The sequence below is a fragment of the Shewanella marina JCM 15074 genome (assembly GCF_000614975.1).
Taxonomy (GTDB): domain Bacteria; phylum Pseudomonadota; class Gammaproteobacteria; order Enterobacterales; family Shewanellaceae; genus Shewanella; species Shewanella marina.
Genome location: NZ_BALM01000016.1, coordinates 1 through 57,671 on the forward strand (window position 1 = coordinate 1; position 57,671 = coordinate 57,671).

At 41.4% G+C, this 57,671-nt stretch carries 55 protein-coding genes, 4 tRNA genes and 5 pseudogenes (1 of these 64 running past the window's edge); 33 read left to right on the forward strand and 31 right to left on the reverse strand.

The annotated features are described in order from the left end of the window. Window positions 1–5: 5 nt before the first annotated feature. The 7 genes from JCM15074_RS12640 to JCM15074_RS12670 all read right to left on the reverse strand — a co-directional run bounded on the left by JCM15074_RS12640 (window position 6) and on the right by JCM15074_RS12670 (window position 3,783). Window positions 6–80, reverse strand: a tRNA-Gln gene (locus tag JCM15074_RS12640). A 24-nt stretch (window positions 81–104) separates the two neighbouring features. Further along, window positions 105–179, reverse strand: a tRNA-Gln gene (locus JCM15074_RS12645). Window positions 180–231: 52 nt separating this feature from the next. Beyond that, window positions 232–316, reverse strand: a tRNA-Leu gene (locus JCM15074_RS12650). 74 nt (window positions 317–390) lie between these two features. Beyond that, a tRNA-Met gene (locus tag JCM15074_RS12655) sits at window positions 391–467 on the reverse strand. Window positions 468–649: 182 nt separating this feature from the next. Then, window positions 650–1,741, reverse strand: coding sequence for a redox-regulated ATPase YchF (gene ychF, locus JCM15074_RS12660; RefSeq protein WP_025821527.1), 1,092 nt, complete (start codon window positions 1,739–1,741; stop codon window positions 650–652). A gap of 124 nt (window positions 1,742–1,865) precedes the next feature. Next, window positions 1,866–2,453, reverse strand: coding sequence for an aminoacyl-tRNA hydrolase (pth, locus tag JCM15074_RS12665; protein WP_025821528.1), 588 nt, complete (start codon window positions 2,451–2,453; stop codon window positions 1,866–1,868). Between the two features lie 160 nt (window positions 2,454–2,613). After that, window positions 2,614–3,783: an FAD-dependent monooxygenase gene (locus tag JCM15074_RS12670; RefSeq protein WP_025821529.1), complete on the reverse strand. Its 1,170-nt coding sequence runs from the start codon at window positions 3,781–3,783 to the stop codon at window positions 2,614–2,616. 228 nt (window positions 3,784–4,011) lie between these two features. On the opposite strand from JCM15074_RS12670, the gene miaB reads away from it, so the two are divergent. The 6 genes and pseudogenes from miaB (at window position 4,012) to JCM15074_RS12700 (ending at window position 10,810) form a co-directional block, all read left to right on the forward strand. Continuing rightward, window positions 4,012–5,439 (forward strand): tRNA (N6-isopentenyl adenosine(37)-C2)-methylthiotransferase MiaB, encoded by a 1,428-nt coding sequence (miaB, locus tag JCM15074_RS12675; protein ID WP_025821530.1) that lies wholly within the window; start codon window positions 4,012–4,014, stop codon window positions 5,437–5,439. 143 nt (window positions 5,440–5,582) lie between these two features. Beyond that, window positions 5,583–6,623, forward strand: coding sequence for a PhoH family protein (locus JCM15074_RS12680; protein WP_025821531.1), 1,041 nt, complete (start codon window positions 5,583–5,585; stop codon window positions 6,621–6,623). Further along, entirely contained in the window at window positions 6,613–7,074 is a 462-nt protein-coding gene (gene ybeY / locus JCM15074_RS12685; RefSeq protein WP_025821532.1) for an rRNA maturation RNase YbeY, read from the forward strand. Before JCM15074_RS12680 ends, ybeY begins: the two co-directional genes overlap by 11 nt. A 37-nt stretch (window positions 7,075–7,111) precedes the next feature. After that, window positions 7,112–7,990: a CNNM family magnesium/cobalt transport protein CorC gene (gene corC / locus JCM15074_RS12690; protein WP_025821533.1), complete on the forward strand. Its 879-nt coding sequence runs from the start codon at window positions 7,112–7,114 to the stop codon at window positions 7,988–7,990. 47 nt (window positions 7,991–8,037) lie between these two features. Beyond that, a pseudogene (gene lnt / locus JCM15074_RS22105) lies at window positions 8,038–9,536 on the forward strand (apolipoprotein N-acyltransferase). A 140-nt stretch (window positions 9,537–9,676) separates the two neighbouring features. Further along, on the forward strand, window positions 9,677–10,810 hold the full coding sequence (locus JCM15074_RS12700; RefSeq protein WP_025821534.1) for a pyridoxal phosphate-dependent aminotransferase: 1,134 nt from the start codon (window positions 9,677–9,679) through the stop codon (window positions 10,808–10,810). Here JCM15074_RS12700 and JCM15074_RS12705 read toward each other — a convergent pair. Continuing rightward, window positions 10,807–11,595, reverse strand: a complete 789-nt coding sequence (locus JCM15074_RS12705; protein ID WP_025821535.1) for an AraC family transcriptional regulator — start codon at window positions 11,593–11,595, stop codon at window positions 10,807–10,809. The two genes, JCM15074_RS12700 and JCM15074_RS12705, sit on opposite strands and share 4 nt — an antisense overlap. Before the next feature lie 121 nt (window positions 11,596–11,716). Between JCM15074_RS12705 and JCM15074_RS12710 the strand changes: the two genes are divergently transcribed. Next, window positions 11,717–12,619 carry a DMT family transporter gene (locus JCM15074_RS12710; RefSeq protein WP_025821536.1) on the forward strand — a complete coding sequence of 301 codons (903 nt, stop codon included), beginning with the start codon at window positions 11,717–11,719 and terminating at the stop codon, window positions 12,617–12,619. 305 nt (window positions 12,620–12,924) lie between these two features. Then, complete coding sequence (locus tag JCM15074_RS12715; RefSeq protein WP_025821537.1) at window positions 12,925–13,902, forward strand: DMT family transporter; 978 nt, start codon at window positions 12,925–12,927, stop codon at window positions 13,900–13,902. Between the two features lie 58 nt (window positions 13,903–13,960). On the opposite strand, the gene JCM15074_RS12720 is transcribed toward JCM15074_RS12715, so the two are convergent. Next, window positions 13,961–14,461: a zinc ribbon-containing protein gene (locus JCM15074_RS12720; protein ID WP_025821538.1), complete on the reverse strand. Its 501-nt coding sequence runs from the start codon at window positions 14,459–14,461 to the stop codon at window positions 13,961–13,963. Between the two features lie 120 nt (window positions 14,462–14,581). Between JCM15074_RS12720 and leuS the strand changes: the two genes are divergently transcribed. The 14 genes and pseudogenes from leuS to lipA all read left to right on the forward strand — a co-directional run bounded on the left by leuS (window position 14,582) and on the right by lipA (window position 28,787). Next, window positions 14,582–17,161, forward strand: a complete 2,580-nt coding sequence (gene leuS / locus JCM15074_RS12725; RefSeq protein WP_025821539.1) for a leucine--tRNA ligase — start codon at window positions 14,582–14,584, stop codon at window positions 17,159–17,161. A gap of 17 nt (window positions 17,162–17,178) precedes the next feature. Then, window positions 17,179–17,671, forward strand: a pseudogene (locus JCM15074_RS22110) (LPS-assembly lipoprotein LptE). Next, complete coding sequence (holA, locus tag JCM15074_RS12735) at window positions 17,671–18,702, forward strand: DNA polymerase III subunit delta (RefSeq protein ID WP_025821540.1); 1,032 nt, start codon at window positions 17,671–17,673, stop codon at window positions 18,700–18,702. The pseudogene JCM15074_RS22110 and the gene holA overlap by 1 nt, the downstream one beginning before the upstream one ends. Window positions 18,703–18,704: 2 nt before the next feature. Further along, window positions 18,705–19,334: a nicotinate-nucleotide adenylyltransferase gene (gene nadD, locus JCM15074_RS12740; protein ID WP_025821541.1), complete on the forward strand. Its 630-nt coding sequence runs from the start codon at window positions 18,705–18,707 to the stop codon at window positions 19,332–19,334. Window positions 19,335–19,529: 195 nt separating this feature from the next. Beyond that, window positions 19,530–19,853, forward strand: a complete 324-nt coding sequence (gene rsfS, locus JCM15074_RS12745; protein ID WP_025821542.1) for a ribosome silencing factor — start codon at window positions 19,530–19,532, stop codon at window positions 19,851–19,853. Between the two features lie 2 nt (window positions 19,854–19,855). Then, window positions 19,856–20,326 (forward strand): 23S rRNA (pseudouridine(1915)-N(3))-methyltransferase RlmH, encoded by a 471-nt coding sequence (gene rlmH / locus JCM15074_RS12750; protein WP_025821543.1) that lies wholly within the window; start codon window positions 19,856–19,858, stop codon window positions 20,324–20,326. 59 nt (window positions 20,327–20,385) lie between these two features. Then, window positions 20,386–22,242 (forward strand): penicillin-binding protein 2, encoded by a 1,857-nt coding sequence (gene mrdA / locus JCM15074_RS12755; protein ID WP_025821544.1) that lies wholly within the window; start codon window positions 20,386–20,388, stop codon window positions 22,240–22,242. Continuing rightward, window positions 22,239–23,345, forward strand: coding sequence for a rod shape-determining protein RodA (gene rodA, locus JCM15074_RS12760; protein WP_025821545.1), 1,107 nt, complete (start codon window positions 22,239–22,241; stop codon window positions 23,343–23,345). Before mrdA ends, rodA begins: the two co-directional genes overlap by 4 nt. Before the next feature lie 10 nt (window positions 23,346–23,355). Beyond that, entirely contained in the window at window positions 23,356–24,354 is a 999-nt protein-coding gene (gene mltB / locus JCM15074_RS12765) for a lytic murein transglycosylase B (protein WP_025821546.1), read from the forward strand. Further along, window positions 24,341–25,153: a septal ring lytic transglycosylase RlpA family protein gene (locus tag JCM15074_RS12770; protein ID WP_025821547.1), complete on the forward strand. Its 813-nt coding sequence runs from the start codon at window positions 24,341–24,343 to the stop codon at window positions 25,151–25,153. The genes mltB and JCM15074_RS12770 overlap by 14 nt, the downstream gene beginning before the upstream one ends. 185 nt (window positions 25,154–25,338) lie before the next feature. After that, the gene (locus JCM15074_RS12775) at window positions 25,339–26,517 is read left to right on the forward strand and encodes a serine hydrolase (protein ID WP_025821548.1); all 1,179 of its coding nucleotides are present in this window, start codon (window positions 25,339–25,341) and stop codon (window positions 26,515–26,517) included. A gap of 96 nt (window positions 26,518–26,613) precedes the next feature. Then, a complete protein-coding gene (gene ybeD / locus JCM15074_RS12780) occupies window positions 26,614–26,880 on the forward strand; it encodes a DUF493 family protein YbeD (RefSeq protein ID WP_025821549.1) in 267 nt (88 codons plus the stop codon). Window positions 26,881–27,173: 293 nt separating this feature from the next. Then, window positions 27,174–27,825 (forward strand): annotated as a pseudogene (lipB, locus tag JCM15074_RS22115) (lipoyl(octanoyl) transferase LipB). Beyond that, complete coding sequence (gene lipA / locus JCM15074_RS12790) at window positions 27,822–28,787, forward strand: lipoyl synthase (protein ID WP_025821550.1); 966 nt, start codon at window positions 27,822–27,824, stop codon at window positions 28,785–28,787. The pseudogene lipB and the gene lipA overlap by 4 nt, the downstream one beginning before the upstream one ends. Window positions 28,788–28,851: 64 nt before the next feature. Here the strand turns inward: lipA and rimI are convergent, their stop codons facing one another. Beyond that, window positions 28,852–29,295, reverse strand: a complete 444-nt coding sequence (rimI, locus tag JCM15074_RS12795; protein ID WP_025821551.1) for a ribosomal protein S18-alanine N-acetyltransferase — start codon at window positions 29,293–29,295, stop codon at window positions 28,852–28,854. A gap of 11 nt (window positions 29,296–29,306) precedes the next feature. After that, window positions 29,307–29,645: a hypothetical protein gene (locus JCM15074_RS12800; protein WP_025821552.1), complete on the reverse strand. Its 339-nt coding sequence runs from the start codon at window positions 29,643–29,645 to the stop codon at window positions 29,307–29,309. Window positions 29,646–29,787: 142 nt separating this feature from the next. On the opposite strand from JCM15074_RS12800, the gene JCM15074_RS12805 reads away from it, so the two are divergent. Next, on the forward strand, window positions 29,788–30,258 hold the full coding sequence (locus tag JCM15074_RS12805; protein WP_037469685.1) for a Dps family protein: 471 nt from the start codon (window positions 29,788–29,790) through the stop codon (window positions 30,256–30,258). A gap of 137 nt (window positions 30,259–30,395) precedes the next feature. Here JCM15074_RS12805 and JCM15074_RS12810 read toward each other — a convergent pair whose 3' ends face one another. Then, on the reverse strand, window positions 30,396–30,989 hold the full coding sequence (locus JCM15074_RS12810) for a hypothetical protein (RefSeq protein ID WP_025821554.1): 594 nt from the start codon (window positions 30,987–30,989) through the stop codon (window positions 30,396–30,398). Between the two features lie 336 nt (window positions 30,990–31,325). Between JCM15074_RS12810 and JCM15074_RS12820 the strand changes: the two genes are divergently transcribed. After that, entirely contained in the window at window positions 31,326–31,772 is a 447-nt protein-coding gene (locus tag JCM15074_RS12820) for a hypothetical protein (protein WP_025821556.1), read from the forward strand. Window positions 31,773–31,921: 149 nt separating this feature from the next. Here JCM15074_RS12820 and JCM15074_RS12825 read toward each other — a convergent pair whose 3' ends face one another. The 3 genes from JCM15074_RS12825 to dnaB form a co-directional block, all read right to left on the reverse strand. Next, on the reverse strand, window positions 31,922–33,145 hold the full coding sequence (locus JCM15074_RS12825) for a BamA/TamA family outer membrane protein (protein WP_037469688.1): 1,224 nt from the start codon (window positions 33,143–33,145) through the stop codon (window positions 31,922–31,924). 154 nt (window positions 33,146–33,299) lie between these two features. Beyond that, entirely contained in the window at window positions 33,300–34,379 is a 1,080-nt protein-coding gene (gene alr / locus JCM15074_RS12830) for an alanine racemase (RefSeq protein ID WP_025821558.1), read from the reverse strand. A 39-nt stretch (window positions 34,380–34,418) separates the two neighbouring features. Further along, window positions 34,419–35,825 (reverse strand): replicative DNA helicase, encoded by a 1,407-nt coding sequence (gene dnaB / locus JCM15074_RS12835; protein ID WP_025821559.1) that lies wholly within the window; start codon window positions 35,823–35,825, stop codon window positions 34,419–34,421. A gap of 114 nt (window positions 35,826–35,939) precedes the next feature. Here dnaB and JCM15074_RS12840 point away from each other — a divergent pair, with 114 nt between their 5' ends. Beyond that, window positions 35,940–38,141 (forward strand): S46 family peptidase, encoded by a 2,202-nt coding sequence (locus tag JCM15074_RS12840; RefSeq protein WP_025821560.1) that lies wholly within the window; start codon window positions 35,940–35,942, stop codon window positions 38,139–38,141. Window positions 38,142–38,273: 132 nt separating this feature from the next. Here the strand turns inward: JCM15074_RS12840 and rplI are convergent, their stop codons facing one another. Genes rplI through rpsF form a run of 4 tightly spaced genes read right to left on the reverse strand, consistent with a single transcriptional unit; the run spans window position 38,274 to window position 39,704 of the window. Next, a complete protein-coding gene (gene rplI / locus JCM15074_RS12845) occupies window positions 38,274–38,726 on the reverse strand; it encodes a 50S ribosomal protein L9 (RefSeq protein ID WP_025821561.1) in 453 nt (150 codons plus the stop codon). Window positions 38,727–38,754: 28 nt separating this feature from the next. Beyond that, window positions 38,755–38,982 carry a 30S ribosomal protein S18 gene (rpsR, locus tag JCM15074_RS12850; protein WP_025821562.1) on the reverse strand — a complete coding sequence of 76 codons (228 nt, stop codon included), beginning with the start codon at window positions 38,980–38,982 and terminating at the stop codon, window positions 38,755–38,757. A 12-nt stretch (window positions 38,983–38,994) separates the two neighbouring features. Then, window positions 38,995–39,300, reverse strand: a complete 306-nt coding sequence (priB, locus tag JCM15074_RS12855) for a primosomal replication protein N (RefSeq protein ID WP_025821563.1) — start codon at window positions 39,298–39,300, stop codon at window positions 38,995–38,997. 8 nt (window positions 39,301–39,308) lie between these two features. Next, window positions 39,309–39,704 carry a 30S ribosomal protein S6 gene (rpsF, locus tag JCM15074_RS12860; RefSeq protein WP_025821564.1) on the reverse strand — a complete coding sequence of 132 codons (396 nt, stop codon included), beginning with the start codon at window positions 39,702–39,704 and terminating at the stop codon, window positions 39,309–39,311. Window positions 39,705–39,998: 294 nt separating this feature from the next. Here rpsF and JCM15074_RS12865 point away from each other — a divergent pair, with 294 nt between their 5' ends. Beyond that, window positions 39,999–40,745, forward strand: coding sequence for a DUF481 domain-containing protein (locus tag JCM15074_RS12865; RefSeq protein ID WP_025821565.1), 747 nt, complete (start codon window positions 39,999–40,001; stop codon window positions 40,743–40,745). A gap of 9 nt (window positions 40,746–40,754) precedes the next feature. Here JCM15074_RS12865 and JCM15074_RS12870 read toward each other — a convergent pair whose 3' ends face one another. Further along, entirely contained in the window at window positions 40,755–41,636 is an 882-nt protein-coding gene (locus JCM15074_RS12870) for a LysR family transcriptional regulator (RefSeq protein ID WP_025821566.1), read from the reverse strand. Between the two features lie 100 nt (window positions 41,637–41,736). On the opposite strand from JCM15074_RS12870, the gene JCM15074_RS22120 reads away from it, so the two are divergent. The 3 genes from JCM15074_RS22120 (at window position 41,737) to JCM15074_RS12880 (ending at window position 44,803) form a co-directional block, all read left to right on the forward strand. After that, on the forward strand, window positions 41,737–42,726 hold the full coding sequence (locus tag JCM15074_RS22120; RefSeq protein ID WP_306302228.1) for an MATE family efflux transporter: 990 nt from the start codon (window positions 41,737–41,739) through the stop codon (window positions 42,724–42,726). After that, the gene (locus JCM15074_RS25485) at window positions 42,627–43,112 is read left to right on the forward strand and encodes an MATE family efflux transporter (protein WP_306302229.1); all 486 of its coding nucleotides are present in this window, start codon (window positions 42,627–42,629) and stop codon (window positions 43,110–43,112) included. The genes JCM15074_RS22120 and JCM15074_RS25485 overlap by 100 nt, the downstream gene beginning before the upstream one ends. 218 nt (window positions 43,113–43,330) lie before the next feature. Continuing rightward, entirely contained in the window at window positions 43,331–44,803 is a 1,473-nt protein-coding gene (locus JCM15074_RS12880) for an EAL domain-containing protein (protein WP_084267005.1), read from the forward strand. 83 nt (window positions 44,804–44,886) lie between these two features. Here JCM15074_RS12880 and rlmB read toward each other — a convergent pair whose 3' ends face one another. The 8 genes and pseudogenes from rlmB to zapE form a co-directional block, all read right to left on the reverse strand. After that, a complete protein-coding gene (rlmB, locus tag JCM15074_RS12885; protein ID WP_025821568.1) occupies window positions 44,887–45,624 on the reverse strand; it encodes a 23S rRNA (guanosine(2251)-2'-O)-methyltransferase RlmB in 738 nt (245 codons plus the stop codon). Continuing rightward, a pseudogene (gene rnr, locus JCM15074_RS22125) lies at window positions 45,625–48,086 on the reverse strand (ribonuclease R). It abuts the gene before it with no gap. A gap of 41 nt (window positions 48,087–48,127) precedes the next feature. Continuing rightward, window positions 48,128–48,772 carry a tetratricopeptide repeat protein gene (locus JCM15074_RS12895; protein ID WP_025821569.1) on the reverse strand — a complete coding sequence of 215 codons (645 nt, stop codon included), beginning with the start codon at window positions 48,770–48,772 and terminating at the stop codon, window positions 48,128–48,130. A gap of 140 nt (window positions 48,773–48,912) precedes the next feature. Beyond that, a complete protein-coding gene (locus JCM15074_RS12900; RefSeq protein ID WP_025821570.1) occupies window positions 48,913–50,208 on the reverse strand; it encodes an adenylosuccinate synthase in 1,296 nt (431 codons plus the stop codon). 65 nt (window positions 50,209–50,273) lie between these two features. Next, window positions 50,274–50,462 (reverse strand): DUF2065 domain-containing protein, encoded by a 189-nt coding sequence (locus tag JCM15074_RS12905; protein ID WP_025821571.1) that lies wholly within the window; start codon window positions 50,460–50,462, stop codon window positions 50,274–50,276. A 105-nt stretch (window positions 50,463–50,567) separates the two neighbouring features. Next, window positions 50,568–50,960 (reverse strand): 30S ribosomal protein S9, encoded by a 393-nt coding sequence (gene rpsI / locus JCM15074_RS12910; RefSeq protein ID WP_025821572.1) that lies wholly within the window; start codon window positions 50,958–50,960, stop codon window positions 50,568–50,570. A gap of 14 nt (window positions 50,961–50,974) precedes the next feature. Continuing rightward, entirely contained in the window at window positions 50,975–51,403 is a 429-nt protein-coding gene (gene rplM / locus JCM15074_RS12915; protein ID WP_025821573.1) for a 50S ribosomal protein L13, read from the reverse strand. Window positions 51,404–51,720: 317 nt separating this feature from the next. After that, on the reverse strand, window positions 51,721–52,836 hold the full coding sequence (gene zapE, locus JCM15074_RS12920; protein WP_025821574.1) for a cell division protein ZapE: 1,116 nt from the start codon (window positions 52,834–52,836) through the stop codon (window positions 51,721–51,723). A 116-nt stretch (window positions 52,837–52,952) separates the two neighbouring features. Between zapE and JCM15074_RS12925 the strand changes: the two genes are divergently transcribed. The 4 genes and pseudogenes from JCM15074_RS12925 to JCM15074_RS25640 all read left to right on the forward strand — a co-directional run bounded on the left by JCM15074_RS12925 (window position 52,953) and on the right by JCM15074_RS25640 (window position 55,978). Further along, window positions 52,953–53,309: a ZapG family protein gene (locus tag JCM15074_RS12925; RefSeq protein ID WP_025821575.1), complete on the forward strand. Its 357-nt coding sequence runs from the start codon at window positions 52,953–52,955 to the stop codon at window positions 53,307–53,309. A gap of 130 nt (window positions 53,310–53,439) precedes the next feature. Next, a complete protein-coding gene (locus JCM15074_RS12930) occupies window positions 53,440–54,792 on the forward strand; it encodes a DegQ family serine endoprotease (protein WP_025821576.1) in 1,353 nt (450 codons plus the stop codon). A 380-nt stretch (window positions 54,793–55,172) separates the two neighbouring features. After that, a pseudogene (locus JCM15074_RS25635) lies at window positions 55,173–55,567 on the forward strand (trypsin-like peptidase domain-containing protein); the annotation flags it as partial. 75 nt (window positions 55,568–55,642) lie between these two features. After that, on the forward strand, window positions 55,643–55,978 hold the full coding sequence (locus JCM15074_RS25640) for a S1C family serine protease (RefSeq protein WP_373278909.1): 336 nt from the start codon (window positions 55,643–55,645) through the stop codon (window positions 55,976–55,978). A gap of 59 nt (window positions 55,979–56,037) precedes the next feature. On the opposite strand, the gene murA is transcribed toward JCM15074_RS25640, so the two are convergent. The 3 genes in view from murA to JCM15074_RS22135 are tightly spaced (at most 28 nt apart) and all read right to left on the reverse strand, a layout consistent with a single transcriptional unit that may run on beyond the window. Further along, complete coding sequence (murA, locus tag JCM15074_RS12940) at window positions 56,038–57,300, reverse strand: UDP-N-acetylglucosamine 1-carboxyvinyltransferase (protein WP_025821577.1); 1,263 nt, start codon at window positions 57,298–57,300, stop codon at window positions 56,038–56,040. Between the two features lie 9 nt (window positions 57,301–57,309). Then, a complete protein-coding gene (locus JCM15074_RS12945; protein ID WP_025821578.1) occupies window positions 57,310–57,567 on the reverse strand; it encodes a BolA family protein in 258 nt (85 codons plus the stop codon). Window positions 57,568–57,595: 28 nt separating this feature from the next. Beyond that, window positions 57,596–57,671 carry the final stretch of an STAS domain-containing protein gene (locus tag JCM15074_RS22135; RefSeq protein WP_148300793.1) on the reverse strand. 206 nt of this gene lie beyond the right edge of the window, so only the last 76 of its 282 coding nucleotides appear in the window; the start codon falls outside the window, past its right edge; it ends in the stop codon at window positions 57,596–57,598.

The window sequence follows — 57,671 nt, forward strand, 5'->3', positions numbered from 1 at the left end:
AAAATTGGCTGGGGTACAAGGATTCGAACCTTGGAATGCTGAGATCAAAACCCAGTGCCTTACCGCTTGGCGATACCCCAATAAAACTATTATGGATGAAAAATTGGCTGGGGTACAAGGATTCGAACCTTGGAATGCTGAGATCAAAACCCAGTGCCTTACCGCTTGGCGATACCCCAATCTAATTTTTCTATCCAAAGAACCGCTTAAAAAGCCATTCTTCAAATCTAATGGTACGGGAGGAGAGACTTGAACTCTCACACCTTGCGGCACCAGAACCTAAATCTGGCGTGTCTACCAATTTCACCACTCCCGCATCGATTGTCCAACTTAACGTTGACCAGACTTTCACTGGACTTAATATTGAATGATGAGTTCAATAAAAAGGAATGGTAGCAATGACGGGATTTGAACCTGTGACCCCAGCATTATGAGTGCTGTGCTCTAACCAACTGAGCTACATTGCCATCTTTTCTATTCGCTCGCTAAGTTGCGAGAACGGGGCGTATTATGCTTATTAGAGGTATCGAGGTCAACTGCTTTTTTTGGCAATTAATGCCAATTTCATTCGTTCGGCTATTACTTCATCAAAATGAGTAACCATTAAACAAATTTTACAGTTAAACCTCGACTATTTTAACGCTATTGTTTAAACGTTAAACAGGAAGTGCATCACATCGCCGTCTTTAACAACGTAAGTTTTGCCTTCTACGCGAAGTTTACCCGCTTCTTTTGCACCGGCTTCGCCTTTGTAAGTTACAAAGTCGTCATACGCCATCACTTGCGCACGAATAAAGCCACGTTCGAAGTCAGTGTGGATCACACCAGCAGCTTGTGGCGCTGTTGCACCAACAGGTACAGTCCATGCACGCACTTCTTTTACACCAGCAGTAAAGTAAGTTTGTAGGTTAAGCAATGCATAACCAGCACGGATAACGCGATCAAGACCTGGCTCTTCAAGACCTAAGTCAGCCATAAACTCATCACGATCTTCAGCATCCATTTCACCTAATTCAGATTCAATAGCTGCACATACTGCAACAACTACTGCATTTTCTTTAGCTGCAATAGCACGCACTGTATCTAAATGTGGGTTATTTTCAAAACCATCTTCAGATACGTTAGCAATATACATCGTTGGCTTTAACGTTAAGAAGTTTAGATAAGCAACCGCTTCTAACTCTTCTTTAGTCAATTCAACAGAACGTAACATGTGGCCTTCGTCTAATACTGGACGTAACTTCTCAAGTACTTCCACTTCAAACTTAGCATCTTTATCGCCACCTTTAGCACGCTTTTGCTGACGAGTAATAGCACGTTCACAGCTATCTAAGTCAGCTAATGCTAATTCAGTGTTGATCACTTCAATATCGCTAGCTGGATCAATACGGTTAGCAACATGAACAATGTTATCGTTCTCAAAACAACGTACAACGTGACCAATTGCATCAGTTTCACGGATGTTTGCTAAGAACTTATTACCTAGACCTTCACCTTTTGAAGCACCAGCTACTAGACCTGCGATATCAACAAACTCCATAGTTGTTGCTAATACACGCTCAGGCTTAACGATTTCTGCTAATGCATCCATACGAGGATCAGGCACAGGAACCACACCTGTGTTTGGCTCAATCGTACAGAACGGGAAGTTTGCAGCTTCAATGCCCGCCTTAGTTAATGCATTAAACAGTGTTGACTTACCCACATTTGGCAGACCGACGATGCCGCACTTAAAACCCATATTGTTACCTTTCTCTTATATATAAGGACAGCAAGTCACACTCACTGTCTGCTTTAATTGACCACCTAAATTCTAATGTCACAAATTATAGGCAATCCTATTCATTGATTCTGTTCTAACAGTACTACTCAGCTTTAAACGAATGCAGTCTATGCATTGCTTTTGTCATATCTTGACTAAATAACAGTTCAGTTGAACGCACTGCTTCATCTACTGCTGCATCGATTAACTCTTGTTCTGCTTGTGGCGCTTTACCAAGTACATAGCCACTGACTTTATTTTTGTCGCCTGGATGACCAATGCCAATCCGCAGACGATAGAAACCTTTGTCGTTAGCCATTTTAGCGATGATATCTTTAAGACCATTGTGACCACCATGACCACCGCCTAGCTTAAACTTAGCTACACCAGGAGGCATATCTAATTCATCATGAGCCACTAATATTTGCTCAGGAGTAATTCGGAAAAAATTGGCTAACGCAGCAACTGATTTGCCACTTAAGTTCATAAAGGTGGTTGGGATCAGCAATCTGACATCTTGACCATGTAAGGTCACTCGCGCAGTCAAACCAAAATACTTACTGTCCGGCACTAAACTGGCATTGCAGATGCGTGCTAACTCTTGCACATACCAAGCTCCCGCATTATGACGAGTATGAGCATACTCACTACCGGGATTAGCTAAGCCAACAATGAGTTTAATATCTGTCATTATCTACAACCTTTATCGCTTTGCCTGAGGCGCTCGATTAAAAAACGCAGCATTTTACCACTCAATCAAGCTTGCAACAAACGATGGTTCGATTATTCACCAGTAAAATTGCTAACTTATTGAAAACGTATCAAACTCAAATGATTTCTTATGACCGAAATTACAACCCCATGGCATATTTCAGCACTTTACGCTTAATAGGGTTATCAATATTCGCTAACTTTAATGCGGTATTGCGTAATAGCTTAAGTGGTAACAGATCGTTACTAAAACCGAAATAAAACATATCCATGGCAGACATCATTAATAAATTGTCGTGATATCTGGCTTGTTGATATTCAGCCAATACGTTAGTTTGAGCGATATTATCACCCGCGGATATCGCTTTATTCATCACATTGAGTAAAGCCACAACGTCTTTAAAGCCTAAGTTTACGCCCTGCCCTGCTAAGGGGTTAATGGTATGAGCAGCATCACCAAGCAAGAGTACATTATCCGCGTAATAATGCTGCGCATGACGACGAGTCAAGCCAAAATGGCCATGATTTAACACCTCAAAGTCACGATTTAGGCGTTTAGGAAAATGTTCACAAATTTGCTGTTTCAACTGACTATTCGACAGCCCAGCTAGCTGTTTAATGCGTTTACTGTCGTCATACCAGACTAATGAGGCGTTATTTCCGGGCAGTGGTAATAATGAACGAGGCCCACTTTGGGTAAATTGCTGCCAGGTAACATCTTGCTGCGATTCTGCCGTACTAATATTGATTAGCATCGCAGATTGACTGTAATCCCATGCAGTAATACCGATACCGGCCCACTGTCTTACTTGCGAATTTGCACCATCAGCAGCAATCAGTAATTTTGCATCGAGCTCATCACCATTATCTAAGCGCACCAAAACGCCCTCTTTATGACGACTAAATTGCGCCACTTTATGAGGGCAAAACAGTGTCAGATTTGGATAAGACTCAAATTGCTGCCATAACGCTAACTGGATTAATCTATTCTCAATAATGTGGCCTAAGTGGCTTGCATCAACTTGGCTCGCATGAAAAGCTGTTTTACAACCATCTAGCTCCCATGTTTCTAGCCCTAAATAAGGTGCATTGCGCATGGATAATAATGACGTTAGCGCACCGAGCTCATCTAATAACTTTTCAGAAGCGACACTGATCGCTGAAACGCGAATATCCAGCGCTTGTTCAGGTTCATAAGGCTTAGGCGCAAAGGCATCAATCACCGCGACACTTAATCCCAATTTAGCTACACCAATGGCCGCAGCAGCGCCCACCATACCGGCACCAACAATCACAACATCCTGTTTCATTCGAACCTCTAGTTATGCAGACTTTTGCGACCCAATTGTAGCGGAATTTAACCAAGTTAGTCAGTTTATGTGTTTTAGTAAATGCTAGAAAAGTGTTTAATAGATAGAGAGTTGCAAAATATTAATCGGTGAATTGCGCTTTATCAGCACAAATGCTAGCCACAGCCGCCAACTACAGGTAAAATATTGCGCTATTTTTTAAGTGTTTCCAACAAGCGGTACTATCTGATGAGTAAAAAACTGCATATTAAAACCTGGGGCTGCCAAATGAATGAGTATGACTCATCAAAAATCGCAGACCTGCTAAATGAATATCAGGGTTATACGCTAACCGACGACGCAGCAGAAGCAGATATTGTGCTATTAAATACCTGCTCGATTCGTGAAAAAGCGCAGGAAAAAGTATTCCATCAGCTTGGACGCTGGAAAAAACTTAAAGACAAAAAACCAGACATGATTATTGGTGTCGGCGGTTGTGTAGCCTCGCAAGAAGGTAAAGTCATTAAAGAACGTGCTCATTGCGTTGATATTATCTTTGGCCCACAAACACTACACCGTTTACCAGAAATGATCGGCCAAGTACAAAGCGGCGCTAAAACCGTGATTGATATTACTTTCCCTGAGATTGAAAAGTTTGACCGTCTGCCAGAGCCTCGCGCTGAAGGTCCAACCGCATTCGTTTCAATTATGGAAGGTTGTAGCAAATACTGTACTTACTGTGTTGTGCCATACACTCGTGGCGAAGAAGTCAGCCGCCCATTAGATGATGTGATTTTAGAGATCGCACAGCTCGCCGAACAAGGCGTGCGCGAAGTTAACTTACTAGGCCAAAACGTTAACGCATACCGTGGTTTAACCCATGACGACGATATCTGTAGCTTTGCCGAGCTATTACGCTATGTCGCCGCTATTGATGGTATCGACCGTATTCGTTTTACCACAAGTCACCCAATGGAATTTGGTCAAGACATCATTGATGTATATGCTGATACTCCAGAGTTAGTTGATTTCTTACACCTACCGGTACAATCTGGTTCAGACCGTGTATTGACGATGATGAAGCGTAACCACATGGCAATTGAATATAAGTCAATTATCCGCCGCTTACGTCAAGTGCGTCCTAATATCAATATCAGCTCTGACTTCATTGTTGGCTTCCCTGGTGAAACCCAACAAGATTTTGCTGACACGATGAAATTAATCGAAGAGATTGAATTCGATAACAGCTATAGCTTTATTTTTAGTGCTCGCCCAGGTACTCCTGCTGCAGACTATGAAGATGATGTTGATTTAGAAGAGAAGAAACAACGTCTAGCGATTTTACAAAACCGTATTACTCAACAAGCAATGCGTTTTAGTCGTCATATGGTTGGTACAGTGCAGCGTATTTTAGTTGAAGGTCCTTCAGTTAAAAACCCAATGGAACTGCGTGGCCGTACTGAAAATAACCGCGTAGTTAACTTTGAAGCTGAACCAAAACATATTGGCCAGTTTGTGGATGTTGAAATTGTTGACGTTTATACCAACTCATTACGTGGTAAGTTTATCCGCGGTGAAGATGAGATGGATTTACGCCGTAACTTACGTCCATCAGATATTCTTGATAAGCATAAGCAAGCAGATACATTAGGCGTTAAAACCTTTACGCCAGCTTAATTATGCAGCATTAGCACCTAAGTACTTTGTCACTTAGGTGCTAATCCGACAAAATCAGTAATTTGTCATAGCAATTATGAAATCAGCTTCGTAAACTGTGAATATGAGCCATAATTATTGACTATCGCCATTTGGAGTTATCATTGTCCAGTAAGTTAACCACACTGAATCTTTATTTAGAGCCTTCTGATAACCGCCGTCTTGCCTCATTATGCGGTCCCTTTGATGATAATATTAAGCAACTAGAACGCCGTATTGGTGTTGAAATCAGCTACCGTAATAATCATTTTCAGATTGTCGGTTTGCCACGTAATTGCTTAACCGCCAATAACCTCCTAAAAACACTTTATGTAGAGACTGCTACAGTAAAAGGTAGCACGCCAGACCTAGAGCCTGAGCAAGTCCATATTGCGATTCAAGAAGCGGTTGCGCTTGAAAGTGCAGATTCTGTAGATGACAAAGAACTTTATATCAAAACGCGTCGTGGTGTAATCAAACCACGCAACCCGAATCAAAGCCAGTATGTAGCTAACATTGTCAGCCATGATATTAGCTTTGGCGTTGGCCCAGCAGGTACAGGTAAAACCTACCTTGCGGTGGCGGCAGCGGTTGATGCACTAGAACGCCAAGAAGTGCGTCGTATTTTGTTGACTCGCCCTGCCGTTGAAGCGGGTGAAAAACTCGGTTTCTTACCGGGTGACTTAAGTCAAAAGGTCGATCCTTATTTACGACCACTGTATGACGCCCTATTTGAAATGCTTGGCTTTGAAAAAGTTGAGCGACTCATGGAGAAGAACGTTATTGAAGTCGCACCACTGGCTTATATGCGTGGTCGTACTCTAAATGACGCCTTTATTATTCTCGATGAGAGCCAAAATACGACTGTCGAACAGATGAAAATGTTCTTAACTCGTATCGGATTTAATTCACGTGCTGTTATTACGGGTGACATCACCCAGATTGATTTACCTCGTAATCAAAAGTCTGGCCTACGTCATGCCATTGAAGTGCTGAGCAAGGTCGAAGAGATCAGCTTTAACTTTTTCCAAGCTAAAGATGTGGTTCGCCACCCTGTTGTTGCCAGAATTGTAGAAGCTTATGAAGCTCACGAATTACAATCTCAAGCGCAAAAAAGCCGTAGTGACAGCCAATATCAATTGCAGGAAATAATCAATGAGTCTTGATTTAGACTTGGATTTACAAGTCGCGGTAGCAGGCCATACGCTACCAAGCCAACAACAATTTGAACTTTGGGTGACAAACGCACTCTCAGACACTATGGAGCAAGCAGAGCTAACGATTCGTATCGTCGATACCGAAGAGAGCCAGACGCTAAATAGGACCTATCGTGGTAAAGATAAGCCGACAAATGTGCTATCTTTCCCATTTGAAGTGCCAGAAGGAATTGAATTGCCATTATTAGGCGATTTAGTCATCTGCGCATCTGTTGTAGAAACAGAAGCAAGTGAGCAACAAAAGCCACTTGAAGCCCATTGGGCACATATGGTGACACATGGCTGTTTACATTTACTAGGCTATGACCATATTATTGACGCCGAAGCTGAAGAGATGGAGTCTTTAGAGACTCAACTTATCGAAAGTTTAGGTTTTACCGATCCATATAAGGAGCAATAATTAGTTTAATGTCCACTGACATGACTAAGAAAATATTATGAGTGACGATATCCCACCGAGTACCAACGCCCATAAGAAAGGCTGGTTTGACAAAGTAAGTCAACTCTTCCAGGGCGAACCTCAAAATCGCGAAGATCTGGTTGATGTAATTCATGATGCAGAAATGCGTGATGTGATCACTGAAGACACTCGCGAAATGATTAAAGGTGTATTAGAGGTATCCGATCTGCGTGTGCGGGACATTATGATCCCAAGAGCACAGATTGTCGCTATCCAAATCGATGATTCAGTTGAGCAATTATTATCAACTGTTATTTCATCTGCACATTCTCGCTTTCCTGTGATCAACGAAGATAAAGATCACATTGAAGGTATCCTGTTAGCGAAAGACCTTATTCAATACGGTTTTAACAACAGTGAAGACCCATTTACTTTAGCCAAAGTTATCCGCCCAGCGGTCGTTGTGCCTGAAAGTAAACGTGTAGATGTGCTACTCAAAGAGTTCCGTTCACAGCGTTATCATATGGCCATTGTGGTTGATGAATACGGTGGAGTCTCTGGTCTTGTGACCATTGAGGATATTCTTGAAGAGATCGTAGGTGAAATTGAAGACGAATTTGACCATGATAGCGCCGAAGAAACAGAAATCCGTAAAGTCAGCGATAACGTCTACATGCTAAAAGCACTGACGCCTATTGAAGACTTTAACGAAAAATTCAACACCACATTTAGTGATGAAGAATTTGATACCGTTGGCGGTTTAGTTTCACACGCTTTTGGCCATTTGCCAGAACGTAACGAAAAAATCGTTATTGGTGATATTGAATTTAAAGTGATTAGTGCAGATACCCGCCGTTTACTCCAGTTAAGCGCGACCTTCCCAAGCACCACTAAGAGTGAAGAGCAGCCAGTTTAGTGTTAGCTCGTCTTAGGGGCTTTGCCCAACATAACATCATCCGTCTTGTGCTGGCATTTGCTGCTGGCGCAAGTACGGCGTTAGCATTCGCCCCTTACAATGTTTGGGCTATCTATCCGATAGCCCTTGCATTTGCTTTGTCACAAAGTCAAAACTTAACCGCTAAACAAGCTTGCCGTTATTGGTTAAGTTTTGGTTTTGGCTGCTTTGCCATTGGCATCAGTTGGTCCATGTCAGTATGGATCTATATGGCGGCTTGCCGCTCATCGCCTCACTTGGCCTGATGGCCATGCTGGCGCTTTATCTTGCACTTTATCCTGCGCTTGTGGGCTCTCTACTGCAAAAGCTCGCACCACATTCAGGCAAATACCGTAATCTGCTGCTCTTCCCTGCTTTATGGGTATTAACCGAATGGGCACGCGGTTGGGTGATGACAGGATTCCCATGGCTATGGGCAGGTTATAGCCAAACTATGGGGCCATTAAAAGAACTAGCCAGTATTATTGGTACACTTGGACTGAGCTTTGTGATTGCCATTATTGCAGGCTCGCTTGCGCTATTAGCCCAAAAACGTTGGCACAGCGCAGCAATTATCATTCCGCTGACCTTAATTGCAGCCTTTATTGCGCCTATCGTTGATCCAATAAAAACCACAGGTAAAACCGCCAGCGTAGTATTGGTACAAGGTAATATCGCCCAAAGCATGAAATGGAATCCAGATGCGTTATGGCCAACCATGCTCAAATATATGGATCTCACCCGTCCAGATTTAGAAGATAATATTGTTATCTGGCCAGAGGCTGCTATTCCAGCACCAGAATCTATGGTCGGTGACTTCTTGGTTAACGCTAATAAGGTCGCTAATCTCAACAATAGCGCCATTATTACCGGTATTATTAGCCACCAGCATAATCATTTTTATAATGCGCTTATCGTCTTAGGTAACCACAATAAACTGCATCAAGCAGAAGGTGATTATCAACTTAATGGCGATAATGATTATAAAAAGCATCATTTACTACCTATCGGTGAGTTTGTGCCATTTGAAGAATTACTCAGACCTATTGCGCCATTCTTCAATTTACCGATGTCATCATTTGCTCGTGGCGCTTATCAACAACCTAATTTAACCGCATTGGGTTACCATATTGCGGCGGCTATTTGTTATGAAATAGCCTTTCCAGAGCAATTACGCGATAACATTACCCCGCAAACCGATTTTCTATTAACCGTATCCAATGATGCTTGGTTTGGTCACTCAAATGGACCACTGCAACATATGGAAATTGCGCAAATGCGCGCGATTGAATTTGGCCGACCACTGGTACGCAGTACCAATAATGGTGTCACTGCCGTGGTTGATGCAAAAGGTAATATCATCAAACAATTACCTCAATTTGAAGCCGCAGTATTAAAGGCCAAAGTGCCATTAGTCAGTGGTGAAACTTGGTTCTATCGCTTCGGCCAATGGCCCGTACTTGGCTTATCTTGGTTACTGTTCATTTTCGCTGGTATCAGATATTGGCAGCAAACTCGTCGTCGATAACCCCTGTCGATCCCCGTTGTTACTCTATTTTGCCTAAGTTAACGTGATCGCTTGCACAATTACATCACGTTAACATTGTCTCTCTCGTAAAATCACAGCATATTTCCTACCAAATAAATATTCATAATAAAAAGATAAATATGCAACCTACAAGAAGAAGTTTTATTAAAGCGGCTGTGGCAACGAGTTCACTAGCATTAATTGGCTGCCAAACTCAAACCACAGCAAAACCTGCGATTAGTGCAGCAAACTCAAACCCAACCATCGCGCTCAATTATAATGAGAATGCACTCGGCCTACCGCCGTCAGTAAGCCGCGCGCTTGCTGAGGCGCTGCCACAGGCATTTAGATATCCAGATAATGCTAAATCAGAATTGATCGCTGCAATTGCTGACACTCATCAATTACAAGCTCAACAAATTATTTATGGCAATGGCTCATCTCAAATCTTAAAAATTGCTGTAGATACCTTTGCCAGTGATGATGCCCAATTAGTGATGCCAGATCCGACCTTTGGGGTGATTATCGATTATGCGATGGCACGTAATCTGCCAATCAAAAAAGTCAAAATTGATGCAAAACTTGATACTGATATTAAGCAGATGCAGCAGCAAGTCACTAATCACAGCGGTAGATCAATTGTATATTTATGCAATCCAAATAACCCAACGGGCTTAGTATTGCAAAAACAACAACTGCTTAGTTGGTTAACACAGGGCTCTGATAAGCTTAAATTTATTATTGATGAAGCTTATGCCGAATATGCACAAGATCCGCAGTTCTATAGCGCAATTGAACAGATAAAGCTGAATAACCCACATGTCATTGTGGCACGTACATTCTCTAAACTTTATGCCATTGCTGGTCTACGTGTAGGCTATGGTATTGCTCATCCACAAACAATTAGCGCCATGTTAGCGCAAGCCAGTATCGATAATGCCAACTTAGCGGGCTGTGTTGCCGCTAAAGCAGCTTTGCAAGATCCGACTTGGGTTGCATTAAGTTTACGTTCAAATCAACAAGCTGCGCAGATTGTGACACAGACTTTAGATGCACTTGGTCTTGAATATTTGCCTTGTAATGCTAATTTCATCTTCCATAAAATCAATGCTGATACCAATACCTATCAAGCGAATATGGAACAGGCAGGCTTCTTAGTCGGCCGCGAATTCAACCATACTAATGGCTGGAATAGACTCAGCTTAGGCACACCAGAGCAAATGCTTAAGTTTAGCCAAACCTTGATTAAATTCAGACAGCAAGGATTAGTCTAATTCGAGTCACTCGGCAGCGTACTACGCTGCTGATATTGATGCGGCGTACAGGCCGCATATTTCTTAAATAGAATAATAAAAGGCGAAGTTTGATGGTAGCCCAAACTTAATGCCACCTCTTTGATACTGATCCCTTGCCGTAATAGATGTAATGAATAGATATATTTACGTCTTGCTCGCCACTCACTCAATGACATACCTAAATGAGTTAAACAGTGTCTGGCTAAGGTACGCTCTGTGGTATGTACCCGTTGTGCCCAAGTTGCAATTGAGTCTTGATTGACAGGATCTTGTTCCAAAGCCGCTAGGATCGGGGCCAGTAATCTATCGTCAGTCATGGGTAAAAAATCTTGTTGTTGCGGCGCTTGCTGGAGCTGATCGAGTAGCACTTGAATTAAGCGTTTATCAGCATCAGTATGTGCATAGCTTAACTGACGTTGCCTAAAATCATCGACAATACTGCGCGCTATTTGGCTGATCTCAAGTAAACAGATGTTATTAGGCATCACCACTGTACCAGATAAAATATTAATTGAACTGTAATACAGACTGCGGCGCATTAAGCTTTCATGCTCCACATTCGCGGGCACCCAAATCGCAAATTGTGATGGTGCAATAAAATGTTGCCCAGCAGAAGTCAGTTCCATTACCCCACCTTGCACATATTGCAGTTGTCCCCACTCATGCTGATGTACCGGACTCACCGTCCCCGCTTCAAACTGTTCAAAACCAAAAAATACATTTCGTTGTGGATTAACTAAGGTCGGAGTAAAGATTCTATTCATAATGTCATGCTAGCGATTGCACTTGTCTGATAAGCAATATATCCAATTTATCAGACATGGCAGAATAGCGCTCCTGAAATTTAAGCACTTGCTTAAATCACAATCGTAGTTTAGGAACACCATGCCATATCTATTTCCATTATTTGCCGTCATCATCTGGGCAGGTAATGCATTAATCAATAAACTAGCCGTCGGCGTTATCGAACCCGGTGCTATCTCATTTTATCGTTGGTTTTTTGCGGTACTGATCTTAACCCCATTTGTACTCAAACCAATGATCCGCAATCGCCGCACAATTATTCCTCATTTACCTAAACTTGCTGCGCTTGCATTATTAGGGATGGTGATATTCCAATCTCTGGCCTATTTTGCAGCGCAATCAACAACGGCGACTAACATTGCGCTAATCTCATCATTAGTACCGTTAATCAGCATGTTTATCAGTGTGCCACTGTTAAAACAGCCACTATCAAAACTTGGTTTAACAGGTGCCGTAATCTCCTTTTCAGGGTTACTGTATATGCTAAGTAAAGGCAATATTGGCGCCATTGTGCATCAAGGTATTAACCATGGTGATGCATTATTATTGCTAGCCGCCTGCTCTTATGCATTGTATAGCGTATTAATTAAACGCTGGCAGATGGTGATTTCAGTCTGGATCTCTGTCTATGTACAAGGCTTATTCGCGGTACTGTTTTTATTACCGATTTTATTAAGTGCACCAACAATACATATCAGCCATGCTGCATGGCCATTAGTGATGTATGCCGCAATTGGTGCTTCGTTATTTGCTCCGTGGGCTTGGATTAAAGGCATTAATCTATTAGGCGCAGACAAGAATGCAATGTTGATGAATCTCATGCCTCTGTTTGTCGCAATAGCAGCGAATTACTTCCTTAATGAGCAGTTCTATCACTATCATTACATTGGTGGCAGCATGGTCATTTTTGGCGTTATTCTTGCCCAACTAAAATTCAACAAAAAAGCACAAGCGCATACGGTTATTGCGGAAACAGCGACTTAGCTAACGCAAAATTATCATTGATGAAATAATTTATATTTATTTCATCAATGATAAACATCAGTTATTAATTAACAATAATATTTTAATTAATCGAATAGCTTTATTCATTATTAATATCACTTTCTATTTATTTGTCGTAACCATCACTATATTTATATTTTTGCAATCTAACTCTAATTATTTAACTGGCTATAAAGAAAATATTTTTATTAGGTAATATAGTCGAGGCTATTAAATCATTTTACTGGGGACGTTCAAGCAAACTATCGCATCGGTTTTATATATTACCAAAGCAAGGAATGTGAATGGACAGTAAGAGCAAAGAGCGTATTTTGGGCTGGAGCGCGGCCATCTTAGTTGCCATAATATGGGGTGTTGCGGGGGTTGTCGCTAAGCCATTATCAGTCGTTATTGACCCTATGACACTCGTTTTTTTTAGATATGTTACTGCAGTTATAGGTTTAGTTTTTATATTCCTAATGACTTATAAAAATATAAAAGTAAATAATGAATTAGGTAAAACGCTTAAAATAGATAAAGCTGATTATTTAAAAATTGCCCTTTGTGGCATTATCGGCCAAGGTTTATTCTCATTATTTAATTTTCTCTCCCTCGATCATATTGGTGCCACCGAAAATGGTGTATTTCAAGGACTCACCCCTTTTATTACCGTGATTTTTGGTATGCTCTTTATGAATTTTAAAATGAATAAAATTCAATGGGGCGCGTTTACTATCTCACTTTGTTGTATTTATGCAATGGATCACAGTGGTAGTAATCAAATAACATCAGGCAATACCTTACTGGGTTACTTTTATGTGACCTGCTCGGTATTAGCCATTGGTTGTACCGCCCACTTACGAGCCAGTCTGGCTGACAAATATGGTTCTGTCGTTTCTATGTTGATGCAATATATTGCCGTTGCCATTTTTAGCTTAATGCTGGTGTTATCAATGGGCTTAGATCTCTCGCAAATTAGTCGAGTTATCAGTGATCCTTTGCTATTAGGTTTACTCATCTTCCTTGGTACTGGCATTTCAGGGTTAAGCTATGTCATTCAACTATATGCATTCAAAAAAATTGGCGTAGAAAAGGCCTGTCTATCACTCAACCTCATCCCCTTAGTGGGTTATGTTCTCGCCGTTGTCGCTTTAGGCGAAACCATGTCTATCTATAAAACAACGATTGTCTTAGCGTTAGCAGCGGCACTTTACTTATTTAGTGCGACTGATAATAAAAGTAAGCCGAAAGTGGCCCTCAAACCTGCGGCTGTATCAATTTAATACCGCTAAATAGACAAACTTTAAAAGGAGAGCATTGCTCTCCTTCCATCAATTTTACTTATGGTTGTAATGGCTCCCGTGTAAATTCATTACCATCGCAATGTGGACAGTCTGGGATAACGCCAGTAAATTCGATTTTCATCTCATGATGACATTTATTACAAACGAGAATGCCTTGACTGACAATGTCACCGGAGTGATAACAGCCTTGATGGCTAAAATCTTGGTTCATTTCATGCCATTCAATTTGGCTTTTATCACTAATTTCTGACAACCAATGCCAAACACTGTTTTCAACACCAATAACAGTTGGGCTATAACTCAAATCTTGTGCATGTTGCTGGCTGAGAAAGCTAACGATATCTCTTTTTAAAAATTGTTCAACTAATTCCAATTCAGTTCGTTTACTGGTATTGGCAAGTAACACATACTCCTTACATTGACTAATGGAGGCCATTAAATCTTTTGTATTCAATGTATTATCTTTTTCATATTCGGCTTTAACGCGATTAAATAGCTCATCATAAAGCGCTAAAAGTTGGCTTGAGCGTGTGACCATGGTTAATACTCCTTCATTCGAACCTTTTTAATGACTCACTTCTAGTTTATTCTATGCAGATCTAACTGCACGTATTACGCGTGAGATCAAATAAACAGGCGGCATTGCCGGAATAAATTGATGCAAGAGCAATATAATCCATCTGAAATCGAAGGCCAGGTGCAGCAGCACTGGCACGACCAAAAAACATTTGAAGTAACTGAAGACCCGAACAAAGAGAAATATTACTGTCTCGCTATGTTCCCATACCCTTCAGGTCGTCTTCATATGGGCCATGTGCGTAACTACACCATTGGCGATGTAGTTGCTCGTTATCAACGCCTGCAAGGCAAGAATGTTCTACAACCTATTGGTTGGGATTCATTTGGTCTACCAGCGGAAAACGCAGCAATTAACAACAATACTGCGCCAGCGCCTTGGACTTACGAAAACATCGATTACATGAAAAACCAGCTTAAAATGCTGGGCTTTGGTTATGACTGGAGCCGTGAAATCGCCACTTGTACTCCTGAATACTACCGCTGGGAACAGTGGTTCTTCACTAAGCTTTATGAAAAAGGCCTAGTGTACAAAAAGACTTCAGCAGTTAACTGGTGTCCAAACGACCAAACCGTATTAGCTAACGAGCAGGTTATCGACGGCTGTTGCTGGCGTTGTGATACTGCTGTAGAGCAAAAAGAGATCCCACAGTGGTTTATCAAAATTACTGACTACGCGGATGAGCTATTAAACGATTTAGATACACTTGATGGCTGGCCTGAACAGGTTAAAACCATGCAACGTAACTGGATTGGCCGCAGCGAAGGTATTGAAATGACCTTGAAAGTGGCTGATAGCGATCAAGAGTTTGGTATTTATACCACACGTCCTGACACCGTAATGGGCGTAACTTACGTTGCGATTGCAGCAGGTCACCCTTTAGCAGAAGCGGCTAGTGCTAATAACCCAGAACTTGCTGCCTTTATTGAAGAGTGTAAAAACGCTTCAACAGCAGAAGCTGATATGGCAACAATGGAAAAGAAAGGTGTTGCTACCGGTCTTTATGCCATTCACCCATTAACGGGTGACAAAGTACCAGTATGGGCTGCTAACTTCGTATTAATGAACTATGGTACTGGCGCAGTAATGTCTGTTCCTGCACATGACCAACGTGATTACGAATTTGCGATTAAATACAACTTACCAATGAAAGCTGTGATTAAGCCAGCTGACAGCGAAGTTGATATTAGCAGTGAAGCATACACTGAAAAGGGTGTGTTATTTAACTCTGGCGAATTTGATGGCTTAGAATTTCAAGCAGCATTTGATGCCATTGATGCAAAATTAACTGCAATGGGTCAAGGTCAACGTCAAGTTAACTACCGTCTACGTGACTGGGGTGTATCTCGTCAACGTTACTGGGGTGCACCAATCCCAATGGTAACGCTAGAAGATGGCACTATGATCCCTACGCCAGAAGATCAACTGCCAGTGATCTTGCCTGAAGATGTGGTTATGGATGGTATCCAAAGCCCAATCAAAGCAGACAAAGAGTGGGCAAAAACCACTGTTGATGGCAAGCCTGCATTACGTGAAACAGATACCTTTGACACCTTTATGGAGTCATCTTGGTACTACGCTCGCTACTGTAGCCCACATGCAGACGAGATGTTAGATCCAGCTAAAGCTAACTACTGGTTACCAGTGGATCAGTATATTGGTGGTATCGAGCACGCTTGTATGCACCTTTTATACTTCCGCTTCTTCCACAAGTTACTGCGTGATTCAGGTTTAGTTAACTCAAACGAGCCTGCAAAACAGCTTTTAACTCAAGGTATGGTACTGGCAGATGCGTTCTATTATCTTAATGAGAAAGGCGCACGCGTATGGGTTTCACCACTAGAAGTTAATGTACTAGAGAAAGATGACAAAGGCCGTATCACTAAGTGTGAAGACAGCCAAGGCCATGAACTGGTTTATACCGGTATGAGCAAGATGTCTAAATCTAAGAACAACGGTATCGATCCGCAAATGATGGTAGAAAAGTATGGTGCTGACACCGTACGTCTATTTATGATGTTTGCTGCGCCACCTGAGTTAACACTTGAATGGCAAGAATCAGGCGTTGAAGGTGCCCATCGCTTTATTAAGCGTTTATGGAAACTAGCTAACGATCATATCGCCCAAGGTGAAGCACCAGCATTAGATGTTGCCGCACTAAGCAATGATCAAAAAGCATTACGTCGCGAATTGCACAAGACAATTGCTAAAGTAAGTGACGATATTGGTCGTCGTCAAATGTTCAATACCGCTGTTGCAGCAGTAATGGAACTGATGAACCACTTACAAAAAGCACCTTGTAACAATGAGCAAGACAGCGCATTAATGCAAGAAGCATTATCTGCTGTAGTGCGTTTACTGTACCCAATCATTCCACATGTAAGCTTTGCATTGTGGCAAGAGATGGGTAATAGTGAAGCGATTGAAGATGCAAGCTGGCCTACCGTTGATGAAAGCGCGCTAGTAGAAGATAGCAAACTAATCGTGGTACAAGTGAATGGTAAACTACGTGCTAAGATTACCGTAGCGGCTGACGCAACTAAAGATGCAGTAGAGGCGCTAGGCCTTGCTGATGAACATGTTGTTAAGCACACTGAAGGTAAGACCATCCGTAAGATTATTTACGTACCAGGTAAGCTACTAAACATTGTTGCTAACTAAAGGAAAAGCGACGACAAATGCTAATTAAACGCTTTGTTTTCGCAGTAATGGCACTGGTCATCATGACCAGTGCTGGCTGCGGCTTTAAACTGCAGGGAAGTTACTCAATTCCATCGCAATTGAGTCACCTTTCTCTAGACAGTCAAGATCAATACAGTGAACTGACACGCCTTGTCAGCGAACGCTTGCGCTTAAACAGTGTTACCATTGAGCACAATAACAGTAAATTACCTGTGCTTAATTTGCTCAATGATTCATTGCAACGTGCAACCTTATCACTTTACTACGGGTAATGTGGCTGAGTATGAACTGATCTATCAGGTTAAATTCACCGTCACGCTACCTAAACAAGAAGCTCAACCTTTTAGCGTTGAGATCCGTCGAGATTACCTAGACGATCCCCGAACAGCATTAGCAAAAAGCCGTGAAATGGAACTATTGCTACATGAGATGCGGATCCAAGCAGCTGATGCTATCGTCCAAAAACTAGCCTCTATTGAGATTAATTAATGCGGGTATTTGCCGACCAATTAGCGCGTCATTTGACGCCGCTAAAACCCTATTATCTTATCTTTGGCGATGATCCTTGGTTAGTTGAGTCCAGCATTAGTCAGATCCGTTCTCAAGCCCTAAAGCAAGGTTTTGATGAGCGCGTACAGTTAACCCAAGAATCAGGGTTCAGCTGGAATGATCTACTTGATGAATGGCAATCAATGAGCCTATTTGCCAGCAGACGAATTATTGAATTAAGCTTACCGCAATCAAAGCCTGGCAGCGACGGCGCCGCTTGTCTTAAAACTATTTCAGAACAAGCAAATAACGATCTAATTTTAATCATTAGAGGCCCTAAACTTGCGGCAGAACAAACCAATAGCAAATGGTTCAAACTGCTCGACAAAGATGGCATCTATGTGCCTTGCGTGACACCTGAGGCTGTGCAATTTCAGCGCTGGTTAGATGGCCGTATACAACACTTTGGCTTAACCTTAGACACAGATGCGAAAAGCCTGCTTTATAGCTTGTATGAAGGTAACTTATTAGCTGCCGATCAAGCACTGCAATTGCTGCAATTACTCAGTCCTAAACTGCGCATAAGTGCCGAGCAACTTAATCAATATTTTGAAGACCAATCTCGCTTTAGCGTATTCCAGTTAACTGATGCTTTATTAGCTAACAAGCCAAATAAATCACAGCATATGCTGGCGCAGTTACGCAGTGAAGGCACTGCTCTAACCATTTTATTATGGTCAATTTTTAAAGAGCTCAATACCCTGCTGGCATTAAAACAGGCTCAAGCTAGTGGTGAACAGCTGAATAATTTATGGGGCAAGATGCGTATTTGGGATAAGCGAAAACCGCTATATCAAAGTGCATTAGGTCGCTTAAAGTTAGAAGATATTGAACGTCTGCTCAGTCATGCTTCACAAATTGAGCTAAAACTAAAACAGCAAGGAATCGAAGATTGGATTGGTATTAGCCATCTTTGCTTGCTATTTGATCCCGTGTTAGCACGACACCTGCAGCATATAGAGTTAAGCTAATAATGCGTATTGGAATTTTAGGTGGTACCTTTGATCCGATCCATTTTGGCCATATTCGTCCAGCCCTTGCGATTAAACAGCAATTAGGGCTGGATAAAATTTGGCTAATGCCAAACAAAACACCTCCCCATAAAAATAGCACTCAAACTTCGGCATTGCACAGACAAGCAATGGTACAGCTAGTATGTCAGCAATATCCTGATTTTGAATTATGCGATATTGAACTGACACTAACAGGGCCATCCTATACCAGCAACACCCTCAATTTGTTACGGCAACAATATCCGCAACATCAGTTCCTATTCATTATGGGGATGGACTCATTTGTCAATCTACCTAAATGGCACCAGTGGCAACAACTATTTGAGCTAACAAACTTAATTGTATGTCAGCGGCCAGACTGGCGACTAACTGCAGAAAATCCAATGTTGGCTGAACTTTGCCAGCGAAAAGCGAATATCACACAACTATCCAACACTGATGTAGGTAAAATAATTCCTGTTGATATTGAGTTGGAGCATATTTCATCAACTCAAATTAGACAGGCCATTGTTGCTAAGCAGCAAGTATCAGCGCTATTACCTGATGTTGTCTTACGCTATATCCAGCAACACCATTTATATTCGGTATAAATCCCTTTGTTTTGGAACTTTTCTGACTATAAATGCTCTTACCAGCATTGAATTTATGGTTATTTATCACGAAATAGCACTGAAAAATGTGTCACTGACCTAAATTTTCAAAAAATAAGCAACTCGCTTTATTTCTGTATGTGTACTTTAACTGATATACTACAGCGCTATTTTTAATTTAATGAGGTAACTCGAGTGCAAGGCACCGAACTAGTAGAATTTGTTGTTGATAAAATTGACGACCTAAAAGCGAAAGATGTAGTAACTCTTGATGTAAGCAAGCTATCAACAATTACTGATACCCTAGTCATTTGTACTGGTACATCAAAAACCCATGTGCGCGCAATCGCAGAAAACATGGTATTAGAAGCAAAAAATGCAGGTATGCAGCCACTAGGTATTGAAGGTCGCGATACCAGTGAATGGGTTTTAGTTGACTTGGGCGGCGTTGTATTACATGTAATGCAAGCTGAAACTCGTGAACTATACCAACTTGAAAAACTATGGTCTGAAAAGTAACCATGAAATTACAACTCATCGCCGTTGGCACCAAAATGCCTGACTGGGTAACCCGCGGATTTGAAGAGTACCAGCGTCGTTTTCCTCGTGATATGGCGCTTGAGTTAATAGAGATCCCTGCTGGCAAACGTGGTAAAAATGCTGATATCGCTCGCATTCTTCAAAAAGAAGGCGAATTGATGTTAGCGGCCATACCTAAGGGTAATCATATTGTCAGTTTAGATCTGCCTGGTAAAACTTGGGATACCCCAGATTTAGCCAATCAACTGAGTCGTTGGCAACTTGATGGCCGCGACGTCAGTTTATTAATTGGCGGACCAGAAGGATTAGCCCCAGCCTGTAAACAAGCTGCAACACAAAGTTGGTGTTTATCAGCACTCACCTTGCCTCACCCACTCGTGAGAGTTGTGGTTGCAGAAAGCTTGTATCGTGCTTGGAGCATCAATAATAATCACCCTTATCACAGGGAATAGTCACTTAGCTATGCAAGTGCGCCAAACGTTTTAGCTTGTAAAGTTGGAGAGAAGCATAAGTGCCGCCAAAAAAGCGAATTACCATGCACGATCACGCCGCAGAGGCGTCACTTTTCAAGCGCCGCGCGCTATTTACCTTCTGCTGTGTGGTAATTTTAATGGGTATTTTATTACTCAACCTTTACCACCTGCAGATCCTTTCATATAAAGATTATGCGACTCGCTCGAATGATAACCGTATTCGAGTAGTACCTATCGCGCCTAGCCGTGGCCTGATTTACGATCGTAATGGCGTATTACTCGCCGAAAACCGCCCATTTTATTCGTTAGAGATGATCCCTGAGCAGGTCAAAAATGTTGACCAAACCTTAGATCAACTTAACAAAATTATTCCTATTACCGCTGACGAACGAGAAGACTTAATTAAAGCCTTAAAATATCATCGTCGCTTTAAACCGCTCACCATCAAAAGCCGCTTAACTGAAGAGCAAGTCTCTGTATTTAGTGTTAACCAGTATAAGTTCCCAGGCCTCTTGGTTGAAGCAGGCCTGCGCCGCTATTACCCATACGGCGCAGACTTAACTCACGTATTAGGTTATGTCGGTAGAATTAACTCTAAAGATCGTAGCCGATTAGAACGCAGTGACGAATGGAAGAACTATGCCGGTACCAAATATATTGGTAAGCAAGGCTTAGAGCGCTATTACGAGCCATTACTGCACGGTACACCAGGACACCTTGAAGAAGAGGTTAATAACCGTGGCCGCGTTATTCGCACCTTAAAAATGACTCCGCCCGTACCAGGTAAAGATATTTACCTCACACTCGATCTCAAACTGCAGCAAAAAGCAGTTGAGTTACTGGATGGACGCCGTGGTTCAGTGGTCGCTATTGATCCCCGTACAGGTGGCATTTTGGCAATGGTTTCCAGCCCTAGTTACGACCCTAACCAATTTGTACATGGTATCTCAAGTAAAGCTTATAGCGGATTGCTAAATGACCGTTCACGGCCATTAATTAACCGTGCAACCCAAGGTCAATATGCACCAGCATCGACCATTAAACCATTACTGGCATTACTTGGGCTTGAAGAAAAAGCCATTACCCCTAAAACCAAAGTTTGGGATCCGGGTTTCTGGCAAATTCCTGGTGTTGAACGTAAATATCGAGACTGGAAACGTTGGGGCCATGGTTGGGTTGATGTCAAAGCGGCCATTGTCGAGTCATGCGATATTTTCTTCTATGAATTAGCTTATAAAGTCGGTATCGATAAGATTTCTAACTTTATGGATAAGTTCGGTTTTGGTGAACGCACAGGTATTGATATCTATGAAGAGTCACCGGGCTTAATGCCATCAAAGGATTGGAAGCGCATTCGCTATAATCAGCCTTGGTATATTGGTGACAGTATCTCTGTGGGTATTGGACAAGGGTATTGGACCACCACACCACTGCAGTTAGCCGATGCAACCGCTATTTTAGCTGACGATGGTAAACGCTATACACCACATCTACTTAAAGCATTTACTGATGATAATAAGCTGATTGAAAAGCCATTAGATGAAAAGCCGCCTATTGTGCTTAAAAATCCGAATAACTGGCGCATTATTAATGATGCCATGATGGATACCGCTAATAAGTCACGTTTTACCGATGCGAAATATACCGCCGCGATGAAGACAGGTACGGCACAGGTATTTAGTGTGGCGCAGGATAAAAAATATGTCGCCAGTGAAGTTGAAGAACATTTACGCGATAACGCACTTATTGTGGCTTATGCCCCCTATAAGAATCCTGAAATTGTGTTAGCAGTCGTATTAGAAAATGCGGGTTGGGGTGGCAAAAATGCAGGTCCAGTCGCACGTGCACTATTAGATGAATACATGCTAAGAGATGATCGGAAGCAAGTGAAATGAATACACCCTCACATAGACAAAATATCTGGCAAAAGCTGCATATCGATCTGCCATTATTGCTAGGCATTCTCGCATTGATGGGCTTTGGTCTATTCGTTATCTATTCCGCCAGTGGCGAGAGTATGGCCATGATGGATAGACAGCTTTTACGTATGGGCTTGGCATTAATTGTGATGGTTGTGGTTGCCCAAATCAACCCAGAAGTCCTGCGGCGCTGGGCTTTACCCATCTTTATCACTGGCGTAATACTGCTGCTGGGAGTACATTTTTTTGGTGAGATTAACAAAGGCGCACAACGCTGGTTAAACTTAGGCTTTATGGAGTTTCAGCCCTCAGAGCTAATGAAGCTCGCCTTCCCGATTACGATGGCGTGGTACATCAGTAAATTCCCTCTGCCACCTAAGAAACGCTACCTTGCAGGTGCACTGATCATTTTAGCGGTACCGACCTTGTTAATTGCAAGCCAACCTGACTTAGGCACCTCTATTCTAGTAGCTTCATCAGGTATCTTTGTACTGTTTTTAGCGGGTACGAGTTGGACAATTGTATTAACGGCAATCGGCTCAGTATTAGCGTTTTTACCGATACTCTGGTTTTTCTTAATGCATGACTACCAGCGTACTCGTGTACTGACGTTACTCAACCCAGAGTCTGATCCATTAGGCGCAGGCTATCATATTATCCAATCAAAAATCGCCATTGGTTCAGGTGGTTTATGGGGTAAAGGGTGGTTGATGGGCAGTCAATCTCAATTGGAATTTCTACCAGAACGCCACACTGACTTTATTTTTGCGGTAATTGGTGAAGAATTTGGCCTTATCGGCAGTATGTTCCTACTCTCGCTGTATATCTATATCATTGGCCGTGGCCTTATTATTGCGTCACGTGCACAAACCAGTTTTGCGCGTCTATTAGCAGGCAGTATCACCCTCACCTTCTTTGTTTATATTTTTGTAAATATCGGCATGGTATCAGGCATCTTGCCTGTAGTAGGTGTTCCTCTGCCGTTGATCAGTTATGGTGGTACTTCAATGATCACCTTGATGATTGGCTTTGGTATTTTAATGAGTATTCATACCCATAGACGTTTTATTGACAGATAGGAAGTTGCCAATGAAAAAAACATCTACCATGCTTGCTGCGGCAGTAACATTATTAATAAGCCAAGCAGCTATAGCAACTGATGCACCGAGCTTAGATCCAAAACTTGAACAGGACTTTGTTGCTCAACAACAAAAACTCGGCTTTAACAAGCAACAAAGCCAACAATTTGTTGAACAAGCTCACTATAACCAAGCTGTAATTGATGCGATTACCACCCCGTGGGAAGCCAAACCTTGGTATCAGTATTATCCAATTTTCTTAACCGAAAAACGCTTACAAGCTGGCTTAAAGTTTTGGCATGAAAATCAGCAAGCGATCAGTGATGCCGCTAAAAAGTATCAAGTAGATCCACAGATTATTGTTGCCATTATTGGTATTGAAACCTTTTATGGCCAATATTTTGGTAACTACCCAGTTAAAGATGCCCTCTATACTTTAGGCTTCTATTATCCAGCCAGAGCAGACTTTTTTAGAAAAGAATTTGGTCATCTACAAAAGCTGATTGTAGAAGAACAATTGGATGTAAATACTCTCAAAGGGTCATATGCTGGCGCCATGGGCTATGGTCAATTTATTCCATCAAGTTATTTAGCCTACGCGGTTGATGGTGATGGTGATGGTCGCCGCGATCTGATTGGCAGTAAAAATGATGCGATAGCGAGTGTGGCGAATTATTTCCATCAACATGGTTGGCAACAAGGAGCACCAGTCGCCCTACCTCTAACCGCTAAAGCTGGGGCAGATATCGCCGACAAACTTTGGGATCATAAGCCATTAAAATGGCAAGTTAGCGATATTTTAGGGAGTAATTTAGCACTTACTGATAAAAATGCGTTAAATCCTAAACAACCAGCGATGTTAATTGAGTTAGAGCAAGCTTCTCATCGCGAGTATTGGCTAGGCTTAAAAAACTTTTATGTTATCACTCGGTATAATCGCAGCCCATTATATGCAATGGCGGTGTACCAATTTAGTCAAGAGTTAAAAGCCGCCCATGCAGCTCAATAAAAAAATCGTTATCGGTCTGTGTTTTACATCTTTGCTGTCAGCGTGTAGCAGTGCACCGACCAAAACAATAGATGACCCTAATGCCGGCCGTTACCAACTGGCCCAAGATAAAGCACCGCAAAATGCGCCTGATTTAAGCAAGATTGAAAATGCTCATCCTAAGTATGAAGCCTTAAGTCGCGGAGGTAATAAACCTTACAAACTTTGGGGTAAGGATTATCATGTATTAAACACTGCTAAAGGCTTTAGCCAACGCGGTGTTGCTTCTTGGTACGGTTCAAAATTTCATGGTCATTTAACGTCTAATGGTGAAACTTATGATATGTACTCGATGAGTGCGGCTCATAAAACGTTACCGTTACCGACATACGTTAAAGTCACCAATCTAGATAATCATAAAAGCGTAATTGTACGAGTTAATGATCGTGGACCTTTCCATGATAATCGCATTATTGATCTGTCTTATGCTGCCGCATATAAACTCGACATGCTAAAAACAGGCACTGCTAATGTTGAAATTAATGCCATCTATTTTGACTCACCAGCTGCTCATGCTATTGCCCAATCACATGATAATAATGTACATTTTATCCAAGTGATGGCGACTGGCGATCATAACAAAGCGACCATCATCCAAAACAAACTATTGCAACAATACAAGGTGGATACTCGCATTGTTGAACACGATAAGATTTATCGCATTCAGATCGGGCCAATAAATCAACTAACATTAGCAAATAAACTACTAGAGGCCTTAAAAACCAACGGTTTCACTGGTAGTTATATATTAAACGACTAAATTGACGTGATAACTGAACCTTATTCAAATTATGAGGTCAATCAATGTTATGCTGTTATTCATTATCTCCAAACCATTTAAACGTGTTAGACGCAAGCAAGCTCTGCATCTTTAAGTGGTTTGGTATATAATCTCGGCCAATAGAGCCGATTTATCTGAATTCAACCAAGAGATGTGATTTGTTGATGCGAAACTTCATTAAAAACTCTGCAATAACACTAGTAGCGGTAAGCTCATTTACCATTACAGCCGCCAACGCAGCTGCACCAGTTGTTATCCCTGATGCACCAAATATTGCAGCAAAAGCCTATGTATTGATGGATTACAATACAGGTAAAGTGATTGCGGAAAAGAATGCTTATGAAAGCTTAAACCCTGCTAGCTTGACTAAAATGATGACAAGCTATGTGATTGGTCAAGAGATCAAAGCAGGTAACATTTCTCCAGATGATGAAGTGACTATCTCTAAAAATGCATGGTCTAAAAACTTCCCAGACTCTTCAAAAATGTTTATTGAAGTGGGTAAGAAAGTTACCGTAAATGATTTAAACCACGGCATCATCATTCAATCAGGTAACGATGCATGTGTGGCAATGGCTGAACACATCGCAGGTACTGAAAGTGCTTTCGTACAACTGATGAACTCATGGGCAAAACAGCTTGGCATGAAAGATAGCCATTTTGAAAACCCACATGGTTTAACTGCTAAAGATCATAAATCAACAGCTTATGATATGGCGATTCTTGGTGCAGCATTAATCCGCGACGTACCTGATGAATATAAGCTTTATGATATTAAATCATTTACCTATAACGGCATTAAGCAATACAACCGTAACGGTTTATTGTGGGATACCAGCATGCATGTTGATGGCATTAAAACAGGCCACACTAAAGATGCAGGTTATAACCTAGTCGCTTCAGCAACTAAAGACGGTATGCGTTTAATTTCAGTGGTTATGGGCACTAAGAGTGAACAAGCTCGTAAAGCTGAAAGCAAAAAACTACTTAACTATGGTTTCCGTTTCTTTGAAACGGTAACACCGTACAAAGCAGGCGACACCTTTACCACTCAACCAGTATGGTACGGTAGCCAAAGCGAAGTGAAATTAGGTGTAGCAACGGATACTCCAATTACCATTAACCGTGGTCAAGCTAAAGATATTAAAGCTAACTTCGAGTTAACTAAAACGCTAGAAGCACCATTAACTAAAGGTGAAACTGTCGGTCGTATCTACTTCCAATTAAATGGTAAAGATATCGCTCAATTCCCATTAGTAACACTTGAAAGTGTACAGGAAGGCAGCTGGTTCAGTAAGTTAGTGGATTACTTCAAATTGATGTTCCACAGCTGGTTTAACTAATCGCTTTGAAAAACCACCTTAGGGTGGTTTTTTTATGACGTTAATCGGGCAAATTAGATATAATTTAATTATTGAACGTATTAAAGAGAAAAACTTATGCTAGATACAACATTTGATCAGTTACTCGAGTTTCCAACAGCATTCCCGTTTAAAGTGGTTGGTGATGCCGATCCTGCATTAGCAGACAAAGTAGTGAGTGTGGTACAGAAACACATTCCAGGTGATTATTCGCCAACGACTAAAGCATCAAGCAAAGGTACTTATAACTCAGTTACAATTAATGTATTAGTGAACAGTAAAGAAGAAATTGAAACTCTTTACAAAGATCTTGCTGCGATTGAAGGCGTGCGCCGCGTACTGTAAGTATCATAATCACTATTCTAGATTGTCTAAAAAGGAAAGCTCGGTTAGCTTTCCTTTTTTATTAACTCACCCGTGCTGATATGTTAAAAATAAATACATTATCTTGTTAAATTCGATTCAAATTTACGGTTGCACAGCAATCACCTAGCATATAAAACCATACAAAATAATGATCTTGATCATTTATCCTGCGCAACATCACATCAAGCATGAAGATGCAATGTGATCCAGCTTACATTTCGCCATTGAAACGGTATAATAGAGCCATTCATCATGTTACTGGGAATGCCATCTTGCAAGAACAAGTTTTACATATCCGCAACTTAGGTAGCAAGATTATGCCGATGTTTGGCATGCGATGCAGCACTATACGGAAAACCGTGATCAATCAAGTCCAGACGAACTGTGGATTGTTGAACACAACCCTGTTTTTACCCAAGGGCAAGCTGGCAAAAATGAACATATTTTAAATAGCGGCGATATCCCAGTTATTCAAGTAGACCGAGGTGGTCAAGTCACCTACCACGGACCGGGACAATTAGTGATCTATCCTCTACTTGATATCAAACGCATGAAACACGGTGTTAGACAACTCGTAACAGATATCGAACAAAGCATTATTAGCATGTTGGCTCAATATCAAATTGATGCCTATGCTAAAGCCGATGCCCCCGGTGTTTATGTCGATGGAAAAAAATCGCCTCACTGGGACTTAGAATAAAAAAAGGCTGTTCATTCCATGGCCTTGCACTCAATGTTGATATGGATTTATCCCCTTTCTTACGTATTAACCCATGCGGTTACGCTGGCCTAGAAATGGCACAATGCAAGTCATTGGCTGGCCCACAAACCGTAGCGGAAGCAGCAACTCAATTAATATCTCAATTTAGCCGTCGACTTGGTTTTACTAAGTTAGCTCACCATGAAGGATTAACCGATATATGAATAGGCCGGAACGCATGCAGCCTGGGGTAAAACTCAGAGATGCCGAAAAAGTGGCTCGTATCCCAGTTAAAGTTGTGCCATCTGAGCGCGAGGATATGTTGCGTAAACCAAGCTGGTTAAAAATTAAATTACCCGCATCAAGTCAACGTATTGAAGATATTAAAGGCGCTTTGCGCAGTCATGGTTTGCACTCAGTATGTGAGGAGGCATCATGCCCTAACCTTGCCGAATGCTTTAACCACGGTACGGCAACCTTTATGATTCTAGGTGCGATTTGTACCCGTCGCTGCCCATTTTGCGATGTTGCTCATGGTCGCCCGTTAAAGCCTGATGCTAACGAGCCACTCAAGCTTGCTGAAACTATTCGCGATATGAAACTCAAATATGTGGTTATTACCTCAGTTGATCGTGATGACTTACGTGATGGTGGCGCGCAGCATTTTGCTGATTGTATCCGTGAGATCCGCAAACTTAATCCACATATCAAAATTGAAACATTAGTACCTGATTTCCGTGGTCGTATTGATGCCGCACTGGATATCTTAGCGACTGAGCCACCCGATGTATTTAACCACAACTTAGAAACGGCGCCAGCGCATTATCGCAGGGCTCGACCAGGTGCCAATTATCAATGGTCGCTAGACTTACTCAAGCGCTTTAAAGAAAGACATCCAAATATTCCGACTAAATCAGGTTTGATGATGGGGCTTGGTGAAACCAATGAAGAAATTGTGCAGGTGCTGAAAGACCTACGCAGTCATAACGTTGAAATGCTGACTTTAGGCCAGTATCTACAACCGTCTAAGTTCCATTTACCAGTTGCGCGTTATGTACCACCAGCAGAGTTTGATCAATTAAAGCATATTGCAGAGGAGCTTGGCTTCACTCACGCGGCTTGTGGTCCATTGGTACGTTCTAGCTATCATGCAGACTTGCAAGCGCAAGGTAAAGAAGTTAAATAAAGCTCGCTTGTAACAATAAAAAACAGCGCATAAAGCGCTGTTTTTTTATCTCATCAAACTCTAACTAATGCGCCATAATCGGCTTTTGCATCAAAATAGCATCTTCCACGCCGGCATCGGTTGGGTAATATCCCTTGCGACACCCCGTTTCAATAAAGCCTAACTTGCGATATAAAGCTAGAGCGGCACTATTTGACTGACGAACTTCAAGCAAAATTTGCTCAGCCTCAGTGGTCAATAAAAAGGCCTCAATGTAATCCATCAAGGTTTGACCAATGTGTTGCCCTTGCGCGCTGGGATCAACACAGATGTCAATAATACTCGACTCTTCAAATAGTTGATGCACAATCACAAAGCCCACTAACACCTCTTCTTGGTATGCACCAAAACAGGAGTAAAACCGGCCAAAGCAGCTCTCTATCGATGCTAAACTCATTGGATGAGAATGTGCTGCAATCGCAATTTTAGCCATTGCAGGAGCTTGTGCCTGAGTTAATAATTCAATCATTCTTACACTCGTTACTTAACGCTTTCCTTAGCTTGCCAAATATTGCGCCATAGCATTTGTTTCGCTTCACTATGACTCAGTAATGAAGCGAATGGCGCAGAATAAATCACCCCAGCTTTTTTGGGTATTGCCACTTTACGTAAATCCCACAACACTAAATCCTGCTTACGGGGCTTATCAGTAAATTGGCATTGCGACTCATCATACCCAAGTAGGGCTAAAACTGATGAGACCAGAGGTTGGTTAACAAGTTCAGCAGGATGATCGCTTAATATCGTAGGTATGGGTCCTAACGGCCGCCTTTTCCACGTGCTAATACCAAGCGCTGATAAATATGCCTGTTTTTCCATGGTGTGCGCTTACCTAACATAAAAAATGAGCGTATTTGCTAAAAATTTCAGCAAATAATCGATTAAAGTAATCCATTTTACCCGATATGCAATGCTCTGCTTGGCTATATTATTACCACAGATAAATTGTGGAGATAAAAAAATGAATTCAATTAATATCGGTATCGATAGCCAAGACCGCCAAGATATTGCTGCAGGTTTAAATCAGTTATTGGCTGATAGCTATAGCCTATATTTAAAAACCCACAGCTTTCATTGGAACGTAACAGGCCCTATGTTTAACACATTACATTTAATGTTTGAGACTCAATATACTGAGTTAGCATTAGCTGTGGATGTGATAGCAGAACGCGTTAGAGCACTAGGTGAGCGCGCCCTTGGCTCATACAGTGCTTATGCTAAACGCACTGAAATTAGTGAAGATAATGGCGTAACAGACGCAAATGAAATGCTTAAGCAGTTACTTGAAGGTCAAGAGATTGTCATTCGTAACGCTCGTAAACTGTATCCATTAGTTGAAAAAGCTAATGACGAAGCGACTGCGGACTTACTGACTCAACGTATCCAGCAACATGAAAAAACAGCTTGGATGTTACGCAGTATGTTGGCTTAATCGTAACGTTTAAATATAACAATGTCGTGCAAAATCCCCGCCCTTCCGCGGGGATTTTTTATCATATTCGAAACAAGATAAAGCAATATAGAAAAACACCGCCATTATTGACGGTGCTGACTTATGTCTAAATCTTATTAATCATGATGATGGTGGTGATGACTACCACAACCGCAACTCGGGGCGGCAACAACACTTTGAATAGCTTGTAGATTGACTTGCGTCATTAAATCTTCAGTCGTCAATGTATTTAGAAGGTGCACATTTTCCGCATTAACAGCATTCACATCTGTCATAGTACGTTGCGCCTTAACTGCTGCAACAATTTGTGCTGTGATAGCAGTATTAACAGAAAAATCACGAATCACTTTTAACTGGCTATTTGCGGTATCAATCACCAGCATAGAAAACGATAGTGTGTCATGCATTAATTCATGATCATCAAAGAAGTCATCAGGGATAGCTAATGCATTAAATTGAATATCAAATGCTAACTCACCTAATTTTAATACCACTAAGCAGCCACCATTGTCAGTTTGCATCACACCTAACTCAGCTCCCACTTGCTCAAGCATTGCTTGCTCGTCTGCAGTAATATTACCAAGTCCGACAAAGACAGTATTAGGTAAGTCATGACGAAATAATTCTAACATTGCACCATCGCCAAATTTAAAAGGATGGTTTTCAATCACCTGCCCAACTTGAAATGGGTTATCATGCTGCTTTGCCATAGTCAGTTACCTCTAATTTAAATGTCATATTATTGACCGATGAGAGTATTGTAACTATTACGCCTAGATAGGCAATATAGCTAAAATACAAAACACTATTACCTGAGTGTAATAACCAGTAAAACCCAATCCACATTTTTAAAATCAAACGCTGAACAATCATTTCTCAAGCCATCTGACTATTTAATATTAATAAATTATTCTCACAGTGATTATATTTTATAAAACGAATTGAGATAGCATATCGGTTTTTCGTTATTTATTGGCTATACTCATATCTCTAAATTTATATTATTAAATAGCATCATGGATTAACTCGCATAATAAGGATATTTTATGCATTACCCTGCCATTACATTATTCCTATTACAAAATATTTTTATAGCCTCTGCAGCTCCAATGATTAATCCAGAAAAAATAAAATCAGCGTCGATAACAAAGTTACAAAGTGCGGCGATTATTTCACAAGTTAATTGGAATCAAAGCGAAGGCTGTTGCGATGGGCAATATATCTCCGGTATACAGGGACATTTTATCGGTATGCCTCATGGTACAAAAATTGATTTTTATATTGCAGATAAACTGTTTGCATCCCATATTTATTCAGGTCAACAACCCTTATATGCAATAGAGCAAAACCAAGCAACATGGATTGCAAATGGCGATGCAGTCTGGGCTACCGCAACATATGACAACATCACGTTGAATATACTTGGCGCTCATCGTGTTCAGTATGGCAGTAACCCTTGGGTTGACTGTTCAGCAGGTTGTAACGATAAATAAAAGCGGTTCAAACAATGATTTAATTTCAACTAGACGTTAGATTAAATAACTATTTTTATCGTTATACTCATACCATTACAAGCAATATAAATTAACATATAAAACAAACCGCTTAATAACAAGAGAGCCGCAGCTCTCCTGCTATTGTTTTAAAATGGCTGGTTTATCATCACCCAGGTTTGAGTACCCTCATCACTTTGGGCAAATTCAGCGCGGATCACTACAGATTCAACTTCAAAGCGAATACCGCCACCTAATGACCATGCCATATCTTGATGCAGTTCTGAGAAACTAAATTCATTGGTCACTTTACCGACTTCGGCAAATATAACCCATTGCCACCAAGGTACTTGGTATAAATTGAATAACGGCAAATCCTGTAGCGGTTGCCAATGCGGTTGTACTCGATACTCAGCCGTATAGTTAATCGCACTGCGCCCGGTAAAACGCTTAGTTGGATAACCACGTAAGCGTTCAAAACCACCTAAGCTATTAGCAGCAAAACTAGGCGGTCTTTGCCAGTCATTATCGCTATCAGTTTGATCCCAAGTTGGCGTATCAGCAATAAAGAAATCCAAGGCAATAATACGTTGCCGCATCCATTGATTTGAATCTAATGGAATAAATAAACTCTGTTGTAATTGCCAGCGAGCCCAATTAACACCATCTTCAATGTTTTCACCTAAAATCCATTTAAAGCGAGTTTGACCACCTTGGCTACTATTACGCCCTAAATTACGATTATCCCAAGCTAATTCAATTTCAATGCCTTGCACCTCAGATATCATTTCAGGTGCTAACTGCAACTCTCGTTTTTGCCAAAAAGGGGTAAATTGAATACTGCTCACACCTGAAGTACGAGGATCCCAACTGATAGGCTGTTGACTTGGAAATAAGCTTCTTGCGGCGCCATGACGTCCCTTGCCCCAAGGCAATACATATTTTGCATGCAACTTGGCGAAAGCCTCATCGCCAATGGTAAGCAGACCAGCGTCATTCAGATTGGGAACTTCATAACTCGGTAGAAAATAATTAGCTTCAGTGTAGTGACCCTGATAATACTCTACAGAAAAGAGCCAACTATCGAGCTTAGGCAATTGATAGTGGTAGGCACCAATATAATTCACCCAGCTCTGATTTGAGCTATATAACCCTAAGCCAAATACAGATGCCTGCACTTGGCCTGCATGTTTGATAACTCCAGCGCCACCGAGCGCTACGCCCATATTGTCAGATGAAAATGCAAAAGGAACCGCTTCAAAATCAGCACTTAGCTCTGGTAATGACACTGGCGACAATTCACTCGCCTTTACCGACATACTCATCAACATCAATAATGAACATACCGTAATCCATGATTTCCCTATGCGCATACTTCAGCACTACCCATCAAAAAAATAGTTAGCGATTATTTCATTTTGCTGAATTGATCACGATAAATTAATGCATTGGATATATAAAAATGCCAAATAGATCACATACAAAAAACGCAGCTTATTCGCTGCGTTTTAATCATAATCTTAACGTCTATTCATCAATACAAACAGCAACACGAGGCGTTAACTTGGTCACCAATTCATAAGCAATCGTGCCAATATGCTCAGCCACCACTTCAACAGGAAGAGAGGCTCCCCATAATTCGACTTCATCACCTACAGCATCAGTTGCAGCAACACCTAAGTCAACGGTCAGCATATCCATAGCCACCCTGCCAACAATCGGTACTTGACGGCCATTAACCCAAACTGGCGTACCATCACCTGCATTGCGAGGATAACCATCACCATAACCAATAGCTACCACACCGAGAGTGGTATCTTTGTCAGACGTCCAATAGCCACCGTAGCCCACAGGCTCGCCCGCTTTATTTTGGCGAACGGCGATCAACTTTGACTTGAGAGACATCACGGGCTGTAAGTCGTGACAATCACCGCGATCGCCAGCAACAGGTGACACGCCATATAAACCGATACCAGGGCGGATCCAATCCGCTTGGGTTTGTGGCCAGAAAATCGCACCGGCAGTATTTGCCATGGTACGCTCGCCGGGCAAATGCTCAGTCAGCGCATTAAACGTTGCTAACTGCATCGCCGTAAAATCAACTTCAGGCTCATCTGCTCTGGCAAAATGAGTCATCATATTAATCGGTTTAGCCACCTGCTCACAGGCTAATAGACGTTGGTAAATTGCTTCAAATTCGTCAGGTAAAAAACCTAAACGATGCATACCGGAGTCAATCTTAAGCCATACCGTTACAGGCTTATCCAATTTAGCCTGCTCAAGCATCTCGACTTGCGAAATATGATGAACGGCCGTATCAATATTATGATTAACTAATAAAGGTAAGTCGCTGGCACAAAAGAACCCTTCAAGTAACAGCAATTTTGCCTTTATGCCACCCGCTCTAAGTTGTAGTGCTTCTTGCAACCGAGCTAAACCAAAGCCATCTGCATCATTTAAGCAGTTAGCCACATTTAATAAACCATGGCCATAAGCGTTAGCCTTAACCACTGCCATCACCTTGCTTTGCGGCGCAATTTGACGAAGCTTAGCTAAGTTATTGCGCAAAGCGGGACGGCTAATCTCTACTCTAGGAAAGGGTTTCAAAAAATAACCTTGTGTACACTAAATCAATATAGGCAACTATTAGTCTTCCTCAAACTGAGGACCTGCATAATTGTCAAAACGAGAATACTGTCCTTGGAACGTTAAACGAACTCGTCCAATGGGGCCGTTACGTTGCTTACCGATAATAATTTCAGCAGTGCCTTTATCGGGAGAGTCGTTGTTATACACCTCATCACGATAAATGAACATGATCAAATCGGCATCCTGCTCAATCGAACCTGATTCACGCAAGTCTGAGTTAACAGGACGTTTATCAGCACGTTGCTCCAACGAGCGGTTAAGCTGTGACAGTGCAATAACGGGGATCTCTAACTCTTTTGCTAATGACTTTAATGAACGCGAAATTTCAGCAATCTCAAGCGTACGGTTGTCAGATAACGCAGGCACTTGCATTAACTGCAAATAGTCGACCATGATCATTGATAAGCCGCCATATTCACGCGCAATTCGGCGCGCACGGCTACGTACGTCGGTAGGTGTTAGACCTGAACCATCATCAATATACATCTTGCCTTGTTCCAGCATAATGCCCATCGTTGACGATACACGCGCCCAATCTTCATCATCTAGCTGACCCGTACGAATTTTGGTTTGGTCAACTCGGCCTAATGAAGCCAACATACGCATCATAATCTGTTCAGATGGCATCTCTAAGCTGAAAATAAGTACGGGTTTATCTTCATGCATCGCGGCCTGTTCACACAAGTTCATGGCAAAGGTAGTCTTACCCATAGATGGACGGGCAGCCACAATAATTAAATCACCAGACTGAAAACCTGCGGTCATCTTATCTAAGTCGCCAAAACCACTAGAAACCCCAGTCACACCGTTATGAGGGTTGTTATAAAGTTCTTCAATTTTATCGACGGTTTTTTCAAGAATACTCTTAATGCCTTCAGGGCCTTCATTAGCACTGGTTCGCTGTTCAGCAATCTTAAAGACTTTGGTTTCGGCTAAATCAAGTAATGCCCCTGAATCACGACCTTCAGGATTATAGCCTGCATCTGCAATTTCATGAGCCACTCGGATCATTTCACGCACAACCGCACGTTCACGTACGATTTCTGCGTATGACACAATATTACTGGCACTTGGGGTATTTTTAGCAATCTCACCTAAATAGGCAAAACCACCGGCATCTTCTAATTCATCAGTCAGTTCAAGCTGTTCTGACACAGTAATAAGATCGATTGGTTGGCCACTTTCGACCAACTTATTCATCGCTTGGAAAATCATTTTATGAGCACGAGAATAAAAATCCTCTTTCACAACGGCTTCTGACACCTTATCCCAAGCCTCGGCATCCAACATCAAGCCACCTAATACAGATTGTTCGGCTTCAATCGAATGTGGTGGTAGCTTTAACGCGTCGATCTGAAGATCGCGCGGTTTATTTTTGGATTTAAAAGCACCTTGTTGTGACATTTACACTCCCAGTTTCCAACATTTATGCAAAATATGATATAAAACAACCAACAAAACAGGAATATACCTGTAACCCTATCCAAATGGATATAATAAAACAAAGAAGGAATGAACATGCGTAATGCATTGGTTGCAGCCCTTGTGCTGTCTTCTGGCATAGCCTATGCCGACGAAGGACAATGGCAGCCTTATCAAATGCCCTCTATTGCTGATAAACTTAGCGAAAGAGGTATCAATATACCAGCAAATAAACTGGCAGACTTAACGCAATATCCAATGAACGCGGTTGTTGGTCTCGGCTATTGTACCGCCAGTTTCGTGTCGCCCCAAGGACTTGTTGTCACCAATCACCATTGTGCCTATCGCGCAATTCAATATAACAGTAAAGCTGAGCATAATTATTTAGCTAATGGTTTTCTAGCAAGTAAGCAAACGCAAGAGCCAACTGCAGGGCCAAGTGAGCGATTATACATTACTGAATCAGTAATTGATGTCACCAGCCAAGTTTTATCCAATCTATCTGATGATCCTTTGCAACGTTATCAACAGATCCAAGCTAATCGTAAAGCCTTAATTAAAGAGTGTGAAAGCGATGACAATTATCGCTGCTCGGTGCGCAGTTACCACAGCGGTTTAGAATATTATCTAATTAAACAATTGATCATTCGTGATGTGCGCTTAGTCTATGCGCCCCCTGAAAGTGTAGGTGCATTTGGTGGCGATATCGATAACTATGAGTACCCTCGACATTCTGGCGATTTTACTTTCTTACGTGCCTATGTCGGCAAAGATGGTAAACCCGCGCCATACCATAAAGATAACGTGCCTTATCAGCCGAAAAGCTATCTTAAAATTAATGCTGATGGCGTCAAAGCCGGTGATGGCGTTTTTGTTGCAGGCTACCCGGGCTCAACCAGCCGTTATCGTTTAACCAGTGAACTGGAATTTGCGAGTCACTGGCATTATCCCGAGATGGCAAAACGCTACCAATTAAAAATCGATACCATTAATCACTTCGCCAACAATAGTGCCGATATTGATATTAAATATGCAGGTACACTTGCTTCCATGGCAAATCGAATGAAAAAACTTAATGGTTTGCTTGATGGTTTTAAAGCCACAGATATTATCGGTTTTAAACAGCAACGTGAAGATGATTTTATCGCATGGTTTGGGCAACAAACTGAAGCAAACCCACAGCTATTGTCCCAGTTGAAACAGTTACTGGCACAAAAGAATGAGTTACGCCAAACCCATTATTATTTCGAAAATGCACAATCAAGCGCCTTGTTGGCAGCAGCCAACAAATTATATCGCCTTGCTAAAGAGCAACAAAAGCCAGATGAAAAGCGCGAATCAGGTTATCAAGAGCGCGACCTCAATATGATCCGTGCCAACCTCAAGCGCATTGATTCAAACTTTAATGCCAAAGTGGATAAAACCCTATGGCAACAGGATATTGAAGCCTATCTAGCCCAAACTCATCGAGTCGCAGCGCTCGATAATATGCTAAAAGAAAGCGATAACAATATCAGCTTGAACGATAAACTTGATGGCTTTTATGCGCTCACAGGGTTAACCAATAAGGACAAACGTTTAGCATGGATGGCAGCAACACCTGCCGAATTCGAAGCCAGTGCAGATCCATTCATTCGTTTAGCAGTTGCACTCTATGAGACCAATATGGCGCAAGAGAAAGCGCTTAAAACGCTCTATGGCAAACTGTCTAAAGCCCGCCCTCAATATATGCAGGCGGTGATTAACTACTATCAAGCCAATAACTGGCCTGTATATCCTGATGCTAACGGCACTCTACGTATTACCTACGGTATGGTCGATGGTTACCAATCAGCAGACGGGCTTTATAAGCAACCTTTTACAAAGTTAGAAGGCATTACAGCTAAACATACTGGCGTAGAACCTTTTAACGCACCAGAAAAAGTGCTTAATGCCATTAAAGATAAACAATATGGCCAACACCAAGTCAGTAATATCTATCAAGATCCAAGTAGCTGGTTATGTATGTTCTTCTCATGCGATGCCAAAGTTGAACAATTTAACTCAGTACCCGTCAACTTTTTATCCAGTGTAGATACCACGGGCGGCAACTCAGGCTCACCGGTATTTAATGGCGACGGCGAATTAGTGGGACTTAATTTTGATTCAACCTATGAAGCCATTACCAAGGACTGGTTCTTTAACCCAACCATTACCCGTGCCGTACACGTCGATGTGCGTTATATCTTGTGGATGATGGATAAGGTCGATAATGCGCAAAATCTGATTGAAGAATTAGAGATTGTGTCAGATAAATAATAATCACCAAACTTGATCGAAAACAGCGCCAAGCGGCGCTGTTTTTTTATGTCTGTTTTTTTGATTGCCGATAAAAATCAGGCATAAAAAAACACCGTCCTAAGACGGTGTTTTTTCTAAAGCAAAGACTTATTAAGCTTCAGCAACAACAGTTACTTTAACTAGGCCTTTAACTTCAGTGTGAAGTTGGAAATCAACTTCGAAGTCACCAGTAGTGCGTAGAGCACCTAATGGTAGACGTACTTCAGCTTTAGCTAGTTCAACACCTGCAGCAGTAACTGCATCAGCGATGTCACGAGTACCAACTGAACCAAATAGCTTGCCTTCGTCACCAGCTTTAGAAGCGATTACTACGCTTTCTAATGCAGCGATTTTAGCAGCACGTTCAGTAGCTACAGCTAGATCAGCAGCCATTTTAGCTTCTAATTCAGCGCGACGAGCTTCGAAAACTTTAACGTTTTCAGCGTTAGCAACTACCGCTTTACCTTGTGGTAAAAGGAAGTTACGAGCATAACCAGCTTTAACAGAAACCTGGTCACCTAAGTTACCTAGGTTAGCGATTTTATCAAGTAAAATAACGTTCATTATCTAATCCTCTGTTTTCAACTAACGATTACTGATGTAAATCAGTGTATGGTAGTAGAGAAAGATAACGAGCACGCTTGATAGCGCGAGCTAGTTGACGTTGATATTTAGCACTAGTACCAGTGATACGGCTAGGAACGATCTTACCACTCTCAGTGATGTAGTTCTTTAGAGTAGCAACATCTTTGTAATCGATCTCAGTAACACCTTCAGCGGTGAAACGGCAGAACTTGCGACGACGGAAATAACGTGCCATTTTGACAGTCTCCTAAGTTTTCAATTCGACATTTTCAGCATGTAATACTGTTCGGTTCTGACCATTGCGATTCTGTTGAAGGGCAATAAATCCAGTAACCTCAATATCCACACCGGCTTTCAGTTTGTCTGTAATGCACTCAAAGTGCGGGCCACTTAATACCACCTGAATTTGGCAGTATACGTTGCGTAACATCTCTGCTTCGTAACGTTGTGATTTGTGTTCCAACATTAATACACAATGTGCAATGCCTGCTGGGCTTTTAAAGCTTCTAGTACGAGTTATCGTGCCAGATAACACCAATCGGTTGGTGGTCACAGATAAACTTACTCAGCTGATTCTTCAGCGCTTTCTTTAACTTCTTCAGTACGCTCAGCAGAAGCACGACGTGAATCACGCTCGTCTTTTGCTTTAGCCATTGGAGAAGCTTCAGTGATGGCAGCTTTAGTACGCATAACCATGCTACGAAGAACAGCGTCGTTGAAACGGAAAGCTGTTTCTAATTCTTCTACAGACTCAGCAGTAGTTTCTACATTCATAAGAATGTAGTGTGCTTTATGCAGGTCTTGGATTGGGTATGCTAATTGACGGCGGCCCCAATCTTCTAAACGGTGGATAGTACCGTTTGCTGCAGTGATAACACCAGTATAACGCTCGATCATACCTGGCACTTGTTCACTCTGATCAGGGTGAACCATAAATACGATTTCGTAATGACGCATTTATTGCTCCTTACGGTTATCTAGCCTCGGCGTTGGCTCAGTCAAACCAAATGGAGGCAAGGAACTAAAATAAAGTGACTGATTTAGGCGCGCAATAGTACAGAATGAAATATTAAAATTCAAGTAATATGTCAAACCAAAACCAATTTAAATGAAATAGTCACAATCAAGCCAGTTGTCATGATTTTTCTAGCTAACTGTAAATGTCATATTGAGCTAATTTGAGGATCTAAGGTATGATGCTTACCACTGAATTTTCACTTATTTAACTTATAGCCATTACTAAAAACAATAATGAATAAAGTTCTCATCGCTACAAGTTTATCTTGCATCTCATTTTCAGCATTTGCATTAGTACCACCGGATTATCAAGAACCGCCAAGCGACTTTACCACTGAAGTTGAAGCTGGTTTTCAGCTTAATACCGGTAATACTGAATCCACCAGCTTTAATAGTCGCATTAAAATGGTTTATGACACCACGAATGCCAAGCAAGAAGGCACCATAAAAGCCTATTTTGCGTCAGATGATGAGACTACCACCTCAGAAAAATACGACTTACAACTGCAGAGTAACTATAAACTCAACGGCGGTTATATCTTTGGTCGAGGTGATTTCACTTGGGATAAATTTGGTAGTTATACCAAAATAGCTACCGTTTCTAGTGGTTATGGTTTTGACGCAATCAGCTCTAGCTTAACCAAATTAAGCCTAGAAGTAGGCCCAGGTTTTCGATATAACAAACCGAATAATGTCGATGATCAAACCACTGACCTACCCGCAGAACAAGATGTGATTTTACGTACCGCAGTCAAATTTGAACAAAAGCTGCAAGAATATACCAGCTTAACAGCAGACTTAACTGCTGAAGTGGGCGAAAATAACAACACACTGGCTCTCGATACCAACTATAAAAATACCTTATTTCAAGATTGGGCATTTAAAATTGGCGTGAGTGTTAAATATACCGAAGTGGTACCTGAAGGGACTAAGCAAACCGATACGATTACCACCTTTAATCTGCTATATACCTTCCAATAACCATCAGCATTAGACGGTATTAAACATACTGTCTAAATAAGAGTGCATCCACGCCAATACCTGCTTCATGCCCTTATCACGCCGTTTGACTACGCCCATTTCCATATTCAAACTACCCGAGATTTGCCGCGTCGATAGCTCCGTGAGTAAACCAGAATACCAATCATTACGTGCAACATGTTCAGGCACCAAAGCCCAACCAACACCATGACTGACCATAGAGGATATATAGTAATAGCTATCGATAAACCAATGGGTTGGTGAGATAGTAATGCCTTGCTCTCCACTCAATCGATTACGAATAACTAACTGCCGATATTGTTTTAGTTGAGTTAATGAGGGTTGTTTATATTGGGCTAATGGATGAGTTGGACTGACAATTAATGATTGTCGAAAATTAGCAATCGAGATGAAATCCAAATTTGTCGACATCGGCGCAAAGTGAAACATTACACCAATATCAGCTTGTTTATGCTCAACCCAATGGGCGATATCCTGTTGTGCACCATTTAATATAGTTAACGTTAGCTCAGGAAACCGTTTAGCAACATCAACAAAGAATGTTTCAAAGGCTTCAATCGGTACCGCTTCATCAATCGCAACCGTCAAAGAAACCGCCTCATCCTTAGCGAGCATTGAAGCTCTAGATGACAAACGCTGACATTGGCTTAAAACGGAACGAGCATCAATATACATCTCCCGCCCTTGCTCGGTCAGTACAGGCAAACGGTTGCTCCGATCAAACAAATCAAAACCAAGATCTAATTCCAAATTAGCAATTGCAGTACTGATCCGCGATTGCGCTTTACCAATTTTACGTGCCGCGGCTGAAAATGAGCCTTGCTCAACCGCAACGACAAAGGCTTGTAACTGATCTAAATTCCACTGCATAGTCACCACCACCTATCCGATATTGTTATAGATATTAACTTTAAACAATCTGACTTTCTAGGATAATAGCGGCAATTTGATCAGTGAGCCGCCTTAAGTTATGCACGCAATAACAAACCAACCTCAAACAGATAAGCAGATCCAAAAAACTTTTTGGCGCTATACCCTCCCCGCAGTCATCGCCATGTTGGTGAGTGGGTTATATATTATTATTGATGGTATTTTCGTAGGGCAATACGTTGGGCCTAGTGGGCTTGCTGGCATTAATATGGCTTGGCCTATCGTCTATGTACTCAGTGCTCTTGGGGTACTTATTGGCATGGGTTCTGGCAGCATGGTGTCTATGTTTCGTGGCGAAAATAATCCCAGCAAAGCAAAACTAGCCTTAAGCAGTAGCCTCTATCTCATCATTTTATTAGGTCTTGCTTGCTGTGCCATGCTCGCAGTATTTGGCCATGCCAGTTTAAGTTGGCAAAATGCTGAGGGAGACACCTACCTTGAAGGCAGTCGTTATATCGATATTTTTATGATTGCAGGCATTATTACTGTTGCAGCAAATGCTATACCTATGCTTATTCGTAATGATGATAGCCCTAATTTAGCGACAGGCTTATTACTTATCGGTGCGATCAGCAATATCGGTTTAGACTATCTATTTGTTGGCGTATTAGCGATGGGGTTAAAAGGTGCCGCTATTGCCACTATTATTGCTCAAACAGTTATTATGTTGATTGGTATAAGTTACTTCTTTAGCCGTTATAGTAGCCTACGACTCAATTTATCTCAGCTGAAATTCGATTATAAAATCGGTGGCCGTAGCATTATCCTAGGTTCATCTTGCCTCGTGATGTTTTTATACAGTAGCTTTGTAGTCGCTATTCATAACTGGCTATTTATGCAGTACGGCGACTCCATCACGATTGGTGCTTTTGCCATCGTAGGTTATTTGATGTCGTTATATTACCTGTTAGCTCAGGCGTCGCCGAAGGTATGCAACCGCAAGCCAGTTTTTACCATGGAGCCAAGCAGCATAGTTACATTACTAAAGTCGTTAAAATTGCTGCTACGGTTATTATTGTGTCAGGACTAAGTTGGACACTATTACTAAACCTATTCCCACACTTTTTTATTGGATTGTTTAGTCAAGGTGAACCAGAAATTAGTGCCAAAGCTATGACCGGTATCCAACTCCATCTTTTTGCTATGTGCCTTGATGGTTTTATTGCGCTGGCGTCAGTTTTCTTTATGTCTATTAACCAACCTACTAAGGCCATTATGACCTCGATGGGCAACATGTTAATTCAAATACCTTTCCTCTATTTTTTACCAAAAATGATGGGAGTAGAAGGTGTGTGGTTAGCCATGCCAATCTCAAACTTAGTACTATTTATGATTGTGGCACCATTAGTCTGGCGTGAACTCAAAAAATCACCAACAACGGTAGTAACAGCAGAAGTAAAGCCACTAATTGCATAAAAGATGAGTGGTCTTGTTATAATTAACACGACCACCCCTCATAATAAACAACAAAAGCCAAACAAATCCATGCGGAATTTAATCGTTAGCAAACGAATTACAATAAAATATTTTACACATTAAAATAAACTGACAGTTTGCTGATATTTTATATCTAATAATTGCTATTGCTTGATATATAATAATCACAATATCTTACCTATTACATATTAGTCATAATGTCTAAGGCTCAAATCAAAAAAAGCATATTATTCACCACAATATTAAGTTCTTTATTAACGATAATATTGTTGTATATATTTTGTTATACGACATCTATACTAAAAACATATGAAATAGCAGATATTTTATACAACAAAGTTTACACACCAAAAGAAAAGATCAAACAATCTCATAACGAAAAATTAAGTATTATTAAAAGACAACAACTTTTAAAAGATATCGTACTCTCTACTGATTCAATGCGCGGTATCTATTACATTAAAGATAACCACTATCTGTATTCTGATAGAAATGCGGATATGATGTACCAAGTTCCCAAAAATCTCAGTCCACTATCTTATCCTGGACAGGACCCTATATTAATCAAAGAAAAACATGACAAATTAAACCAATCAGTTGTAGTTTACATGTTCAAATTTGGTAATGGCTATTATCAAATGTTTTTAAACCTTCAATCTATTGCTGAAAAGTTAAATGCAACTGCATATTCATTTTTAACTTATCAAATCAGTGAAACCAACAGCCCCAAAAATATCTTTGGTAAGCCTAAAGATTTTATTAAGTTTGAAAAAATTGTCACACGTTCTTTGGGGGTAACCATTACAACAGGAATTCGTATTCATGTAATGGTTATTATGTTCTTAATTTTATTTAGCATTAATTATATTACTATCTATCTTGTAAGGTTATTAGTTAATTATTTAAAACTAAAAAATCTTAATTTTTCAATGCGAATTAGAAAAAGTATAAAACGAAATGAATTTATTCCTTACTATCAGGGAATCTACTCGACTAAAGAAAAAAGATTTATTGGTGCAGAGCTATTATGCCGCTGGCATGAAAAAGGATCGAAGATTCTCCCCCCAGCAGTTTTTATTGAGTATTTAGAAACTACAGGGAAAATCAAGCCAGTCACACTACAATTATTGTCGCAACTAGCTATTGATAAGAGCAAAATCAATCAAATTAATCATGATTTTTACATCTCCATCAATATGACAGTAGAAATGCTTCTTGATGATGATTTTATCGATACGCTACTGCAATTGATAAAACAAAATACTTCGCTGCAACATGGTCTGGTATTTGAGTTAACGGAACGAGACCGCCGACTATTTTTCCTCAAGCAAGTTAAACATAACATGGCATTACTGAAACAGTATGGCATTCGTTGGGCACTTGATGACTTTGGTACGGGTTATTCTAATATTTTAACTGCTCACAGCTTACCCTTTGATATTATCAAGATAGATCGCATTTTCATCTCGATTGCCAATGAAATTGGCGATGATTCAATACTAGAGAATATTGTCACCTTAGTGAATAACTGGCAGTTACCTGTGATCATGGAAGGCGTGGAAACTCAAACTGAATTAGCACGACTTGAACTTGTTAACCTTAATCTTTTTCAAGGCTATTTCTTCAGTAAACCACAACCTATTAGACAATTTTTAACTCGCATTAAATAACAAAAAAGCCAACTCGTTGAGTTGGCTTTTTTACTGTCTAACAAACACGCAAAACGAGAAAGTCGTTTAACTATAAGTTTGTGTTATAAACGTTGACGCACAGCTTCAAATAAACAGATACCAGTCGCAACTGACACGTTCAAACTTGATACGCTGCCTGACATAGGAATCGATACTAAGGTATCGCAACCTTCACGAGTCAATCGACGTAAACCTTTGCCTTCAGCCCCCATAGCAATCGCTAATGGGCCCTTTAGGTCAGCTTGGTATAGATTACAATCTGCTTCACCCGCAGTACCGATAATCCACACGCCTTTCTCTTGTAGATGGCGCATAGTACGTGCAAGGTTGGTCACTTGAAATAACGGTACTGTTTCAGCCGCGCCACAAGCAACCTTACTGACTACTGGAGTTAAACCTACAGAGTTATCCTTAGGCACAATTACACCTTGTACGCCAGCTGCATCAGCATTACGTAAACATGCACCTAAGTTATGCGGATCAGTAACACCATCTAGAATTAATAAAAATGGCACATCAGTCTTGGCTAATAATGCATCTAAATGGCTTTCATTTAGTTGTTTTGCCGCTTTTACACGTACTACAACACCTTGGTGCTGTGAACTATCTGCTTTATCATCTAATGTTTTACGTGAAGCCTGCTGGGCAGACACACCAAAATCACGAGCCGCATTAATTATTGGCATTAAGCGATCGTCTTGACGACCTTGTAGTAGCCACATTTCAAGAATACGCTCAGGCGCATTATTTAATAAAGCTTCCACTGCGTGAATACCAAAAACAATATCATTTTTTTTCATTTACTTACGTCTCGCTTTACCAGCAGTACTGGTACGTTTACTTGGGCGTTTGATTGATTTACCCGGTTTATCTGAAGCCTTAGCTCGCTTAGGTGCTGACTTTGATTTACCAGCAGCCTTGGACTTTGAACCCGACTTTTTAGGCTTAGTTGCGCCACGAGTTGATTTATCTTTAGCTGATGAATCAGACTTAGCTGCTTTAGCACCTTCAAGGTTGGCACGTTCTCTGGCTGTTAATGGCTTACCCGCTCGATTACGGCGGCGTATTTTACCTTCATCACCAATCATAATCAGATCAATTTGACGGTCATCTAAATTAACTGCTGCAACTTTAACCGATACAGCATCACCAATTTGATAAATTTGGCCAGAACTCTCACCGATTAAGCGTTGACGACTTGGATCATATTGATAATAGTCGCTACCCAAGCTAGAGATATGCACTAAACCATCGATAAATAGCTCATCTAAACGAACAAATAAGCCGAAGCTAGTGACCGATGCAACCACCGCAGTGAAGGTATCTCCAACATGATCTTGCATAAACTCACATTTAAGCCAATCACTTACGTCACGGGTTGCTTCGTCGGCGCGGCGCTCTGTGTTAGAACATTCTTCACCAAGTAAATCTAAGTCTTCAATCTGATAGTTATAACCACCATCTTGAGTCCATTTTTCTTTATTATCGTTATGCTCTTTAGTCAGTAGATAACGAATAACACGGTGTAAAATTAAGTCAGGGTAACGACGAATTGGCGAGGTAAAGTGCGAGTATGCCTCTAACGCTAAACCAAAGTGACCTTCATTGTCCGGTGTATAACTTGCTTGACGCATAGAACGTAGCAGCATCACTTGGATAAGTTCAGCATCCGTACGGCCTTGCACTTGTTCCATTACCGCTTGATAGTCTGCAGGAGTAGGCTCTAAACCGCCTCCCATCGTAATACCACGCTCAGCTAAAAACTCTTTAACTTGAGTTAATTTCTGTTCAGATGGAGCCTCATGCACACGGTATAACACTTCGCCTTTATTTTTAATGACAAACTTAGCCGCAGCAACGTTTGCCATAATCATGCACTCTTCAATGATCTTATGTGCTTGATTACGACCACGCGGCACAATACGTTCAATCTTACGTTGTTCATTAAAGATAAATTGAGTTTCTAAAGTTTCAAATGCAATAGCGCCACGTTCAGCACGCAACTCATCTAAAGTAAGATATAAGCTTTGTAATGTTTGTAAATGAGGAAAAACTTGCTGGTATTGCTCAGCAACCTCACCGCCTTCAAGCATATCGGCAACTTGGGTATAAGTTAAACGCGCATGAGAATGCATCACCGCAGGATAAAACTTATAACCAGACAATTTACCATTAGCAGAAATTGTCATCTCCGCCACCATACATAAACGATCAACATGTGGATTAAGTGAACATAATCCATTTGATAGTTTTTCAGGCAGCATTGGGATCACTTGCGATGGGAAGTAAACAGAGTTACCACGCTACGCGCTTCTTTATCTAATGCAGAATCTGTACGTACGTAATGACTCACATCTGCAATAGCAACCCATAGACGCCAACCACCGCCACGCTTCTTCTCAGCATAAACTGCATCATCAAAGTCACGTGCATCTTCGCCATCAATAGTCACTAATGGCAAATGACGTAGGTCAACACGACCGGGTTCAACCTTTTCGGCTTCTGTCACTTCATCCGGAATACGGCGTAATTTCTTTTCAATATTTGGTGACCAAGTATGTGGCAAATCATAATTGCGCAGCGCAATTTCGATCTCCATACCCGGCGCCATCTGTTGTCCTAAAACTTCAGTGACTTTACCAGCCGCCTTAACATAACGACCTGGGCGGCGTGTCAGTTCAATGACTACAACATCACCTTGACGCGCACCATTACGATCTTCATTGGCAATCAAGATCTCTTGGGTGATTCGCTTATCATCTGCAATAACAAATGCCATGCCAGAATCGACGTGGAAACGCCCCACTAATGCAGCGGCACGTTCACTCACTAAGCGTACAATTCGCGCATCACGGCGACCACGGCGATCTGTACCCGCTTTTTGTGCCAGTACTTTGTCACCATGGAAATACAGCATCATATCTCGGTTAGAGATATAGAGATCATCACCGCCTTCATCCGGACGGAAGAAACCAAAGCCATCACGATGGCCAAGTACGGTGCCGCACATCAGATCCATACGTTCAGGTAAACCATAGCTGTGGCCACGGGTATAAACTAACTCACCATCACGCTCCATCGCGCGAAGGCGACGACGTAAGGCTTCTAATTGCTCTTCATCAGTAATATTTAATGCAGCCGCAACATTTTCGCGACTGACAGGGGATGTTTGAGAGCGCAAATAGTCCAAAATATATTCGCGACTAGGAATGGGATTGTCGTACTTATTCTGTTCACGCTCAAAATGAGGGTCTTGTATCATTCATGTTCCAAAAATTTTAGTTCAAGCCCTTGCTTGAACATTTAATAACTGCGCAAATACACTTTTTGGGCCCGTGCTACGGCACTATCGGGCATCTTTGTTGCGAGTACTTGCAATAATTTGTGTGCCTTCTTTTTTGTCGCACTATCGGCAAATACCTGATTATAAAGCCAGTGATATGCCAGTTCGTAATCTAGCGGACTACCAAAGCCCTGTCCTAGTAACTCAACTAATATCAACTGTGCAGGTAAATCACCTCCTGCGGCGGCTGGCAATGCATAATGTACTGCCCGCGATTTATCTTTAATCACATATTTACCATCACGGTAATATTGCGCCAACTTCACTAAAGCCTCTGGGCTTCCTTGTTCTGCTGACTGCATTAACTGCTTCATTCCCCTTGCAGGATTAGCCTTAACACACACACCATGGTTAAGCATCTCTCCCCATAAAAATTGGTACAAGGGCTCTGTAAGCACTTCGGCATTCGCTCTTATGTCATTCACTAATTGACATCGATCTGCGGTTACCTGTTGTAGATATTGATTATCACGAATTAATTCTAGCAATTGTGCATCAGTATAGATATGCACCGCTATAATTTGCTTGTTATCTTGTTGCTGATCTACAGCATACGCCTGTGAAAATGGTAATAACAATAGTGCTAATAAAAAATAAACTAACATAAACTCCCTCATCCCTAAGTTATGCCTAACTATATTACTATCGGCACAGCCAAGTTTTACTGAAGTTGATGTTAGTTTACTGAATGCTGACTCTGGTCAAAATCTCAATAAAAAGGCCGCTTAGCGCGGCCCTTAATCGATTACTCGAATGGATTCACCAAAATCATGGTCTCGTTACGATCTGGACCAGTTGAGATGATATCGATTGGAGTTTCAAGAAGCTCTTCAATACGCTTAATGTAGTTGATAGCTGCAGCAGGAAGCTGTTCTAACGAAGTCGCACCAAAGGTGTTCTCGCTCCAACCTGGCATAGTTTCTAGCACAGGAGTCACTTCTTCGTAGCCTTCAGCAGCCAGTGGCGTTACTGTTGAAACAGAACCATCTGGGTACTGGTAACCAACACATAACTTCACTTCTTCTAAGCCATCTAATACATCTAGTTTAGTTAAACATAAACCTGAAAGGCTGTTGATCTGCACTGCACGGCGCATAGCAACAATATCTAACCAACCTGGACGACGCTTACGACCCGTTGTTGCACCGAACTCGTGACCCTTAGTTCCTAAGTGTTCACCGATTTCATCATCCAATTCTGTTGGGAATGGACCTGCACCAACACGAGTAGTGTAAGCTTTGATAATACCTAGTACATAATCTAAGTGACGAGGACCAAAACCACTACCAGTAGCTACGCCACCTGCAGTTGTATTTGATGATGTCACAAATGGGTAAGTACCGTGGTCAATATCAAGTAATGTACCTTGAGCACCTTCAAATAGAATTGGCTCACCCGCTTTACGAGCTTGATCAAGCAGCTCGCTAACATCGGTACACATACTCTTCAAGTAATCAGCAAGAGCTAACGCATCAGCTAAAGTCTTATCATAATCGACAGCTTCAACTTTATAGTACTCAGTCAGCATAAAGTTATGATAAGCCATAACTTCTTTTAACTTAGCCGCGAAGCGCTCAGCATTGAATAGATCACCAACGCGTAAACCGCGACGAGAAATCTTATCTTCATAAGCTGGGCCAATACCACGACCAGTTGTACCAATTGCATTGTTACCGCGCGCTTTTTCACGAGCGATATCAAGAGCGCAATGGAATGGTAGAATAAGTGGACATGCTTCAGAGATTAATAGACGCTCTTCAACTGGAATGCCACGCTCTTTAAGCATGCCAATTTCAGTCATTAAAGCATCAGGAGCTAATACAACGCCATTACCGATAATGCATTTAACATTATCACGTAAAATTCCAGACGGGATTAGATGAAGAACGGTTTTTTCACCATCGATCACCAAGGTATGACCAGCATTGTGGCCGCCCTGGTAGCGAACTACATATTTTGCCTGTTCGGTTAGAAGGTCGACAATCTTACCTTTTCCTTCGTCACCCCATTGGGTGCCGAGTACTACTACATTTTTGCCCATTGTTTGCTGCAAGGTTGCGATTAAAACAGGATTTTAGCAGACTTTAGGGGGGCAATGGCAAGTGTTTATAAAAAAATAATCATCAGAACGACACCAACTGTCACCATACACCCCGCTAAGCGACGCAAGATTTCTGGGTTTTGCTTTGATAAATCAAATAGATAAGACTGCCATTTGTGAGTAAAAAATAATGGCCCTATCCCTTCAATAATTAGCACTAACGCCAAAGCGACAACAATAACTTGTAAACTCATATCACCATTGTTCTCATTTTAAGTCTAATCAAGCACCCATATTCTTGAATTATGGATAATAAAAAACCCAGCAAAAGCTGGGTTTTTTGGAATTCTGAAAACGAATTAACGCTTAGAGAACTGTGGCTTACGACGAGCTTTACGTAGACCAACTTTCTTACGTTCAACTTGACGAGCATCACGAGTAACGAAACCAGCAGCACGTAGTGCAGGACGCATAGCTTCATCTAATTCCATAAGTGCACGTGTAATACCGTGACGGATTGCACCCGCTTGACCAGTGATACCACCGCCCTTAACAGTTACATAGATGTCTAGCTTTTCAGTCATTTCAACTAGTTCTAATGGCTGACGAACAACCATACGAGCAGTTTCACGACCAAAATATACGTCTAGAGGACGTTGGTTTACGATGATGTTACCACTACCTGCTTTAGCGAATACGCGAGCAGTTGATGTTTTACGACGGCCAGTGCCGTAGTATTGAGTTGCAGACATTTGCTTACTCCCGTTTAGATATCAAGAACTTGTGGTTGTTGTGCAGCATGGTTATGCTCTGTACCAGCGTAAACTTTAAGCTTACGGAACATAGCACGGCCCAGAGGACCTTTTGGTAACATACCTTTAACCGCTTTCTCAATAATCATTTCTGGCTTGTGAGCCTGTAGCTTTTCGAAGCTGATTTGCTTGATGCCACCTACCCAACCAGAATGCGAGTAGTAAATCTTGCCTTTTGCTTTGTTGCCAGTAACAGCTACTTTTTCAGCGTTAATAACGATGATGTAGTCACCAGTATCTACGTGAGGAGTGTATTCTGCTTTATGCTTACCACGTAAACGGGCAGCGATCTCAGTAGCGATACGACCTAATGTTTTGCCGTCAGCGTCGACGACGAACCAGTCACGAGTTACAGTTTCTGGCGTTGCAGTAAAAGTCTTCATTATAACAAAAACCCAAAGTTAAATTCGTTTAAAATGCCAACTGGATAATTCCAGATAACACAAAAATGCCATTTCCCGCCCCTTCGAGCAAGAATTATAGGCTTACAATCCGCCCTATTGGCGGAGTAACGTGGGCAGGTGGCGGATTATACATAAAGGTGATGTAAAAATCATCTCTTTTTTTATACCGATCAGCAAAAATAACTACTGACAGATTATCTGCCTAAAAATCGTTACCCAGCCGAGTATTGTAACCTATTTATACTGAGATCCCCAAGTAACCATAGCCGCTTATTTGCAAGAATTTTTCAATTAGATTATGGAATATGCGCTAATGCTAAATATTGCTCAGACTGCATTTCAATTAGCCTTGAACGGCAACGCTTAAATTCAAACTCAAGTAAGCCACCAACATAGATATCAGCTAATGCCACTTCGGCTGAAATAATCAATTTAACTTGCCGCTCATAAAACTCATCAACCATAGCTAAAAATCGCCGAGCAATGTCATCTCCAGTTGATTGTGCGCCCATTTGCTCTACATTACAGAGCAATACTGTATGGTAACAACGTGCTATTTCCATATAATCACGTTGACTCCGAGGACCATCGCAAACCGCCCTAAAATCAAACCAAACCACTCCTTGAGCGTGTTGTCTGGTTGCGATTGCACGACCATCAATGTGTAACTCGGTGGTCTCTAGCATTTCATCACCCGTTAATAATTTAAAATAACGAGCAAGATTATCAGTGGCTTTCTGATCTAGTGGAAAATGATAGATTTCGGCCTGTTGCAAAGTCCGCAAACGATAGTCAACGCCAGCGTCCACATTTAATATTTGGCAATGCAGGTTTATCAAGGCGATCGCTGGTAAAAATCGCGCCCGCTGCAGACCATTACGATATAGCTCATCTGGAATGATATTAGATGTTGCGACTAACACGACCCCTTCTGCAAATAGCGCTTCAAATAAAGTACCAAGCAACATCGCATCGGTAATGTCAGAGACAAAGAATTCATCAAAACAGATCACTCGGTACTGCTTTGCCATCTCTTTTGCAATAACAGGTAATGGATCTTGAATCCCTTTGCGTTGGTTCAACTGCTGATGCAGCTGATACATAAAATGGTGAAAATGTGCTCTTAATTTTTGCTCAATTGGCAGCGCTTCATAAAAAGCATCCATTAAATAGGTCTTGCCACGACCGACTCCGCCCCACATATAAAGTCCCTGCACAGGCTTTAATGATGTGAGGCCGAGTCGCATCAGTAATTTTGACAAGCCCGTTTGAGGATGACTATTTTCAATTAACTGCTGATACACCCGTTGCAATGCAAAAACAGCTTGTTCTTGCGCCGCATCATAATTGAAATCATCGCTAAGCAAATCTTGTTGATATCGCTGCAGCGGCGATGCCAAAACTTCCTTCATATTATTGTATCTTCCTTAAAATGAGAACTTAAAGACCATTTGGCGGTTTAACAGTATCACCTCATCTAATTGCAAGGTATATTAAGCCTTTATAGAAATTACTAGGTTTAAAACTTATGGATTGGCCCCTTACAATAGCTGCATTTATTATCGGTTTAGCACTTGGTTACGTTGGCAGAACAGTTTTTAATAAAAAGGGTTATAAAACCGAGCAAGATAAAGCAATCGAACAAACTAAATATGAATTTAGTCAATATAAAGAAGAGGTACAAGACCACTTCGCAATGCAACACCAACAGCTCAATCAACTCAGCCAGCAGTTGAGCCAGCTTAATAAACAGTGGAATGAAGCCGCAGGCGTACTTGATCCACAAGAAAACTACAAACCACTACCCACATTGGAGCTTAACCAAGTAAGTAATGAAGCAGTTGAGACGAAAGCACCGCCGGAGTTAACTGTCGTTGATAAATAATTTATCAACTGTTAGTGAACTTTTGCAGTATAAACAACCTCTCAATACATACAATAGCAACATCTATCGAGCATTAAATTAACAATTATACCTAATCACTGTTTTAAATTATGTTTGGAGCAATGAATCTATGAAATTAAAACGATCTCTGTTATCCGCCGCCTTACTCGGTTCAAGTTTATTTATTTTGCCATCGACCTCTTATGCAGCATTACCTTTCGCTGTCGATGGTGAACAACTTCCAAGTCTTGCCCCGATGTTAGCGCGTACAACACCTGCAGTTGTCTCTGTTTCAGTTGCCGGCACTCATGTTTCGAAACAACAGTTACCAGATATGTTTCGTTATTTCTTTGGGCCAAATGCACCGCGGGAACAAGTGCAAGAGCGGCCTTTTAGAGGCTTAGGTTCTGGGGTCATCATAGATGCTGATGAAGGCTATATCGTTACCAATAATCATGTCATTGATGGTGCAGATGAAATTATAATAGGCCTACATGACGGCCGCGAGGTTGATGCAAAACTTATAGGTACTGATGCCGAAGCGGATATTGCGTTATTACAGATTAAAGCAAAAAATTTAACTGAAATTAAAAAGGCTAATTCAGATAAATTACGTGTAGGCGATTTTACCGTCGCCATTGGTAATCCTTTTGGTCTAGGTCAAACGGTGACTTCTGGTATCGTGAGCGCGTTAGGCCGCAGCGGCCTCGGCATCGAAATGCTAGAAAACTTTATTCAAACCGATGCCGCCATTAATAGTGGAAACTCTGGTGGTGCACTGGTTAACCTTAACGGTGAGCTAATCGGTATTAATACCGCTATTGTTGGCCCTGGTGGCGGTAATGTAGGGATTGGCTTTGCGATTCCTGCCAATATGATGCACAACTTAGTTGAGCAAATTATTGAACACGGCGAGGTTCGCCGGGGTGTACTTGGTGTAATGGGCCGCGACTTAGACAGTAAATTAGCAGAAGGCTTTGGACTTGACTCTCAATATGGCGCTTTCGTTAGCGAAGTGCTACCTGATAGTGCCGCTGCTAAAGCCAATATTAAAGCTGGCGATATTATTACCAGTATTAATGGCGTCAAAATAAAAAGCTTCCATGAAGTACGAGCCAAGATTGGTACGTTAGGCGCTGGGGCAAAAGTAAAACTCGGATTAATCCGTGATGGTAAACAACGTACCGTCACAGCAACACTTGGTAACGCCGAGCAAACGAGCAGCGATAAAGCAGAACTGATCCATCCAATGCTCGCTGGAGCAATCTTAAAAAATAACTCAGACGGGATTGAAATAACTGAAATAAGCAAAGGTTCACCTGCTGCAGAAAACGGCTTACAAAAGGGCGATTTAATTGTGGGAGTTAACCGTCATAAAATTGATAACTTAAAACAGTTAAAAGAGAGACTCAAAGATCAATCTAATGTCGCTGCATTAAAAATTGTTAGAGATAATAACTTACTTTATCTTGTCCTAAGGTAACTCATCCTGCAGCATACGGTAGCTAACAAGCTGCCGTATGCTTTGCCAATAGTATTCCCCTCAATAAACATGGTAATCTAACGCCCCTTTAATTGATTATTGCAAGCGACAACATGAAACATGCCCTGCTCTACATTGGTAAAAGCATTTTATTTGGCTTAATCATTGCTGCCATGATCCTATTGGCAATTAAATTTACGGGTAATCAAACCCTAGGCCAAGGATTATTGCAACTTCGAGGCCCTAATAACGTCGAGCTATCATTTGCCAATGCAGTTAGAAAAGCGGCGCCAGCTGTCGTTAACATTTATAGTCTAAGCATTAATCGTAATGAGCCACTGAACTCAGGTTCATTACAAGGTCTAGGTTCTGGCGTGATAATGAGTGGCCAAGGTTATATTCTAACCAACTACCATGTTATTAAACGTGCAGATGAAATAGTTGTTGCCTTACAAGATGGCCGCCAATTTACCTCAGAAGTCGTCGGTTCAGATCCCGAAACAGATCTGGCGGTATTAAAAATTGAAGGTGAAAACTTACCTATCGTTCCAGTTAACTTGAATGCTCCAGCTCAAGTGGGCGATGTCGTGTTAGCCATTGGTAACCCATACAACTTAGGTCAAACCATTACCCAAGGCATCATCAGTGCGACAGGCCGAAGTGCTTAAGTTCTGGTTACTTAGATTTCTTACAAACAGATGCTGCTATTAACGAAGGCAACTCTGGAGGTGCGCTTATTGATACCAGTGGCGAATTAATTGGTATTAATACGGCGGCATTTAAAATTGGTAGTGATAACGGCAACCATGGTATTAACTTTGCGATTCCAATCAAACTTGCCCACAACATTATGGTCAAGCTGATTAAACATGGACGCGTGATCCGTGGTGCTCTAGGCATATCGGGTGAAGCCGTGAGCCCAGTAATGGCTCAAATACTTAACTTACCCGATGCGAAAGGCGTGATAGTCACAACAGTAGAGCCTAATGGCCCTGCCGCCAAAGCAGGCTTAAAACCACGTGACACCATCATTAAATATCAAGATAAAACGATTTCATCAGCAGAAAACCTAATGGATAACGTGGCCGAAACACCGCCTAATACTAAGGTCAACATGACCATTATCCGCAATGGTAAAGAGATGACTTTACCTGTCACTATTGTGGAAAAGAAGCCTGCAAAATGATCATATAACAGACACAAAAAAACCGGCCAATAAGCCGGTTTTTTTATAAGCAAAATTAATTACTCTTTGATACGAACAACTTCAGCGCCTAAGCCTTGGAACTTAGACTCAATATGCTCATAACCACGGTCAAGGTGATAGATACGATCAACAATAGTATCGCCATCAGCAATAAGGCCGGCAATCACTAAACTCGCAGATGCACGTAAATCGGTAGCCATTACCTGTGCGCCGCTTAAGCGTTCAACGCCATGGATCATGCAAGTATTACCTTCAAGTTCCATCTTAGCGCCCATACGAATTAACTCAGGTACATGCATAAAACGGTTTTCAAAAATCGTTTCAGTAATCATGGCCGTACCTTCTGCTAACGCATTCAGAACACAGAATTGCGCTTGCATATCTGTAGGGAAACCAGGATATGGCACAGTCTTAATATTAACTGCACGAGGGCGTTTGCCTTCCATATCTAGTTCAATCCAATCGGCACCCACAGTCATTTTAGCGCCCGCATCTTCAAGCTTAGCAATCACAGCTTCAAGTGAACTTGGATCCGCATCTAAACAACGAATACGACCACGCGTCACAGCTGCGGCAACTAAGAAAGAGCCGGTTTCAATACGATCAGGCATCACACGGTAATCACAACCATGTAAGGTTTCAACACCTTGAATACGTACGGTATCAGTACCAGCACCTTCAATTTGAGCACCCATTGCAATTAAGCAATTAGCTAAATCAACTACTTCAGGTTCACGCGCAGCGTTTTCAATAATGGTCTCACCATCAGCTAATGCTGCAGCCATTAATAAGTTTTCAGTTGCCCCTACACTGACCATATCCATAAAGATATGAGCACCTTTAAGACGACCATCAACACGGGCTTGGATATAACCTTCTTTGACTTCAATCGATGCGCCCATCTGCTCTAACCCTTGTAAATGTAAATTCACAGGACGAGCACCAATGGCACAACCACCAGGTAGCGATACATCAGCTTGACCAAAGCGGGCTAATAATGGCCCTAAAATCAAGATTGAAGCACGCATGGTTTTAACTAAATCATATGGCGCACAAAAGTTATCAATTGAATCAGCATTAATGGTTAACTTACCTTGTGCCAATTCAGAAATATTTGCACCTAAACAACGAAGCAAACTACAACTCGTATTCACATCTCTAAGATTAGGGACGTTAGAGACGACAAAGTCACCTTTCGCTAATACGCCAGCCATTAAAATAGGCAATGCCGCATTTTTAGCGCCAGAAATAACAACATTACCCGCTAAAGCTGGGCTAGCTTGAATCTTTAATTTATCCACAATATTTCTCTACGCTGGCATATTGAAAACTTTTTCGCGTTTCCATTCGGTTGGCGTGAAAGCTTTAATGGTAAGCGCATGCAATTCACCACTGGTAATATGTTCCATTAATGGCGCATAGATTGCCTGCTGCTTTTTAACTCTGCTCATCTCGGCAAAGCATTCACCAACAGCAATCACCTTGTAGTGACTGCCATCGCTGCTGACCTGGACTTCGTCTAAGTTTAGTGCAGTCTGTAAAATCTGTTCTATCTGGTTACAATCCATGGGATATTTTACCTATATTAGCCATTTCTTATAAGAAGAAATCGTGTAAGTCATATAAATGAATCAATTGGGTTAACTGAGCAGGTGCATTGCACATAACTAGT

What these genes read in the sequence shown, in the direction of transcription:
- JCM15074_RS22120 (WP_306302228.1), top strand. Translation starts at nt 41,737, where the DNA reads ATGCACGCAATAACAAACCAACCTCAAACAGATAAGCAGATCCAAAAA.
- JCM15074_RS12930 (WP_025821576.1), top strand. Translation starts at nt 53,440, where the DNA reads ATGAAATTAAAACGATCTCTGTTATCCGCCGCCTTACTCGGTTCAAGT.
- JCM15074_RS12810 (WP_025821554.1), bottom strand. Translation starts at nt 30,989, where the DNA reads ATGGCAAAGCAGCATGATAACCCATTTCAAGTTGGGCAGGTGATTGAA.
- rplM (WP_025821573.1), bottom strand. Translation starts at nt 51,403, where the DNA reads ATGAAGACTTTTACTGCAACGCCAGAAACTGTAACTCGTGACTGGTTC.
- lipA (WP_025821550.1), top strand. Translation starts at nt 27,822, where the DNA reads ATGAATAGGCCGGAACGCATGCAGCCTGGGGTAAAACTCAGAGATGCC.
- rpsR (WP_025821562.1), bottom strand. Translation starts at nt 38,982, where the DNA reads ATGGCACGTTATTTCCGTCGTCGCAAGTTCTGCCGTTTCACCGCTGAA.
- JCM15074_RS12670 (WP_025821529.1), bottom strand. Translation starts at nt 3,783, where the DNA reads ATGAAACAGGATGTTGTGATTGTTGGTGCCGGTATGGTGGGCGCTGCT.
- JCM15074_RS12705 (WP_025821535.1), bottom strand. Translation starts at nt 11,595, where the DNA reads ATGAATAGAATCTTTACTCCGACCTTAGTTAATCCACAACGAAATGTA.
- rimI (WP_025821551.1), bottom strand. Translation starts at nt 29,295, where the DNA reads ATGATTGAATTATTAACTCAGGCACAAGCTCCTGCAATGGCTAAAATT.
- zapE (WP_025821574.1), bottom strand. Translation starts at nt 52,836, where the DNA reads ATGAAGGAAGTTTTGGCATCGCCGCTGCAGCGATATCAACAAGATTTG.
- ybeY (WP_025821532.1), top strand. Translation starts at nt 6,613, where the DNA reads ATGAGTCTTGATTTAGACTTGGATTTACAAGTCGCGGTAGCAGGCCAT.
- ychF (WP_025821527.1), bottom strand. Translation starts at nt 1,741, where the DNA reads ATGGGTTTTAAGTGCGGCATCGTCGGTCTGCCAAATGTGGGTAAGTCA.
- ybeD (WP_025821549.1), top strand. Translation starts at nt 26,614, where the DNA reads ATGCTAGATACAACATTTGATCAGTTACTCGAGTTTCCAACAGCATTC.
- corC (WP_025821533.1), top strand. Translation starts at nt 7,112, where the DNA reads ATGAGTGACGATATCCCACCGAGTACCAACGCCCATAAGAAAGGCTGG.
- JCM15074_RS12805 (WP_037469685.1), top strand. Translation starts at nt 29,788, where the DNA reads ATGAATTCAATTAATATCGGTATCGATAGCCAAGACCGCCAAGATATT.
- JCM15074_RS12880 (WP_084267005.1), top strand. Translation starts at nt 43,331, where the DNA reads ATGTCTAAGGCTCAAATCAAAAAAAGCATATTATTCACCACAATATTA.
- JCM15074_RS12770 (WP_025821547.1), top strand. Translation starts at nt 24,341, where the DNA reads ATGCAGCTCAATAAAAAAATCGTTATCGGTCTGTGTTTTACATCTTTG.
- holA (WP_025821540.1), top strand. Translation starts at nt 17,671, where the DNA reads ATGCGGGTATTTGCCGACCAATTAGCGCGTCATTTGACGCCGCTAAAA.
- JCM15074_RS12710 (WP_025821536.1), top strand. Translation starts at nt 11,717, where the DNA reads ATGCCATATCTATTTCCATTATTTGCCGTCATCATCTGGGCAGGTAAT.
- pth (WP_025821528.1), bottom strand. Translation starts at nt 2,453, where the DNA reads ATGACAGATATTAAACTCATTGTTGGCTTAGCTAATCCCGGTAGTGAG.
- JCM15074_RS25640 (WP_373278909.1), top strand. Translation starts at nt 55,643, where the DNA reads ATGGTCAAGCTGATTAAACATGGACGCGTGATCCGTGGTGCTCTAGGC.
- JCM15074_RS12700 (WP_025821534.1), top strand. Translation starts at nt 9,677, where the DNA reads ATGCAACCTACAAGAAGAAGTTTTATTAAAGCGGCTGTGGCAACGAGT.
- rpsF (WP_025821564.1), bottom strand. Translation starts at nt 39,704, where the DNA reads ATGCGTCATTACGAAATCGTATTTATGGTTCACCCTGATCAGAGTGAA.
- JCM15074_RS12800 (WP_025821552.1), bottom strand. Translation starts at nt 29,645, where the DNA reads ATGGAAAAACAGGCATATTTATCAGCGCTTGGTATTAGCACGTGGAAA.
- JCM15074_RS12840 (WP_025821560.1), top strand. Translation starts at nt 35,940, where the DNA reads ATGCGTAATGCATTGGTTGCAGCCCTTGTGCTGTCTTCTGGCATAGCC.
- rlmH (WP_025821543.1), top strand. Translation starts at nt 19,856, where the DNA reads ATGAAATTACAACTCATCGCCGTTGGCACCAAAATGCCTGACTGGGTA.
- rpsI (WP_025821572.1), bottom strand. Translation starts at nt 50,960, where the DNA reads ATGTCTGCAACTCAATACTACGGCACTGGCCGTCGTAAAACATCAACT.
- leuS (WP_025821539.1), top strand. Translation starts at nt 14,582, where the DNA reads ATGCAAGAGCAATATAATCCATCTGAAATCGAAGGCCAGGTGCAGCAG.
- mltB (WP_025821546.1), top strand. Translation starts at nt 23,356, where the DNA reads ATGAAAAAAACATCTACCATGCTTGCTGCGGCAGTAACATTATTAATA.
- JCM15074_RS12925 (WP_025821575.1), top strand. Translation starts at nt 52,953, where the DNA reads ATGGATTGGCCCCTTACAATAGCTGCATTTATTATCGGTTTAGCACTT.
- rplI (WP_025821561.1), bottom strand. Translation starts at nt 38,726, where the DNA reads ATGAACGTTATTTTACTTGATAAAATCGCTAACCTAGGTAACTTAGGT.
- dnaB (WP_025821559.1), bottom strand. Translation starts at nt 35,825, where the DNA reads ATGTCACAACAAGGTGCTTTTAAATCCAAAAATAAACCGCGCGATCTT.
- JCM15074_RS12775 (WP_025821548.1), top strand. Translation starts at nt 25,339, where the DNA reads ATGCGAAACTTCATTAAAAACTCTGCAATAACACTAGTAGCGGTAAGC.
- JCM15074_RS12825 (WP_037469688.1), bottom strand. Translation starts at nt 33,145, where the DNA reads ATGCGCATAGGGAAATCATGGATTACGGTATGTTCATTATTGATGTTG.
- JCM15074_RS12865 (WP_025821565.1), top strand. Translation starts at nt 39,999, where the DNA reads ATGAATAAAGTTCTCATCGCTACAAGTTTATCTTGCATCTCATTTTCA.
- JCM15074_RS25485 (WP_306302229.1), top strand. Translation starts at nt 42,627, where the DNA reads ATGCAACCGCAAGCCAGTTTTTACCATGGAGCCAAGCAGCATAGTTAC.
- JCM15074_RS12900 (WP_025821570.1), bottom strand. Translation starts at nt 50,208, where the DNA reads ATGGGCAAAAATGTAGTAGTACTCGGCACCCAATGGGGTGACGAAGGA.
- JCM15074_RS12870 (WP_025821566.1), bottom strand. Translation starts at nt 41,636, where the DNA reads ATGCAGTGGAATTTAGATCAGTTACAAGCCTTTGTCGTTGCGGTTGAG.
- JCM15074_RS12720 (WP_025821538.1), bottom strand. Translation starts at nt 14,461, where the DNA reads ATGGTCACACGCTCAAGCCAACTTTTAGCGCTTTATGATGAGCTATTT.
- miaB (WP_025821530.1), top strand. Translation starts at nt 4,012, where the DNA reads ATGAGTAAAAAACTGCATATTAAAACCTGGGGCTGCCAAATGAATGAG.
- rlmB (WP_025821568.1), bottom strand. Translation starts at nt 45,624, where the DNA reads ATGAAAAAAAATGATATTGTTTTTGGTATTCACGCAGTGGAAGCTTTA.
- rodA (WP_025821545.1), top strand. Translation starts at nt 22,239, where the DNA reads ATGAATACACCCTCACATAGACAAAATATCTGGCAAAAGCTGCATATC.
- JCM15074_RS12895 (WP_025821569.1), bottom strand. Translation starts at nt 48,772, where the DNA reads ATGTTAGTTTATTTTTTATTAGCACTATTGTTATTACCATTTTCACAG.
- JCM15074_RS12905 (WP_025821571.1), bottom strand. Translation starts at nt 50,462, where the DNA reads ATGAGTTTACAAGTTATTGTTGTCGCTTTGGCGTTAGTGCTAATTATT.
- nadD (WP_025821541.1), top strand. Translation starts at nt 18,705, where the DNA reads ATGCGTATTGGAATTTTAGGTGGTACCTTTGATCCGATCCATTTTGGC.
- JCM15074_RS12945 (WP_025821578.1), bottom strand. Translation starts at nt 57,567, where the DNA reads ATGGATTGTAACCAGATAGAACAGATTTTACAGACTGCACTAAACTTA.
- JCM15074_RS12820 (WP_025821556.1), top strand. Translation starts at nt 31,326, where the DNA reads ATGCATTACCCTGCCATTACATTATTCCTATTACAAAATATTTTTATA.
- JCM15074_RS12715 (WP_025821537.1), top strand. Translation starts at nt 12,925, where the DNA reads ATGGACAGTAAGAGCAAAGAGCGTATTTTGGGCTGGAGCGCGGCCATC.